We start from the raw sequence: 57,671 nt of genomic DNA, 5'->3' as shown, positions 1-57,671 counted from the left end.
TACATCAGGACGACGTCGGTGTCCGCGTCCTCGTACCAGTACTGCAGGAAGTCGTTGCCCGACACGTCCGCGCGGTTCCCGGACGAGATGAAGGAGGACACGCCCGCGCCTCGCCGGTGCAGCCCGGACAGCAGGGCGATGCCGATCGCGCCGGACTGGGTGAACAGCCCGATCCGCCCGTGCGCCGGGGACTCGGGCGCCAGCGAGGCGTTGAGCCGGACCGCGTCCGAGGTGCTGATGATCCCGAAGGAGTTGGGCCCGATGATCCGCATCCCGTACGAACGCGCCTGCCGTACCAGCTCGCGCTGCCGTTCCCGTCCGGCCGGGCCGCTCTCCGCGTACCCGGCGCTGAGCACGACGAGCCCCTGGACGCCGTGCTCGCCGCAGTCGGTGACGGCCTCGGGCACCCGTTCGGCGGGGACGGCGACGATCGCCAGATCGACGGGTTCATCGATGTCGCCGACGGAACGGACCGCGGGCACGCCGTCGATCTCGCTCCGCCCCTTGGGGAGCGCACGGTTCACCGCGTACACCCGGCCGGTGAAGCCCGCGCCCAGGAGGTTGCGCAGTGCGGTGCGGCCGACGCCGCCGGGCAGCCGGCCGGCTCCGACGACGGCGACCGAGCCGGGGGCGAGCAGCCGCTGGACCGAGCGCGCCTCAGCGCGCTGCTCGCGTGCGCGCTGCACGGCGACGGACTCCTCGGTGGGTTCGAGGTCGAGGGTCAGATGGACGGACCCGTCCTCGAAGCTGCGCCGCTGGGTGTACCCGGCGTCCCGGAAGACCTTGATCATCTTGGAGTTGGCCGGCAGCACCTCCGCGGCGAACCGTCGGATGCCCCGCTCCCTGGCGACGGCCGCGATGTGTTCGAGCAGCGCGGACGCGACGCCGCGCCCCTGGTGGGCGTCCTGGACGAGGAACGCGACCTCGGCCTCGTCGGCGGGGGCGCTCGCCGGGCGGCCCTGCGCGTTGATCCGGTCGTAGCGGACGGTGGCGATGAACTCTCCGCCGACCGTGACCGCGAGTCCGACCCGGTCCACGTAGTCGTGGTGGGTGAAGCGGTGGACGTCCTTGGCGGACAGCCGTGGGTAGGGAGCGAAGAAGCGGTAGTACTTCGACTCGTCGGAGACCTGCTCGTAGAAGCTGACCAGCCGGTCGGCGTCCTCGGTCGTGATGGGCCTGATCCGGGCGGTGCCGCCGTCGCGCAGCACCACGTCTGCTTCCCAGTGAGCCGGGTAGGCGTGCTCCTGCGAGGTCTGCATGGGGAAAGCCTACGGCCCGGCCCAGCGGTCGCGGAGGCGGTTGCCGCCGGGCAGGCTGAGGAGGCCGGAGAGGCGGTCCGCCGCCCCCTGCCGAGTCGGCGGGGGACACGTCCGCACACATGAGAGACTGGTCTAGACAACCCGCTAAGACTTGAAGGGCAACACCATGGCTGAGCGCCGCGTCAATGTCGGCTGGGCCGAGGGCCTTCACGCCCGCCCCGCGTCCATCTTCGTCCGTGCCGCGACGGCTTCCGGCGTCCCAGTGACGATCGCCAAGGCCGACGGCACCCCCGTCAACGCCGCCTCCATGCTCGCCGTGCTCGGCCTGGGCGCGCAGGGCGGCGAGGAGATCGTCCTCGCTTCCGACGCGGACGGCGCCGAGGCCGCCCTGGACCGCCTGGCCAAGCTGGTGGCGGAGGGTCTCGAGGAGCTCCCCGAGACCGTCTGAGCGAAACGGGCCGCGCGGCCCGAGCCCATTCGCGAGAAAGCCGCGGTGCCCCGAATCCGGAGCACCGCGGTTCTGCTTTTCCGGGACGACCGGAGATGCTTCGAGGAACGCCGGTAAAGCAGACCCGTAACAAATAAGAGGCCGATCAAATCACGGCTCTTTTGTATACGCCGATTGTTAATTCCGGCCGCTCGCGGTGTTTACGGCATGTTGCGAAGTCCTCACCCGCACGGTGCGCCGCAGCCGGTGCGCCCCGGCGGCACGCTCGGCGTGAAGCGCCGTCAGCGCCCGCGCCCGCTCGGCGTCACCGCGCGCCACCGCGTCGACGATCGCGCCGTGCTCTGCCCATGACTCCACCGGCGCGGCCGGCTGCTCCACCGCGTACATCCACGCGATCTTGTGCCGCAACTGTGTGAGCAGCGCGGTCAGTCCAGGGCTGCCGCAGGACTGGGCGAGCGTCTCGTGGAACCAGTTGCCGAGGGACCGCAGGTCCTCGCCCTGGCCCCGGCGCGCCCTCTCCTGCCCGAGTCTCACCAGGCCGCGCAGCACCTTGAGGTGCGCCTCCGTGCGCCGCTGCGCGGCGCGTGCCGCGCCCAGGGGCTCCAACAGCATGCGCATCTCGAGGAGGTCGGCGGCCTCCTGCTCCGTGGGCTCGGCGACGCAGGCGCCCGCGTGCCGCCGGGTGACGACGAACCCCTCCGACTCCAAGGTGCGCAGCGCTTCACGGACCGGGACCCGGGAGACCCCGTAGCGGCGGGCGAGTTGCTCCTCGGTGAGCCGGCTGCCGCGCTCGAAGACACCGGAGACGATGTCGTCGCGGATCGCCGTGCATACCGATTGCGCGGGAATACGCATGACCGAACCTCCGCCTTGATCCGAGCGCAACGCAGCCGATTGACGTGTGTTCCCGTGACTCTATTGCAATGCGCGCCGTTTTCCGACGGCACCCCGGAAACCATGGAAATCTCTTGGCCGGGACGGCAATCACGGAATGGCGGAAACGGCACCGAATACACCGAAGGCCCCCGGTGGGGAGCCAGGGGCCCGGAGCGGGTGCGGCGGACCGGTCAGATGCTGACGCCGTGCGAGCGCAGGTAGGCGACCGGGTCGATGTCGGAGCCGTACTCGGGCGTGGTCCGGGCCTCGAAGTGGAGGTGGGGGCCGGTCGAGTTGCCGGTCGAGCCGACGAGGCCGATCTGCTGGCCGGGGGTGACCCGCTGGCCGACAAAGACGCCGATGGACGACAGGTGGCCGTACTGCGTGTAGGTGCCGTCGTTCATCCGGATCACGATGTTGTTGCCGTACGCGCCGCCCCAGCCCGCCTCGACGACGGTGCCGGAGCCGACGGCCACGACGGAACTGCCGGACGCGGCACGGAAGTCGACGCCGGAGTGGGAGCCGGAGGACCACAGGGCGCCACCGGTCTTGTAGCCGGTGGTCACGAAGGAGCCGGCGACGGGGAGCCGGTAGGAGTTCAGCCGCTTGCGCTCGGCCTCGCGGGCAGCGCGCTCCTTGGCCTCGCGGGCCGCCTCGGCGCGCGCTTCGGCCTTGCGCTTCGCCTCCGCCTCGGCCTTCGCCCGGGCACGGGCCTTGGCAGCGGCCTCCTCGGCCTCCTGCTTCTGGGCGGCGGCCTGATCGGCTATCTCGTCGGCGAGCGACCCCACGGTGACGATCGGCGTGAGGCCGGTGTCCTCGACGGAGGGGGCCCCGGTGTCGGCGGCGAGCGCCGGGGAGGCGAAGGTTCCGACGACGCCGGTGGTGGCGAGGGCGGCGACGCCGGCCAGGTTCGCGCTCCTGCGCGTCAGGCGGCTCGGGGCACGATGCTTCCCGGTGGCACGGGTGAACGCCATGAAGAGGCTGGTCCTTTCCTTCCTTCTCGCCTACCGGGTTAGCTGACGGGTTCGGAGCAGGAAGGTCTCCTACGGGCTCCTCCGCGCGGGCGAAGGTGTCCGATTCACCCCAGGGACGATTGGGTCCCCGGCTCCCCAGGCTCACGCCTGACGGGGACTCGGCGATGGCTGCCCGACGCCGCGGGCGCAGCGATCTCCAGGCGGACAGCCGGACCGACGCTAGGCATCTCGTCCGTCAATCACCAAACGGACAGCCCCTTTTGTAGCGCATGCCACAGGGCAGACAGGCAATCTCCACCCTAAAACGGTCATACGACGGAACCCCGGCAAACGATTCGAAGCCGGGGTTCCACTTACATGCCGCGTTTCCAGAATGTGCCGCTTGGTACTTTTCTCCGCATCGGCGGCTTTCAATCAGCCCGTGACAACCGTCACTTCACCGATTCCGAGCGCCTTGACCGGCTCCTCGATCTGCGACGCGTCGCCGACGAGCACCGTGACCAGCCGGTCCACCGGGAAGGCGCCCACGACCGCCGCGGTGGCCTCCACCGTGCCGGTCTCCGCCAGCCGGACGTACAGCTGGGCCTGGTAGTCGTCAGGGAGGTGCTGCTCGACCTGGTCGGCCAGGGTGGCCGCGACGGAGGCCGCCGTCTCGTACTTCAGCGGGGCGACACCCACCAGGTTCTGCACGGCGACGTCGCGCTCTGCGTCGTCGAGGCCTTCGGCCGCGAGCGTGCGGAGCACCTTCCACAGGTCCTCGAGCGCGGGGCCGGTGTTCGGCGTGTCCACGGAGCCGCTGATGGCGAGCATGGCCGCGCCGGAGCCGTCCGGCGCTGATAGCAGCACCTGGCCGAAGGCCCGAACACCGTAGGTGTAGCCCTTCTCCTCGCGCAGCACCCGGTCGAGGCGGGAGGTGAGGGTGCCACCGAGGCAGTACGTGCCGAGGACCTGGGCGGGCCAGACACGGTCGTGGCGGTCCGCTCCGATGCGGCCGATGAGCAGTTGCGTCTGTACGGCCCCGGGACGGTCCACGATGACCACCCGGCCGGTGTCGTCGGCGCTGATCGGGGGCACCGGGCGGGGATCGGCCTTGTCCCCCGTCCAGGTGCCGAGCGATTCGCCGAGGACGGCGTCCAGGTCGACGCCGGTGAGGTCGCCGACGATCACGGCGGTCGCCGTCGCGGGGCGCACATGGGCCTCGAAGAAGGCGCGCACCGCGGGGGCGTCGATCCGCGCCACCGTCTCCTCGGTGCCCTGGCGCGGGCGCGAGACGCGCAGCGCGGCCGGGAAGAGCTCCTTGGCGAGCTGCTTGGCGGCGCGTCGGCCCGGGTTGGCCGTCTCGTGCGGGATCTCGTCGAGACGGTTGCGGACCAGCCGCTCGACCTCGCTGTCCGCGAAGGCGGGTGCGCGCAGCGCCTCGGCGAGCAGGCCGAGGGCCTTGGGCAGCCGGGAAACCGGAACCTCCAGCGACACCCGCACCCCCGGGTGGTCGGCGTGGGCGTCCAGCGTGGCGCCACAGCGCTCCAGCTCGGCGGCGAACTCCTCTGCGGAGTGCTTGTCGGTGCCCTCCGACAGGGCGCGCGCCATGATCGTGGCGACGCCGTCGAGTCCCTCGGGCTCGGCCTCCAGCGGGGCGTCGAGGCAGAGCTCGACGGCCACGACCTGCTGGCCGGGCCGGTGGCAGCGCAGCACCGTCAGGCCGTTGTCCAGCGTGCCGCGCTCGGGGGCCGGGAAGGCCCAGGGCCGGGCGGCGCCGGGAGTCGGCTGCGGGTGGAAGTCCATGGTCACGGCAGCGTCGCTCACTGGTCCGTCCCCTCGTGCTCGTGTCCGTCGGCCGCTTCGGTCTCTTCGGCGGCGACCGGTTCGTAGACCAGCACCGCCCGGTTCTCGGGGTGAAGACGCGCCTTGGCGACCGCCTGCACCTCCTTGGGGGTGACCTCGAGCACACGCTTCACGGCGGTGAGGGCCAGCTGCGGGTCACCGAACAGGACCGCGTATCGGCAGAGTTCGTCGGCACGGCCGGCGACCGTGCCGAGCCGGTCCAGCCATTCGCGCTCCAGCTGCGCCTGTGCGCGCTCCATCTCCTCCGCGGTCGGGCCCTCGGCCGCGAAGCGCGCCAGCTCCTCGTCGACGGCCGCCTCGATCTGCGGGACGTCGACGCCGCCGGAGGTCTTGACGTCGAGCCACCCCATCGACGGGGCGCCGGCCAGCCGCAGCAGGCCGAACCCGGCCGCGACGGCGGTCCGGTCACGGCGCACCAGCCGGTTGTGCAGCCGGGAGGACTCCCCGCCGCCGAGGACGGTCAGCGCCAGGTCCGCGGCGTCGCACTCGCGGGTGCCGTCGTGGGGGAGGCGGTAGGCGGCCATCAGGGCGCGGGCAGGGACCTCCTCGACGATCTCCTCGCGCAGCTGGGCGCCGATGTTGTCCGGGAGGGTGCCGTCGCGCGGCGGCTGCTTGCCGTCGTGTGCGGGGATGGACCCGAAGTACTTCTCGATCCAGGCGAGCGTCTGCTCGGGTTCGATGTCACCGACGACCGACAGCACCGCGTTGTTGGGCGCGTAGTAGGTGCGGAAGAAGGCGCGGGCGTCCTCGAGGGTCGCCGCGTCCAGGTCGGCCATCGAGCCGATCGGGGTGTGGTGGTAGGGGTGGCCCTCCGGATAGGCGAGGGCGGTCAGCTTCTCGAAGGCGGTGCCGTAGGGCACGTTGTCGTACCGCTGGCGGCGCTCGTTCTTGACGACGTCGCGCTGGTTCTCCATCGACTCGTCGTCGAGGGCGGCCAGCAGCGAGCCCATGCGGTCGGCCTCCAGCCAGAGCGCAAGCTCCAGCTGGTGCGTGGGCATCGTCTCGAAGTAGTTGGTCCGCTCGAAGCTGGTGGTGCCGTTCAGCGAACCGCCGGCTCCCTGGACCAGCTCGAAGTGGCCGTTCCCCTTCACCTGGCCGGAGCCCTGGAACATCAAGTGCTCGAAGAGGTGGGCGAGTCCTGTACGGCCCTTGACCTCGTGGCGTGAACCGACGTCGTACCAGAGGCAGACCGCGGCGACCGGGGTCAGGTGGTCCTCGGAGAGCACCACGCGCAGGCCGTTGGCCAGGCGGTGCTCGGTCGCTGTCAGGCCGCCGGACCCGGCCTGCGCTGTGGCCGTGTGACCCATGGGCATGTACGTCCCTTCGATCGCGAAAACTTGGAAGTGCTGCCAGAGCTGCCACTGTATGCAAGCGTGCGGACACCTGGCGAAGTTCCCGGGCCCGGAGCCGCACCGTTCCCCCTGCGGCGCGGCGCATTCCCCCGGGGTGCGGGGGCGGATCACGGGTCGCGGTCGGCGTTGTCGGCGGGACGGTCCACAATGGTCCGCGTCAGATGCCCACCTGGTACGTGAAGGAGCAGCAGCCGCGATGGCCCGCCGCAGCACGAAGACCCCACCGCCGGACGACTTCGAGGAGAGGATCCTCGACATCGACGTGGTGGACGAAATGCAGGGCTCCTTCCTCGAGTACGCGTACTCGGTGATCTACTCCCGGGCCCTGCCGGACGCACGCGACGGCATGAAGCCGGTGCACCGCCGCATCGTCTACCAGATGAACGAGATGGGGCTGCGTCCCGACCGCGGCTATGTGAAGTGCGCCCGCGTCGTCGGTGAGGTCATGGGCAAGCTGCACCCGCACGGTGACGCATCGATCTACGACGCCCTCGTGCGCATGGCGCAGCCGTTCTCGATGCGCCTGCCGCTGGTCGACGGTCACGGAAACTTCGGCTCGCTGGGCAACGACGATCCGCCGGCCGCCATGCGGTACACCGAGTGCCGGATGGCAGACGCCACCGGCCTGATGACCGAGTCGATCGACGAGGACACGGTCGACTTCCAGTCGAACTACGACGGCCAGGAGCGCGAGCCCGTCGCGCTTCCCGCCGCCTATCCGAACCTGCTGGTCAACGGGGCGTCCGGGATCGCGGTCGGTATGGCGACCAATATGCCCCCGCACAATCTGGGGGAGGTCATCGCCGCGGCGCGCCACCTCATCAGACACCCCGGCGCGGACCTCGAGACGCTGATGCGCCATGTGCCGGGCCCGGACCTGCCGACCGGCGGCCGCATCGTCGGTCTGAACGGCATCAGGGACGCCTACGAGTCCGGCCGCGGTTCGTTCAAGATCCGTGCCACCGTGTCCGTGGAGAACGTCACCGCGCGCCGCAAGGGTCTGGTCGTCACGGAACTGCCCTTCACGGTCGGCCCGGAGAAGGTCATCGCCAAGATCAAGGACCTGGTCGGGTCGAAGAAGCTCCAGGGCATCGCGGACGTCAAGGACCTCACCGACCGCGAGCACGGCCTGCGTCTGGTCATCGAGATCAAGAACGGGTTCATCCCGGAGGCGGTCCTGGAGCAGCTGTACAAGCTGACTCCGATGGAGGAGTCCTTCGGCATCAACAACGTGGCGCTGGTCGACGGGCAGCCGCTCACGCTCGGTCTGAAGGAACTGCTCGAGGTCTATCTCGACCACCGCTTCGACGTCGTCCGGCGGCGCAGCGAGTTCCGGCGCACCAAGCGCCGGAACCGGCTGCACCTGGTCGAGGGCCTGCTCGTCGCCCTCCTCGACATCGACGAGGTCATCCGGATCATCCGGTCCAGCGACAACTCGGCCCAGGCGAAGGAGCGGCTCATCGAGCACTTCTCGCTGAGCGAGATCCAGACGCAGTACATCCTGGACACCCCGCTGCGCCGGCTCACCAAGTTCGACCGGATCGAGCTCGAGAGCGAGCGCGACCGGCTCAACGGCGAGATCGACGAGCTGACCGGCATCCTCGAGTCGGACGCCGAACTGCGCAAACTGGTCTCCTCCGAACTGGCCGCGGTGGCGAAGAAGTTCGGTACCCCGCGGCGCACGGTGCTGCTGGAGTCCGCGGGCACGCCCGCGCCGGCGGCCTCGCTGCAGGTGGCGGACGACCCCTGCCGGGTCCTGCTCTCCTCCACCGGCCTGCTCGCGCGTACGGCCACGGGCGAGCCGCTGGTGGAAGGCAGGAGCAAGCGCGCCAAGCACGATGTGATCGTCTCCGCCGTGCTCGCCACACAGCGCGGCGAGGTGGGCGCCGTGACCTCGGCAGGGCGGCTGCTGCGGCTGTCGGTGATCGACCTGCCGCAGCTGCCGGACACGGCGGCCGCCCCCAACCTCTCCGGCGGTGCGCCGGTCGCGGAGTTCCTGTCGCTTCAGGCGGACGAGACGGTCGTCTGCCTGACCACTCTCGACGAGTCGTCGCCGGGCCTCGCGCTCGGGACCCTGCAGGGCGTGGTCAAGCGGGTGGTGCCCGACTATCCCTCCAACAAGGAGGAGCTGGAGGTCGTCACGCTCAAGGACGGCGACCGGATCGTCGGTGCCGTCGAGCTGCACACCGGCGAGGAGGACCTGGTGTTCATCACCTCGGACGCCCAGTTGCTGCGTTATCCCGCCGCACAGGTGCGTCCACAGGGCCGTCCGGCCGGCGGTATGGCCGGCATCAAGCTGGCGGAGGGCGCGGAGGTCATCTCGTTCACGGCGGTGGATCCGGCGGGCGACGCGGTGGTGTTCACGGTGGCGGGCTCGCACGGCACGCTGGACGACTCCATGGCGACGGCGAAGCTGACGCCGTTCGACCAGTACCCGCGCAAGGGACGGGCCACCGGCGGCGTGCGCTGCCAGCGCTTCCTGAAGGGCGAGGACGTGCTGGTCCTGGGCTGGGCGGGCGCGGCACCGGCCAGGGCGGCGCAGAAGAACGGCTCCCCCGCCGAGCTCCCGGAGCCCGACCCGCGCCGCGACGGCTCCGGCACGCCTCTCCTGTCGCCGGTCGCCGTGCTCGCGGGGCCGGCGAGCTAGCCGCCGTAGCCCTCGGAAGAGTCCTCGGAGGTGTCCTCGGACAGGTCGTCCGAGGACACCTGAGGCACATATCGCAGGACGCCCCACAGGCTGTGCTCCTCAGGGGCCTCTTCGGTTCCGGTGATGCGGGCGGCGTCGAGGTGCGACAGCAGGGCCCGGGTGTCGACGCCGGAGCCGATGAGCACCAGCTGTGTGAGCCGCTCGGCGTCGCCCGACGGCCAGGGCTCCGGGTAGAAGCGCAGGAACCGGCCCACGGAGTGGATCGTGTACCGGTTGCGTGGGTCGAGTACGCCGAAGTCGACGAATCCCTTGATGCGGTACAGCCCTTCGGGCCGTGAGTCGAGGAAGTCCAGCAGCCTCCGCGGATGGAGGGGATCCGCGGAGGTGAACGAGGCGCTCTCGTAGGCGGCGTGCAGATGGCCGTCCTGAGCGTGTTCGTCGTGGTCGTCGTCGTGGAGGTCCTCGAAGGACAGCTGTCCGACCCGTTCGGTCCGCGGCCGCGGCTCGAAGAACAGCTCGGGGTCGATCCGCCCGTACGATGCCGGGACCACGGCGGCCCGGTCGGCGAGCCCGGTGATCGTCTCTCGCAGCGCTCGCCGCTCCCCATCACCGACCCGGTCCGCCTTGTTCAGTACGACGAGGTCGGCGACGGCGAGATGGCGGTCGAGCTCCGGGTGCCGATCACGGGTCTGCTCGAACTCGGCCGCGTCGACGACCTCGACGAGGCCGCCGTAGACGATCCGGTCGTTGTCGCTGGCGAGGAGCATCCTCACCAGTTCCTGCGGTTCGGCGAGGCCGCTCGCCTCGATGACGATCACGTCGAGGCCGGCGGCGGGCCGGGTGAGCTTGTCGAGGAACACATCGAGTTCGCTCGCGTCGACGGCACAGCACAGGCAGCCGTTGCCGAGCGAGACCGTGGAGTCACCGAGCTGTCCGGCCACGGTCATGGCATCGATCTCGATCGACCCGAAGTCGTTGACGATGGCGCCGATCCTGGTCCCGCGACTGGTGCGCAGCAGTTGGTTGAGCAAAGTCGTCTTGCCGGATCCCAGAAAGCCCGCGAGGACGACGACGGGGATCTGCGGCTTGCTCAAGACGACACTCCGGGGCCGGGGCAGCTGTGGCCTCCAGAATAGGGGCCGGTCAGAGGAGGGCCGGGAGCGGCTGCGGCGGTGGCGTCCCCACGTAACGGGCCGCCGGCCGGATGATCTTGGAGTCCTCCGCCTGCTCCAGAATGTTGGCGCTCCAGCCGACGACGCGTGCCGCGCAGAACGTCGGCGTGAACATCTCCCTGGGCAGTCCGCACAGTTCCATGACGACGCCCGCGTAGAACTCGACGTTCGTGTGCAGTTCCCTCCCGGGCTTCAGCTCGGCGAGGATCGCCTCCACACGCGACTCCACCTCGAGCGCGAACCGGACGAGCGGCCCGCCGAAAGTCTCGGCGATCTGGCGCAGCATCCGCGAACGCGGGTCCTGCGTGCGGTAGACGGGGTGGCCGAAGCCCATGATCCGCTCCCCCGCCAGCACGCGTTCCCTGATCCATGCGTCGATGCGGTCCGGTGTGCCGATGGCGTCGAGCGTGTCCAGGGCGCGGCTCGGCGCACCGCCGTGCAGGGGCCCGGAGAGGGCGCCGACGGCACCGACGAGGCACCCGGCGACATCGGCCCCGGTGGAGGTGATCACCCGCGCCGTGAAAGTCGAGGCGTTGAAGCCGTGGTCCACGGTGGAGATCAGATACTGCTCGACGGCTCGGGCGCGCACGGGATCTGGCTCGCAACCGGTCAGCATGTAGAGGTAGTTCGCCGCATACGGCAGGTCATCGCGCGGTTCGACGGGCTCGAGCCCGCGGCCGATCCGGTACAGCGCGGTGAGCAGAGTCGGTACGGCGGCGCAGGCCGCGAGCGCGTCGGCGCGGCGGCGCTCGGGGGCCAGGTCGTACACGGGCCTCATCCCGGCGCAGGCGCCGAACAGCGACAGCGCGGTCCTCAGACCGGCGAGCGGGCCGGAGGCGGAGCCGGCGCGGACGATCGCGGGCAGTGCCGCGCCGACGCTCTCGGGAAGCCGGCGCAGCGATGCCGTGTGCGCGGTGAAGGCGGCGCGCTCGGCGGCGTCCGGCAGCCGGCCGTGGAACATCAGGTGCCAGACGTCCTCGAAGGTGCCGCGTTCGGCCAGTTCGACGGCCGAGTACTGCCGGTAGTGGTAGAAGCCCTCACGCCCACGGACGTCCCCGAGGGCCGTGTCGGTGACGACGACGCCGGCGAGACCGCGCGGTATGCCGGAGTCGGCGGGCGGTGCGCTGATCGACATGGTTCTGCCTCCCTTTTCCTGACTGCACCTTCCATGCTTGACCGGATCAGTGTCAATGTTGATTGAATCAATATGGATAGAGTTCTGGTCATGACGGAGCAGGACGAGGTCGGAGCCCGGCTCACCACCCGCGAAGCGGCCGAGCGCCTGGGTGTGAAGCCGGAAACGGTGTACGCGTATGTGAGCCGCGGCCAACTCGCCAGCCGCCGCAGCCCCAGCGGCCGCGGCAGCACCTTCGACGCCGCCGAGGTCGACGCCCTCGCGCGCAAGGGCAGGCGGGAGGACCGGCCCGCAGGCGAACTGACCTTCCGTACGGAGATCACCCTCATCGAGAACGACCGCTACTACTTCCGCGGCGTCGACGCCGTCGCACTCGCTGAGCGCTACTCGTACGAGGAGATCGTCCGGTGGCTGCTGAGCGGCCGTCTGGAACACGGCTTCCGCTTCGTCAGCCCGACAGAACCGCTGAGGGCCGCCCGCAGCGCCGTCGACTCCCTGCCCGCCCACGCCGGGACCATGGACCGGCTGCGCGTCGCGGTCGTCGCCGCATCCGCCACCGACCCGCTCCGCTTCGACCTCGACCCCACGATGGTGGCGGGCACCGGTACCTGCCTGATCTCGACACTCGTCGACGCGCTGCCCGTGACCGGCCGGAAACACGGCGGCGACGGCCCGATCGCCTGGCGGCTGTGGCCCCGGCTGACCGGCCGGCCCGCCGACGACGCCTCACTCCGCGTGCTGGACCGGGCGCTCTGCCTGCTCATCGACCACGACCTCGCGGCGTCCACGCTCGCCGCCCGGGTCGCCGCGTCCGCCCGCGCACACCCCTATGCCGTCGTCTCCGCCGGACTTGGCGCCCTGGAAGGACCCTTGCACGGCGCCGCGAGCGGCCTCGCGCACAGGATGCTGGCCGAGGTGATCGAGCGGGGCGGAGCCACGCCGGTCGTGGCCGACCATCTGCGGGCGGGCCGGCGGATCCCCGGCCTCGGACACCGTCTCTACCCGGGCGAGGACCCCCGCGCGCAGGCGCTGTTCGCGGCCCTCGCCGATGTCCCCCGGGCACGCCCCGCGCTGGACGCCGCCCAGGACGTGATCGACACGAGCGCCCGCCACACCGCGCTGTACGCCAATGTCGACCTGGCACTCGCGGTGCTCTCCGTGTCCTCGGGGATGCCCGCCGACGCCGGCGAGACGGTGTTCGCGGTGGCACGCACGGCGGGCTGGATCGCCCACGCGCTGGAGGAGTACGCGGAGCGCCCGCTGCGGATGCGCCCCAGCGGCCGGTACCAGGGGCTGCGCCCGCCCAGGCCTCTGCCTTGAGTTCGCCAAAGCCGGACAGCCGGTACCGGTGGCGGGTCGGATGCGCCGCCACACGGCGGTATCGCGGCCGCCGCCGTTCGCCGATCCGGCCCTCGGGCTGCGGCAGCCGGGTCCGGGACGCAAGCCGTTCGCACGGGCACCACATTTCCGGAATGGAAGCCGCTCCCTTACCGTTCAGACGCATGAGTCCCGTACCGACCGGCCCCGCCCGGCGACGGCGGTTCGGCTGGCCGCAGCGGGTGTTCTCCCAGGTCCTGCTGATGCAGCTGACGATCGTCACCGGGGTCACCGCGCTGGCCACCGGCCTGTTCCTCGCGCCGCTCAGCGCCCAGCTCGACGACCAGGCGATGCGCCGCGCGCTCGCCATCGCGGAGACCACCGCGTCACCGGAGCTCGCGGAGGACCTGACCGACTCCCGGCCGGCCGCCGACGGCCCGGTTCAGGCGGAGGCAGAGCGGATCAGGCAGGCCACCGGCGCCGAGTACATCGTGGTCATGGACCACCGCGGGGTGCGCTGGTCCCACACCTCCCCCGACCGGATCGGCCGCACCGTCTCCACCGACCCGAGCGAGGCGCTGGCCGGGGAGGAAGTGATGGAGATCGACAGCGGCACGCTCGGCCGCTCCGCCCGCGGCAAGGTGCCGCTGCGAGACGCGGACGGCACGATCGTCGGCGCGGTGTCCGTCGGCATCGAGTACGACAGTGTCCGGGCCAGGCTGCTGGCGGCGATCCCGGGGCTCATCGCCTATGCCGGGGGTGCGCTGGCCGTCGGAGCGCTCGCCGCGTACCTGATCTCCCGCAGGCTCCAGCGGCAGACCCATGACCTTGCCTTCTCCGACATCTCCGCCCTCCTCGCCGAGCGCGAGGCGATGCTGCACGGCATCAGGGAAGGCGTCGTGGCCCTCGACGCCGCGAGCCGCATCCGGCTGCTCAACGACGAGGCCCAGCGGCTGCTCGGCGTGGGCCCCGAGGCCATCGGCCGGTCGCTGGACGAGGTGCTGGGCGAGGGACGCACCGGCGACGTCCTGGCGGGTCGGGTGCACGGGGACGATCTGCTGACCGTACGGGGCAGCCGGGTGCTCGTCGCCAACCGGATGCCGACCGACGACGGCGGCGCCGTCGCCACGCTCCGCGACCGCACCGAGCTCGAGCAGCTGGGCCGGGAACTGGACTCCACCCGCGGGCTGATCGACGCGCTGCGGGCCCAGGACCACGAGCACGCCAACCGGCTGCACACCCTGCTGGGTCTGCTGGAACTGGAGATGCACCGGGAGGCGGCGGAGTTCGTCACCGAAGTGGTCGGGGTGCACCGGACGACCGCCGAGCAGGTCACCGAGCGGATCCACGACCCGCTGCTCGCCGCGCTGCTGGTCGGCAAGGCGACGGTCGCCGCGGAGCGCGGGGTCTCCCTGCGCATCGCTCCCGCGACGCTGCTGCCCGATCGGCTGGTGGATCCGCGGGGACTGGTGACGGTGGTCGGCAACCTCGTGGACAACGCGCTCGACGCGGCTGCGGGCACAGAGGACCCGAGGGTCGAGGTCGAGCTGCACACGGAGGGACGCACGGTGGTGCTGCGCGTCTCGGACAGCGGCCCCGGTGTCCCGGCCGAACAGCGTGAGCTGATCTTCACGGAGGGCTGGACCACCAAGGAACTGCCCGCCCACGGCAAGCGCGGCCTGGGGCTGCCGCTGGTGCGAAGGTTCGCGGAGCGGCAGGGCGGCAGCGCGGCGGTCCGCACGTCCGCGGCCGGGGGCGCCGAGTTCAGCGTCGTGCTGCCCGATGCGCTGGCGGAGAGAGGCCCGAACGACGCGGACGCCGCATCGGCGGTGGTGGCGGACGTCGGAGGCGCCGTGGTGCCCGGCGCACAAGCGGTCCGGCAGGGCTGATGATCGACGTACTGGTCGTGGACGACGACACCCGGGTCGCGGAGATCAACGCCGCCTATGTCGCCAAGGTCGAGGGCTTCCGGGTCGTGGCGCTGGCCCATTCGGCCGCGGAGGCGCTCGCCCGGCTCGCCGAGATGCGCGTCGATCTGGTCCTGCTCGACCACTATCTGCCGGACGAGAACGGGCTGTCGGTCGTCCGCGAGCTCCGCGCTCTCGGCCACCAGACGGATGTGATCATGGTGACGGCCGCCAGGGACGTGGCCACCGTCCAGGCGGCCATGCGTCACGGCGCGCTCCAGTACCTTGTCAAGCCGTTCAACTTCGCCGGACTGCGGGCCAAGCTGGAGGCCTACGCGACGCTGCGGCGGACGCTCGACAGCGTTGGCGAGGCCGAACAGGCAGAGGTGGACAGGATCTTCGGCACTCTGTCGGCCGGTACGATCGCCCCGGAGCTGCCGAAGGGGCACTCACCGACCACCGCCGAGGTGGTGCGGCAGGTCCTGCTGGCTGCCGACGGCCCTCTCTCGGCACAGCAGATCGCGGAACTGGCGGGGGTGAGCCGGCAGACCGCCCAGCGCTATCTGAAGCTTCTTGAGCGGACGAGCAGGGTGCGGCTGACTCTCCGGTACGGCGAGACGGGCCGCCCGGAGCACCGCTATGTGTGGGTGCCGAGCACCTGAGGACCACGCGCTCCGGTCAGGTCGCCGGGCGCGGTCGGGCACTGCCCCGGTGTCAGACGGCGCCGGCTCCGGTCAGCGCCCGCACCTCGGTCTCGGCGTGCTTCGCCGGGTCCGGCGGCTCCGACGAGACGACCGTGCCGATCCAGCCGGCCAGGAAGCCGAGCGGGATGGAGACGAGTCCCGGATTCTCCAGCGGGAAGACGTGGAAGTCCACGCCGGGGAAGAGGGACTGCTCACTGCCGGAGACGACCGGGGACAGAACCACCAGCAGCACGGCCGGTACCAGCCCCCCGTAGACGGACCAGACGGCCCCACGCGTGGTGAAGTTCCGCCAGAACAGCGAGTAGAGCAGGACCGGAAGGTTGGCGGAGGCGGCGACGGCAAAGGCCAGGCCCACGAGGAAGGCGACATTCAGATCGCGTGCCAGCAGCCCTAGTGCGATCGCGACCGCGCCGATGCAGACAGCGGCCACCCGGGCCACGGCGACCTCGCCGTACGGCTGCCGGCCGGACTGGCCCCGGCTCCGCAGCGTCGCGTACAGATCGTGGGCGACGGACGCCGAGGAGGCCAGGGTGATACCCGCGACGACGGCCAGGATCGTCGCGAACGCCACGGCCGCCACGACCGCGAACAACACGGTGCCCCCGGTGGAGCCGGCTCCCCCGCCGAGGTCGAGGGCGAGCAGCGGCACGGCGGTGTTGCCGGCGGCGTTGGAGGCCCGGACCTCCTCGGTGCCGACCACGGCGGCCGCTCCGAAGCCGAGCACGATCGTCATCAGATAGAAGCTGCCGATGAGACCGATGGACCAGACGACCGAGCGGCGGGCGGCCCGCGCGGTCGGCACCGTGTAGAAGCGGGAGAGGATGTGCGGCAGCCCTGCCGTGCCGAGGACGAGCGCCAGACCGAGACTGATGAAGTCCAGGGACGCGGTCCAGTCCCCGCCGTACCTGAGGCCGGGGGCGAGGAAGTCCATGCCCTGACCGCTGCGTGCGGCAGCGGAGTTGAGCAGTCGGCCGAAGTCGCCGTGGAAACGCATCAGCACCATCACGGTCATGGCGATCGCGCCTGCCATCAGCAGCACGGCCTTCACGATCTGGATCCAGGTGGTTGCCCGCATCCCTCCCAGCGACACATAGATCACCATCAGGGCGCCGACGCCGACGACGGTCCACGAGCGCGCGGCCGCGCTCGTCCCGCCGAGCAGCAGCGCGACCAGGCTGCCGGCTCCCACCATCTGCGCCACCAGGTAGAGAACGCAGACGGTGACCGAGGAAGTTCCCGCCGCGATACGTACGGGCCGTTCCCTCATCCGCGCGGCGAGAACGTCGGCAAGGGTGAACCGGCCGCAGTTGCGGACCAGTTCAGCGACGAGCAGCAGCACGACCAGCCAGGCGACCAGGAAGCCCACGGAGTAGAGCATTCCGTCGTAGCCGTAGAGCGCGATGAGTCCGGAGATGCCGAGGAAGGAGGCGGCGGACATGTAGTCGCCGGCGATGGCGAAGCCGTTCTCCATCGGGGAGAACAGCCGCCCGCCCACGTAGAACTCCTCGGCGGAACCGTGCCTGTTGCGGCTCACCCATGTGGTGATGGCGAGAGTGACGGCGATGAACGCGCTGAACAGCAGCAGGGCGAGCGCCTGGTGATCCCCGTTCACCGCCCGACCGCCCTGGTCATCTCCTGGGTGTCCCACCGCAGGTCCAGCGCGGCCCGGTCCCGCCGCAGCCTCGCATGGCGGGCATAGGCCCAGGTCAGCAGGAACGTGGTGAGGAACTGCGCGAGACCCGCGACCATCGCCACGTTCACCGCCCCGGCGACGGGCCTCGCCATCAGCCCGGGCGCGGTCGTCGCCGCGACGACGTATGCCAGGTACCAGACGAGGAAGGCGGCGCAGGCGGGCACGACGAACCGCCGGTAGCGGGCACGCACTTCCTGGAAGGCCTCGCTGCGCTGCACCTCCAGGTAGATGTCACCGGCGCTCGGTCCGGCCGTTGGGCCGTCCCCTGTGGCGAGCGGCCTCTCGGGAGCCGGGGCTCCGGTGCCGTCCCGGTCGCTCCAGCCGGAGGCCAGCGCGTCGCACCACGGGTCATCGAGCCGCACCGGGGCGACGTCCCGGTCTTCCTGCTTCTCCACCATCGACTCTCCTTGCCGACGAACCGTTTCGGCCGCCTACCCAAGGATGGACAGAGTGGGAAGATCCCGGACTCTTCTCTCGAGGTCTTCACCCCATCAGGTGACGTTCGTCCCAGGCGGCTGCGCAAGACCCTCGCGATAGGCGTATCGGACCGCCTGGGCCCGGTCGTGGAGTCCGGCCTTGGCGAACAGGTTGTTGATGTGGGTCTTCACCGTGGCGGTGGAAATGCCGAGCCGCCCCGCGATGTCGGCGTTGCCCAGGCCCTCGGCGATCAGCGTGAGCACCTCGCCCTCGCGTGCGGTCAGTCCGGCGGGAAGCCTCGGACCGGACGGAGCCGGCTCCGCCGTGACCTGTTCGAGGAGCCGGCGCTGGACCACCGGGGACAGCCCGGCCCGCCCGGCGACGACCTGCTGGATCGCCCGGACGATCTCGTCCCCGTCGGCGTCCTTGGTGAGGTAGCCCCGTGCCCCGGCCCGCAGCGCGGGGAAGAGCGAGTCGTCGTCCGCGTAGGTGGTGAGCACGACGACCTGGGTGGCGGGGTGCTCCTCGCGGATCAGGCGGGTCGCCTCGACCACGTCGACGCGTGGCATCCGCAGGTCCATCAGGACGACGTCGGGGGCGAGTTCGGCCACGAGCGCCACCGCCTCCGCCCCGTCCTTCGCGGAGCCGACGACCTCGATGCCGGGCAGGAGTCCCAGCGGCATCACGATGCCCTCGCGTACCACCGCCTGGTCGTCGGCGACGACGACCCGGGCCACCTCCCCGGTCACGCCGGCACCCGCAGCCGCACCGCGAACCCCTTCCCCTCCGGTCCCGCTTCGAGCGTGCCGCCGAGCAGTTCCGCGCGCTCCCGCATCCCGAGCAGACCGTACCCGGCACCGGACACCGTGAGGTCACCGGCCTTCCCCCGGCCGCCGAAATCCCGGATCTCCAGGGAGACTTCGTCCGTGAGGTAGCCGAGCACCAGACGCACCTCGGCCCCTGGCGCGTGCTTGCGCACATTGGTCAGAGCTTCCTGCGCCACCCGGCGTACGGCCTGCGACGCCTCGGCCGGAAGCTGCCGTCGCTCACCGGAAACCTCCGTCCGTGCGCCGTCGTTCGCGGCCAGTTCGCGCAGATAGTCCTCGACCGGCGTCATCTCACCCCTCAGTGCCGACAGGGCCTGCCGTGTCTCCGCGAGCCCCTCCCTGGCCATACCGCGCGCCGCCACCACCCGCTCCAGGATCTGGTCCCGGAAGGCTCCTTCGGGTCCCCGCTCGATCTGCAGCCTGGCCGCCTCCAGATGCACAAGCTGCGCCGACAGGCTGTGCGCGAGTACGTCGTGGATCTCGCGTGCGATGCGGGCCCGCTCGGCGAGTGCGGCCGACACCGCCTCAGCCTCGCGAGCGGCCCGTTCCTGGGCGAGGAGCCGGAAACCCGCCCCACGGGCCTCCGCGTCCAGGCGCAGCGCATAGCCGCCGAGCGAGACCGAGGCGAGGGTGAGCCCGGCCCCCCAGTCGCTGTCGTCCACAAGCGCGAACCGCGGCATGATGACGGCGACGACCGCCAGGGCCACAGCGAGCGGCAGCCGCTCCATGGACATGACGCACGCACCGATCCACAGCACCACCGCCGCGACGGTCGCCCCGACAAGGCAGGCACCCCATCCGACGGCCGCGAACACGGCGATCAGCGCCAGCGGCGGCAGCGCGGCGCCCCAGCCGCGGAAGACGTCCGAGGAGTAGGCACTGGCGACGGCCCATGTGGACAGCGCGGCGAGCAGGGCGATGTCGAGCGCCATGCGGGCCCTTGGGACGCCGATACGGGACAGGGCCTCCCGTGTGGGCCACTGGGTCCACTTGCCGGCACGCACATCCGCCTCTCAGTCCCGGCCGATGCTACGGAGGACGGCGGCGCGGCGGATCGGACCGGGGGTGGAGACGTCGTCTCCACCCCCGGGTGGGCACGGCCGGCCCGCCGGCCGTCAGGCGTCGATGCGCGAGCGGTCCATGGTGGCCGCCGAGCTGGTGATGAACTCCTTGCGGGGCGCGACCTCGTTGCCCATGAGCAGGTCGAAGACCTGCTCGGCGGCCTCCAGGTCCCCGATGTTGATCCGGCGCAGCGTGCGGTGGCGCGGATCCATCGTGGTCTCCGCCAACTGGTCGGCGTCCATCTCTCCCAGGCCCTTGTAGCGCTGGATGGAGTCCTTGAAACGGACCCCCTTGCGCTGGAACTCCAGCAGGGTCTGCCGCAGTTCGTTGTCCGAGTACGTGTAGACGTACTTGTCCTGGCCCTTCTTGGGCTGGATCAGCTCGATCCGGTGCAGCGGCGGAACGGCCGCGAAGACCCGGCCGGCCTCCACCATGGGCCGCATGTAGCGCTGGAAGAGCGTGAGCAGCAGGATGCGGATGTGGGCACCGTCGACGTCGGCGTCGACGAGCAGAACGATCTTTCCGTACCGGGCGGCGTCGATGTCGAACGTCCGGCCGGATCCTGCTCCTATGACCTGGATGATCGCACCGCACTCCGCGTTCTTCAGCATGTCGGAGACGGACGCCTTCTGGACGTTGAGGATCTTGCCCCGGATCGGCAGCAGCGCCTGGAACTCGCTGTTGCGCGCGAGCTTGGCGGTGCCGAGCGCCGAGTCCCCCTCGACGATGAACAGTTCGCTGCGCTCCACGTCGTCGCTGCGGCAGTCGGCGAGCTTGGCGGGCAGCGACGACGACTCAAGGGCCGTCTTCCTGCGCTGGGCCTCCTTGTGCTGGCGGGCCGCGATGCGCGTACGGGCGGCCGCGACGGCCTTCTCCAGCACCGCACGGGCCTGGGCCTTGGCGTCCCGCTTGGTGGACGTCAGGAACGCCTTGAGCTCCTTGGCCACGACGGCTGCGACGATCCTGTTGGCCGCCGAGGTGCCGAGGACCTCCTTGGTCTGGCCCTCGAACTGCGGCTCCGCCAGGCGGACGGTGACGACGGCGGTGAGACCCTCCAGGGCGTCGTCCTTGACGACGTCGTCCTCGGCGACACGCAGCATCTTTGCGGACCGCAGCGCCTCGTTCACCGTCTTGGTCACGGAGCGTTCGAAGCCGCTCACATGAGTGCCGCCCTTGGGTGTGGCGATGATGTTGACGAACGATTTGACCGTCGTGTCGTACCCGGTGCCCCAGCGCAGCGCGATGTCGACACCGAGTTCCCGGGTGACCTCGGTGGGTGTCATGTGGCCGCGGTCGTCGAGGACGGGGACGGTCTCCTTGAACGTGCCGTGGCCGGTGAGCCGCAGCACGTCGCAGACGGCCTTGTCCTGGGCCAGGTATTCGCAGAACTCGCTGATGCCGCCGTCGAAGCGGAAGGTCTCGACGCTCTTACCGCCGTCGCCCCCTCCGGCCTGGCCCCGCTCGTCATGGACGACGATGGTCAGGCCGGGGACGAGGAAAGCGGTCTGGCGGGCGCGCTGGTGCAGCGTCTCCAGGGAGAGCTTGGCGTCCTTGAGGAAGATCTGCCGGTCGGCCCAGTACCGCACGCGGGTACCGGTCCTGGCCCTGGGCACGCGCTTGCCCTTGAGCAGCCCGTTCGCCGGGTCGAAGGGGGCGTCGGGTCCTGACTCGGTGAACATGCCGGGCACGCCGCGCCGGAAGCTGATGCCGTGGGTGGCGCCTCCGCGGTCCACCTCGACGTCGAGGCGGGCGGAGAGCGCGTTCACCACCGAGGCGCCGACGCCGTGCAGACCGCCGGACGCCGCGTAGGAACCGCCGCCGAACTTGCCGCCGGCGTGCAGCTTGGTCATCACGACCTCGACACCGGAGAGCCCCGTCTTGGGCTCCACGTCCACGGGGATGCCGCGACCGTTGTCCCTGACCTCGACCGAGCCGTCCTCATGGAGGATCACCTCGATGTGATCGCAGTGGCCGCCGAGGGCCTCGTCCACCGAGTTGTCGATGATCTCCCAGAGGCAGTGCATCAGGCCGCGGCTGTCGGTCGAGCCGATATACATGCCAGGCCGTTTACGGACCGCCTCGAGCCCCTCCAGAACGAGCAGGTGCCGCGCGGTGTAGTTGGAGCCGTCACGGTCTGCTGTCAGCAGCGCTGTGGATGGCACGGACGATTCGGCGGTCACGCGGTTCGCTCCTCGCTGAATTTCAGATGTGGCCAAGTGGGGTAAAGGCCCGGCGTCGGTCGCCGGTCAGAGCGTACAGAGGCCTGGTAGAGCCGATGTAACGCCACCCACCTGATTTCTTATGCTAGTGCAGTTTCGCATATGTGTTCGATCGCTCGATGGAGTGACGTGCACATCACGTTCCCTTCCAGGCATGAACCATTTAGGCTCCGGGCACGTCCTCATGAACAACCGGCAACCCAGCCGGGAGGGCCAAACGAGACAAGCAACGCGAAATCCGTAGAGCGAAGCAATACGGCTCATTCGCCGCCAACCGGCAGCAGACAGCCACCTTGGGAAAAAGTTTCGAGGAAATGCCACGAGCGGGAACGTTTTCGGCCTGGTTGGATGTTGACCCTGGTACGACAGCTCGTCGAGCTAGAGAAGAGGCGACGTGACTACTGTTCTGACCCCCGCGAGCCCGCTGACGGCCGCTGACCGCTGCGATCGTTGCGGCGCCCAGGCTTATCTGCGCGTCGTACTGATCAGTGGTGGTGAACTGCTCTTCTGCGCCCACCACGGGCGCAAGTTCGAGCCGGAACTCAAGAAGATCGCCGCGGAAATACAGGATGAGACGGACCGCCTGACGGCCGTGCCGGCCGGCGCCGGTGAAGAGGACCGCTGACGCCTCACATCCCGACGAGCCAAGGGCCGGTCCAGGGACCGGCTGACGGGCGGCTCCCCCGACCACCGGGGGAAGCCGCCCGCTCTCGTTCCGTCACCGTCCTCGCTGAGCCGACCGGCCCGGCCGGTCAGTCCGCTGCCCCCGGCAAGGGCGGTGCGACCGCGGAGACCCTCGTGTAGACACCCGGCCCGTCCGGCCGTCCGCAGCCGCTGCCCCAGGAGACCAGGCCGATCAGCCTCCCCTCGGCGATCAGCGGCCCCCCGCTGTCCCCCTGGCAGGCGTCGTGCCCGCCCTGCGGATCTCCGGCGCACAGCATGGTGGACCGCTGGTACCTGCTGCTCTGCCCGCCGGGATAGGCGTTCGCGCACGTCGCGTCCGGGAGCACGGACACCCGTGCCGCCCGCAGGGACGGCGAGTAGCTGCCGTCACCTTTCGTGTCGCCCCAGCCGTAGACCGTAGCGGCCGTCCCGACCTTGTACGCCGGGTCCCCCGCCCCGGCCACCGGGAGCACATGGTCCTTCGGCAGGGCCTCTGCGAGCGTCAGGAGCGCCACGTCGGCGCTGTTGGTCACGGGCTCGTACTTCGGCGAGACCCACGTTTCCCGCACCGGGACCTCCCGCCCGCCGTCACCCACGAGCTTCGAGCGGCCCGCGATGATGTGCAGGTCGCGCACCGATGCGGCCTCCTTCCCCAGAACGGCGGTGCTCAGGCAGTGGGCGGCGGTCATCACCTTGGTCGGCGCCACGACCACGCCACCGCAGAACTGCCCGCTGCGCACTGGGCCGAACCGGTCACGGCTGGCCAGTGCGACAACCCATGGGCTCTCGCCGGCACGAACCTCGTACCCGCCGATGACCACGCTGTCCGCGTCGGCGGACGGGGGCATCGCCAGTGGTGTCACGACCGCTGCGGCGATCAGGGCCGACACCTGGGCCAGACCTCGGGCAGTGGGGCGACGCATATGGCCTCCTGACTCTGCGTGAATCCGATACCACTCAGAGTCGCCCAATCGGCTGCCCTGCGCACGTGCGCGACATGGTGAAGGGCCCGACTCCCCAGGGGGAATCGGGCCCTTCACCGCCGCCGGCCCTGCGGCGGTGAGTGCTCGAACGGCTGCGGCCTAGTCGAGGTAGTCGCGCAGCACCTGCGAACGCGACGGGTGGCGCAGCTTCGACATCGTCTTGGACTCGATCTGCCGGATGCGCTCACGCGTCACTCCGTAGACCTTGCCGATCTCGTCCAAGGTCTTCGGCTGACCGTCGGTGAGCCCGAAGCGCATGGACACCACGCCCGCCTCACGCTCGGACAGGGTGTCGAGCACCGAGTGGAGCTGCTCCTGCAGAAGCGTGAAGCTCACCGCGTCGGCCGGGACGACGGCCTCCGAGTCCTCGATGAGGTCACCGAACTCGCTGTCGCCGTCCTCGCCGAGCGGGGTGTGCAGCGAGATGGGCTCGCGGCCGTACTTCTGGACCTCGATGACCTTCTCGGGGGTCATGTCGAGCTCCTTGGCCAGCTCCTCCGGAGTGGGTTCGCGACCCAGGTCCTGGAGCATCTGGCGCTGGACGCGCGCGAGCTTGTTGATGACCTCGACCATGTGCACCGGGATACGGATGGTGCGGGCCTGGTCGGCCATGGCGCGAGTGATCGCCTGACGGATCCACCAGGTGGCGTACGTGGAGAACTTGTAGCCCTTGGTGTAGTCGAACTTCTCGACCGCGCGGATCAGACCGAGGTTGCCCTCCTGGATCAGGTCCAGGAAGAGCATGCCGCGGCCGGTGTAGCGCTTGGCCAGCGAGACGACCAGTCGGAGGTTGGCCTCGAGCAGGTGGTTCTTGGCGCGGCGGCCGTCCTCGGCGATGATCTCCAGCTCGCGCTTGAGCTTCGGCGCCAGCTTGTCCGAGTTCGCCAGCTTGTCCTCGGCGAACAGGCCGGCCTCGATGCGCTTGGCGAGCTCGACCTCCTGCTCGGCGTTGAGCAGGGGGACCTTGCCGATCTGCTTCAGATAGTCCTTGACCGGGTCGGCGGTGGCGCCTGCGACGGCGACCTGCTGCGCGGGCGCGTCGTCCTCGTCGTCGTCGGAGAGGACGAAGCCCTTGCTCTCGCCTTCGGTCTCTTCCTCGTCACCCTTGCCGCCGGGCTGGACCTCGTCGAGCAGCTCCTCGCCCTCGGCGGCCTCGTCGGTGTCCTTCTTGCCGGCGGTCTTCTTGGCCGTCGTCTTCTTGGCGGCGGTCTTCTTCACCGCCGTCTTCTTGGCCGTCGTCTTCTTGGCGGCCGCCTTCTTCGCAGGCGCGGCCTCCGCGGATTCCTCGGCCGGGACCTCGACGGTCTCGGCCGCCGGGGTCGCGGTGGCCGCGACAGTCTTCGCCGTGGCGGTCTTGGCCGCGACGGTCTTGGTGGCGGTGCGCTTGACCGGGCTCTTCGCTGCGACGCTCTTGCGGGCGCGCTTCGGCGACTCCGCTGCACTGACCATCAGCGTCACACCCTCTTCCTCGAGGATCTGGTTGAGGCTGCGCAGAACATTCTTCCACTGGGTTGGCGGAATCTGGTCAGCCTCGAAGGCCCGACGCACGTCATCGCCGGCGATCTGCCCATCAGCCTTTCCCCGCTCGATGAGCGCCATCACAGACTCGGACTCGGCGATCTCCGGCGGGAGCGTACGGGATGTGCTGGCCGACACGAACAACCTCTCGGAACGATGGAAACGGCTTCCGGCCCCGCCCATGATCGGGCCGAAGCCGACGACCACCGGGCTGCGGATGTGCCGGTGGCGCGGGCGGAACCCAGGAGCTGTCACAGCGCCGTGCATGGCGGCTGTATTCCCTCCTCGGCTGTCACCTCTTAGGTCATCGCGCTGTTTCGAGGAGTGTTACGCCCAATCCACGTGGCCCGAGTCACACCCCAAAAGCCGCCGAACGGTCATAGCGGGGCATGCAGGGCGCAACGTGTCGCCGGATCCCCTCGAATCCGGCGACACGAGATCCGAACGCCTGCGCACCCCGACCGCCGCTGCTGTCAGTGCTCACGCGGCGCGGGGACCACTCGCTCCACTTCCGGATGAACCGTGAGCAGCTGACGCATGGCCGATTCGGCAGCCTGCCCGTCGCCCGAGGCGAGGGCGTCGGCGATACGGGCGTGGTGCGTCAGGGACGCCTCGGTCGGGCGGTCACAGCCGGTGACCGGGCCCCCGGACACCTGGAGCGCCGCTGAGACGATTCCCGCCAGGTGCTCCAGCATGCGGTTGCCGGCGAGCTGGATGAGCAGGGAGTGGAATTCGGCGTCGGCACGCGAGAAGGTGAGCACGTCACCCTGGGTCAGGGAGTGGCCCATGATCTCGACCATGTCACCCAGACGCTGCTGGACGTCCTCACGGCCGTGACCGGCGGCGAGCCGGGCGGCCAGCGGCTCGATCGTCCAGCGCAGCTCGCTCAGCTCCCGGCGCTGGTCCTCTCGCTGCGGGCCGAAGGCTCGCCACTCGATGATGTCGGGGTCCAGGAGGTTCCAGTCGCTGACAGGCCGGACGCGGGTGCCGACGTTGGGCCGGGCACTGACCAGCCCCTTGGCCTCGAGGACCCGGAGCGACTCCCGCACCACGGTCCGGGAGACCTCGAAGCGCTGGCCGATCTCCTCGGGTACGAGCGGGCGGTCGGCCCCGAGGTCGCCGGAGACGATCATCTGGCCGAGTTGCTGGACGAGTTGGCCGTGCAGGCCACGGCCGCGGCTGCCCGCCGCGCGGCGGCCGACCCGGCCCAACTCGGCGTCGGAACCGTCCCACGAGGGAGGGCCTACACGCTCGGTCGCAGGCGTCCCCCCGTAGCTGTAACGGTCGAGATCGCCCGGACCGGCAAGGCCGTTCTCGGTGGGGCGGGCGGCGGTCATCATGGTGTGCGCAAGGGTACTCACGCATCCTTTGTCGGCTCGGCTTCCGGGCCCCTTGAGGTCTTTGGTGAAAAGCACACGAAAGGGTGATCGGCGCTCACCCCTCAATTGACGACTTATCGTAAGTAAACAGACATTTCCCAAGGGATTGCGGGTAGTTCACGGACAGACGCCCGCCCCTCGGTCACCAAGGGGCCTCGCCGCGAAGGCCGGTATTCGCGGGCACGGATCAGCGCCTTCAGCGACAACAGCATCGCGGCACCCACGGGTTGCGCGAGCAGCCGTCCCGCGGCGGGCAGCCGGCGATCCCCCTGCTGCGGAACCTCGGCCCCGGCCAGTTCAGGGAGCCTGCCATGGAGCCCTGCGATCGAGCGGGCCGCCGGTACGAGGAGCGCCTGGTGCACGAGCGGCACGACCCGAACCGGTGCGGCCGGAACCGACGCGGTGGGCACCGCGGCGACGCCGGCCGCCACGACCCGGAAGGCGCCGGCGGCCGGCAGGGCGGACCAGTCACAGCCGACACGGAGCCCTCCCCAACAGGCCACCGACGCGGACCAATTGCTGGGCACCGCCGCGAAGTCCGGCCCGTGCGCGAGGCGCAGCGCGTGAAAGCCGACAGCCTGCACGAGACCCGCGAGGACCAGGGCGGCCGTGGCGCCGCACCGAGCTTGGCCAGGAACAGTGCCGGACGGCGCGGGACCGTGCCCCGCGCAGCGGTGAGGGCGGCTACGGATACGAGGTCGCGGTACTCCTCGCCGAAGGCGAGCGCACCGATCGGTCCGGCACCGTAGGCCGCCGGAGGCAGCCGCAGGCACTCGAGCCAGGCGACGAGGCTCCGGTGGGCAGGAGTGCGGCCGCGCCGGCGAGCAGCACGCACAGGGCGAGCGCGGCAGCGATCGCCGCGAGGGCGATCAGCTGGGCGAGCGGACGCCGAGGCGGCGGATCTCGTGGCCGGCGTCATGGGCGCTGTGCATGGGGCGCCGGTTTCGGAGGGCGGCAGACAGTGACGGCCGGCTTCGGGGCGGCGGGCGCGGGCGCCGGATCCGGGATGGGCGCCGGGTCCCGTCGCCCGGCTCGCCGCCCGTCCGGCGCCGAGGTCCGGCCCCGCGCGGCGTCGGTGGACTTGGTGCAAGGGCGGAAGCACCGGGGTCAGGACTCGACCGAGGTATGGGCGCCTGTGAAAATCAAACTTCGGGCCGCAGCATCGGCGGGTTCAGCACCGTGGCACCACCGGCCCGGAAGAGCTGTGCGGGACGGCCGCCCTGCCGAGTGGTCGTGCCTCCGGCCGGAACCAGGAAGCCCGGGGTGCCAGTCACCTTGCGATGGAAGTTACGGGGGTCCAGGGCGACGCCCCACACCGCTTCGTACACCCGCCGCAGCTCTCCCACCGTGAACTCCGGCGGGCAGAACGCGGTGGCCAGCGAGGAGTACTCGATCTTGGAGCGGGCGCGCTCCACCCCGTCCGCAAGGATCAGCGCGTGGTCGAAGGCGAGCGGCGCCTGCTGTTCGTCATCGCGTGCGAAGGCGCGGTCGTGGGCGAGGAGCTCCTCGACCGGCGCCCAGCGGGCGCTGTTGGCGTCGCCACCCGCGCGGGGCGCCGGCAGATCGGGAGCGAGCACGAGATGAGCGACGCTCACCACCCGCATGCGGGGATCACGCTTCGGGTCGCCGTAGGTGGCGAGCTGTTCCAGGTGGGCGCCGCCCGCTGCGCCGGGTGAGGCCGGGTCGTGCGCGCACAGGCCCGTCTCCTCGGACAGCTCGCGCGCCGCGGCCGACGCCAGGTCCTCGTCGCCCCTGACAAATCCGCCGGGCAGCGCCCACCTGCCCTGGAACGGCGGCTCGCCGCGGCGCACGACCAGCGCGCAGAGCGCGTGCCGACGCACGGTGAGCACGACCAGGTCGACGGTGACGGCGAAGGGCGGGAAGGCCGACGGGTCGTAGGGCGACATGCGGACGATCATAGTCGTCTGCCTGACGATAAACACAGTCCTTCGCCACCTGCGTGGCTGGTTTCCTCACCCGGTTCCGAGGGCCTTCCACCTTCCGCTCACACGACCAACTGGAGACCGGCCGCGGCCTGCTCGACCACGACCAGCCGGGCGGCTGATGCGCACCGCGTAGGGCCGCCCGCCGCGGACAGCCCCGAGAGCCGGAGAGCACCGAGTAGGGACGCACCGAGGGCACGCAGGGCGACCGTCCCGCCGGGAGCGTCGGGCCGGGGGCCGACGAGCGTCATGAGCGACTGGATCCCCGAGCGTCGTCAGCGGCCGGGTCCCCTGGGCCGCCGACAGGGCGGCGGTCGGCACGCCGCCGGATGCGGCCTCGGGATGCCGTCGGACGTGCGCTGCTGCCCCACATCTCCGGCAGCCGGTGTCCGAACGCGGCCAGGCGTCGAGCAGGGCGGGGAGCAGAGATGAGACCGCCTTCTCGTGTCGCGCCACGGAGAGGCCCGTGACGGCGACCACGGTCTCGTGCACCCGCACCGCTCCGGAGCGGTGGCCGAACGGGTTGTGCCCCTGCTTGGGTCCGCCTCCGCCAGGCGCCGGCGCCACGCCTCCGCCGGCACCAAAGGGAAAGCGAGGGTGGCGCGAAACCCGTGCAGCTCGGCGGCAGGTGTGGGCCGCCCGTCATGCAGTGGGCCGGGTATGCGGCCGAAGTGCGCTCCACGGCGGGCGTGTTGAACTGCGGCACGGCCTTGGGCACCGCCAGGACCGCCCTTGTCACGGCAGTCATCGTCCACTCCTGGTGCCGCGCTGCCCGCTGCGCCTGCCGGCACGCGTGCGGGCCCGGGCGGCGGCTGTGCCGCCCGGTGGCCGGCCCCCTGCTGGACCGCCCCGACGCCGGGGGTCCGACAGCTCCGGCTGGGCCGCGGACGCCCGCAGGAGCCTGGCGCGGTGCCGCCGGGTACGTGTACGGGACGGCGCGGACGGCGTCTCCCCGGGTGGGGCGTCGCGTGCGCTGCGCAGGCAGTGGCGCACGGTCTCCGGATCCAGCCCTTCGTTGCACGCCTGGTGCAGCAGACGCGCGAACACGTACTCCGGATCGGCTCGCAGGGCGAGTCCCAGAGCGACCCGTGCGCCAGGCTCGTCGCCCAGGGACCATGACACCCATCCCGCAAGCGTGAGGGTCGCCGCGGCGTGCTCCGTGTACGGCGGGACGCATCTGCGGGAGAGGGCCCGCCATACGCGCAGCGCCAAAGCCGCTTCCTCCCCCTCCATCCACTGCGCCGCCCGGTCCCTTGTCTCCCGGTCCTGCAAACCGAGGATCACGGCCGCTGCCTCGTCAGCCGAGACGAGCCGGTCGTCCGCGGCGTCGGCGCCCGGACCGGCGTCGTCATGAGGGGCTTCCGCCATACGATCCAGCAGACGGCGGGCCAGTGTCACTGTCTCGTCGGCCACCTCCTGCCGTCCCTGTGCCTCGAGGATTCTCGAGGTGAGCGCGGCACCTGCCGCATCCAGCGCCCGCACCTGGTCCTCAGCTTCCGGTGCGGTCGACGGAGCGAACCGCTGCTCCATCTCACGCAGACTGCCGCGCACCCTCATTCCCGCGTACGCGGCCGCGGCGGCCATCACCGATGTGCCGGGCAGGGCGAGCGGCGTGCCGTCGGGCGAGCAGCAGCGGGCGTCCGGACAGCAGTAGGACCAGAAGCGGCCGTCCGAGATGCACAGGGCTTCGTACACCGGCACGTCGAGGGCCCCGCAGGCCGTGCGCAATCGCTGCGCCAGCGGGCGCAGCCGCTCCATGATCTGCTGCCCGCTCTCGCCTTCTGCCGGGTCCTGGCAGAGGAAGGCCACGATGCCGTCGGGGCCCGGCCCTCGGCGCCGGCTGCCCTGGATCAGGCACTCGGCGAGTTGCGAGGCGACCGGGGCCCATTCCCGTGGTGAGCGTGGGATGCCCAGCCGCAGCCGGCCGCCGAAGCGTCCGTTGCCGCCGTGCAGGGCGACGAGGACGATCGAGTCGGTCGGGTGGAACCCCATCATGTACGGGAGCGCGTCGGCCAGTTCGGCGGGGCCGCGCAGGGTGATCTGCTGGTCGGTGCCGGATCCGGTGAGGTCGTGGTGCTTGTTCATGCGACGACGGTCCCGCGAACCCCCGGACGCCGCGACCCCTGTGGATAACGTTATCCACAGGCTCGACGGCGGGTTCGCGGTTTGTCGGTCCCATCGGGTTGCATGGGTGCATGACCAACGCAGACCGCGCGGAGCTCAGGGCTTCCGCCGATTCCGTACTGGCCCGGCTCGTCTCCGACGCATCGGGCCGCGCCCGGCTGCGCGAGGACCAGTGGCGCGCGATCGAGGCGCTCGTCGCGGACAAGCGCAGGGCACTGGTCGTCCAGCGGACGGGATGGGGCAAGTCCGCGGTGTACTTCGTCGCCACCTCGCTGCTGCGGGCGAGCGGCAGCGGCCCCACCGTGATCGTCTCACCCCTGCTCGCGCTGATGCGCAACCAGGTGGAGGCTGCGGCGCGGGCCGGCATCCGCGCCCGGACGATCAACTCCTCCAACACGGAGGAGTGGGAGACGGTCCAGTCCGAGATCGCCGCGGGCGAGGTCGATGTGCTGCTCGTCAGTCCCGAGCGGCTCAACAACCCGGACTTCCGCGATCAGGTGCTCCCCCGGCTGGCTGCGGCGACCGGACTGCTCGTGGTGGACGAGGCCCACTGCATCTCCGACTGGGGCCACGACTTCCGGCCCGACTACCGCAGGCTCCGCACCATGCTCGCCGACCTGCCCGCGGGCGTCCCCGTCCTCGCCACGACCGCCACCGCCAACGCACGGGTCACGGCGGATGTGGCTGAGCAGCTGGGCACGGGAGCGGGCACCGACGCCCTCGTTCTGCGCGGCCCGCTGGACAGGGAGAGCCTGAGCCTCGGGGTGCTGGAGCTCCCGGACGCCGCCACCCGTCTGGCCTGGCTCGCCGATCATCTCGGCGAGCTGCCTGGGTCCGGCATCATCTACACACTGACGGTCGCCGCCGCCGAAGAGGTCACCGCGTATCTGCGCCAGTGCGGTCACACGGTGGCTTCGTACACCGGACGCACGGAGAACGCGGACCGGCAGCAGGCGGAGGAGGACCTGCTCGCCAACCGCGTCAAGGCCCTGGTGGCGACGTCGGCACTCGGCATGGGCTTCGACAAACCGGACCTCGGCTTCGTCGTGCACCTCGGTTCGCCCTCGTCCCCGATCGCGTACTACCAGCAGGTGGGCCGCGCCGGCCGTGGTGTGGAACATGCGGAGGTGCTGCTGCTGCCCGGCAAGGAGGACGAGGCGATCTGGCAGTACTTCGCCTCGGTCGCCTTCCCGCCCGAGGAGCTCGTGCGGCGCACGCTGGACGTGCTGGCGCAGGCCGAGCGGCCTCTGTCGTTGCCAGCGCTGGAGCCGTTGGTGGAACTGCGGCGCACCCGGCTCGAGACCATGCTCAAGGTGCTCGACGTGGACGGCGCCGTGCGCAGGGTGAAGGGCGGCTGGACGACGACCGGACAGCCCTGGTCCTACGACGCGGACCGGTATGCGTGGGTGGCCCGGCAGCGCGCCTCTGAGCAGCAGGCCATGCGGGAGTACGCGCACTCCGCCGGATGCCGGATGGAGTTCCTGCGGCGCCAGCTGGACGACGAGGAAGCGTCGCGCTGCGGCCGCTGCGACAACTGCTCCGGCGCCCGGTTCAGCGACAAGGTGTCCACCGCCGCTCTGGACGCGGCACGTGGCGAGCTCGGCAGGCCGGGGGTCGAGGTCGAGCCCCGCAAGATGTGGCCGACCGGGCTGGCCGCCGTCGGCATCAACCTCAAGGGCCGTCTTGCGGAGGGTGAGCAGTCCTTCACCGGACGGGCGCTGGGGCGGCTTTCCGACATCGGCTGGGGCAACCGGCTCCGTCCGATGCTCGCTCCGCAGGCGCCGGACGGCCCGGTGCCCGACGACATGGCCGACGCGGTCGTGACCGTGCTGTCCGACTGGGCCAGGGGACCGGGCGGTTGGGCCTCCGGGGCCGTGGACGCGCCGCAGCGCCCTGCGGGCGTGGTCTCGATCGCCTCCCGCAGCCGGCCCCGTCTGATCGGCTCCCTCGCCGGCCGTATCGGGGAGGTCGGCCGGATGCCGCTGCTGGGATCGGTCGAGTACGTGCCGGACGCCCTGGACACAGGGTTCTCGCGCACCAACAGCGCCCAGCGGGTGCGGGCACTGCACGAGGCGTTCGTCGTACCGCCACAGCTGGCCAAGGCGCTGGCCGCCGCGGACGGTCCGGTGTTGCTGGTCGACGACTACTCGGACAGCGGCTGGACGCTGGCCGTGGCCTCGCGACTGCTGCGCAGGGCGGGCGCGAAGGGGGTCTTCCCGCTGGTCCTCGCGATCCAGTCCTGAAGCAGGGGTCGTTCGGGACGGAGAGGGGAAGGGATATGAACGTCATACCCACCGAATTCCGCCGGTGGTGCCGAATTGCTCGTTGCCGCATTCCCATGCGCCAGGAAGAATTGGACTGCTCCCCCGCACGGCCCGTTCGCGGTCCCCAAGGGCCATGCCGTGGCGCGCCCTCACCCGACCCTGCCCGCACTGTGGGCGCGTATGCGAAGGGAGGACCGTGACCTTCGGATTCGCTTCGTCCGCAGCCACCTCGATCACCGCATCGGCCAACTCGGCCAACCGCCTTGCCCGGTTGCTCGAGCCGGCCGAGTGGGCAGCGGCCGGCATCCCGCTGCTGCGCAATCCGCGCGAGATCGTCGGCGGACTGCACGCCCGGCACCGCCCGGCCCCCACGACGGCAGTCGTCGCCGTGCTCGATCACGAGGAACGGCTCACGGCCAGCGCGTCGTTCTCCCGACGCGCCGTCCCGGCGGACGGCTGGGAGTTCCGCAACGCGCTGCTGGCCCATCTGCGCCGGGTGATCCCGCACGACCTCCGACGGCGGACGCCCGTGCGCACGGCCGTTCTGCTCTACTGCCGAGAGGGCGACGAGCGGTGGACGGAGGAGGACGGCGCGTGGATGTGGGGCCTGCGGGACGCATGCACGCTGCACGGGCTGCGCTGCGGCGCGTACATCACGCTGACGCGCGGCGGTTGGCAGGTGCTGGGCGAGGGCCGCGGCGGCCGTCACCCCAACTCGACCTCGTCACCCGGTCGTTTGGCCGACGCGGGGACGGACTCCGACCCGGTGCCGATGCGTACGGCAGGCGGCGCCGTGGAAGCGCTGCGGCGCACGGCGGCCCGCTGAAGGCGTCGTCCGCCGGCTGCCCATGACGGGCAGCCGGATCGCGACCGAACCGCAGGATCGTTCGGGCGTGGGTCAGACGCCCGCACCGAGCACGGCGTTGATGCGCTGGGGGTCACCGCAGACGATGAGAAGGACCGAAGCCTTCTTCAGGGCCGCCGGCAGCGCATCGGCAGCGGTGCCGTCCGTGCCGCCGTTGACGGCGACCACCACCACGGGCCGGGCCGCGGCCCGTTCCACCGATGCCGCGTCGGCGTAGAAGACGTCGTCGCAGGCGTCGTGCTGGGCCCAGTAGGCGCTCTCGCCGAACGACAGCTCGTGCGCGGCCCACGGGTGCTGGTCACCCGTGGTGAGCACCAGCACGTCGCCCGGGGCCCGCCCGGAGTCCAGCAGCAGGTCGACCGCCTCGTCGGCGGCGTCCAGCGCACCGCCCGCCGGTGCGGGAACGAGCTGGATCTGCGGCGCGGAAGGATTCTCCGGCCGCGGCGGCTTCGGTTTCCCGGCAGCGGATGCTCGCTGCGCGGGCGGGGCGGGCCTGGACGGGCCGGGGCACGGGTGCCCGGGACGCGGCGAGGCCGCGGAACGCGGACCGGGTACGGGACGGGGGGTCGGCGCGGTGCGGCCGGTGGCCGGAGTGACGCGGGGACCCTGGGCGCTCTCGTGAATCTGAGGCTCCTCGGGAATGAGAGGCATGGGTGGATGTCTATCAAACGCCGGTGCGGACGGCACCGGCGGGTGGCACGAAAAGTGCGACCGTGCTGATGGCGGGGCGAGTTCAGAAGTCGAAGCCGAGCTGGCCCCCGCTTTCCAGTTCGGCCGCCTCCGGGGAGATACGGACCTTCTTGAGATGCCGCCACCGGGGCAGGGCGTCGAGATAGGCCCAGGAGAGCCGGTGGTACGGGGTGGGTCCCAGCTCCCGGAGGGCGGCCTTGTGCACGGGCGAGGGGTAGCCGGCGTTCTCGGCGAAGCCGAAAACGGCGAAGTCCTCCGGTAGTTGCGCCATCATCGCGTCCCGGCGCACCTTGGCGATCACCGATGCGGCGGCCACGGCCACGCAGGACTGGTCCCCCTTGATCACCGTACGCACCTGCCAGGGCACTCCGAGGTAGTCGTGCTTGCCATCGAGGATGATGGCATCGGGGCGGACCGGCAGTCCCTCCAGGGCCCGGCCGGCGGCCAGTCTGAGGGCCGCCGTCATCCCCAGTTCGTCGATCTCCTCCGGAGAGGCGTGACCGAGGGCGTGGGCCGTGACCCAGCCCTCCAGCAACACCGCCAGCCCCTCGCGGCGCTTGGGAGTGATCAGCTTGGAGTCGGTCAGACCGTCGGGCGGCCTGCGCAGTCCGGTGATCGCCGCGCACACCGTCACCGGCCCCGCCCACGCTCCGCGCCCGACTTCGTCGATGCCTGCGACGATCTTGGCCCCTGTGGTGGCCCGGATCGAGCGCTCGACTGCGTGGGTGGGTGGTTCGTACGGCATGGCGCCAGCAAGGGTACGCCGCGGGGATGGCCCGATGGCAACCGGATACGGGTCACGATCCGCCGTCGATCGGCCGGCAGCTGTGCGGGCGGAGCAGCGGGACCATGACCTGGTCGATCATCTGGGCGATGTCCGTGTCCGGCCATTCGCTTCCGCACACCTTCGAGCGGTACATCAGCAGGCCGGGGATCACATCGAGGACCAGTTCGCAGGCCGCGTCCGGCCGGACGTCACCACGGCTCACACCACGCCGCACCACTGCACGGAAGAGCTCCTTGGACGGCTCGACAACCCGATTGACGATCAGGCCCTGGAAGCGTTCGGCCGCGACGGCATCGCACTCGTGAAGGACTGATCGCAGCGCGACCCCGGTACGGGAGAACATCGCGTCCCGCACCCGCCGGCAGACATGGAAGAGGTCCTCCCGGACGCCCCCCTGATCGGCGTCCTGGTCCAGGGGCGGGAGCCCGGCCTCGAGGGCGTCGGCGACGAGGTCCTCCTTCGAGGGCCAGCGCCGATAGACGGCCGCCTTCCCGGTCTGCGCCCCGGCGGCGACCCCTTCCATCGTGAACCCGCTCCAGCCGACCGTGCCGAGCAGTTCCAGGGCGGCTTCGAGGATCGCCCGCTCCAGCACGGGCCCTCTCCGGCGCAGCGGGGCCGACGGAGCCTCTGTGGCACCGGTCCGGCGCGAAGTGGCCATCTTCATATCTCCGTTGGGGACGGGAGGTCCAGTGAACGCTTGCGTTCACTGACGGGGACTCTCTACGGTTTACGGAAAAGTGAACGCCTTCGTTCACTAACTCATATGTGGGGGACCCATGGTGACAACCTCTCAGCTAAGAGCACCCGTTCCACCGGGGGCGGCCCGCCGACAGGGGCGGCCCGGTATCGCGCTCGCCGTCATCGCCGCTCTGCAGCTCATGGTGGTACTTGACACCACGATTGTGAATATCGCACTCCCGCACATCCAGGGGGCACTGGAGTTCACCACCACCCAACTCTCGTGGGTGGTGAACGCCTACACCCTCACCTTCGGCGGGCTCCTGCTGCTCGGCGGCAGGGCGGGCGACATCCTCGGGCGCCGCCGGGTGTTCGTCTCCGGTGTGCTGCTCTTCACCTTCGCGTCGCTGCTGTGCGGGATCGCGCAGGAACCGTGGCAGATGCTCGCGGCCCGCGCACTGCAGGGCGTGGGCGGAGCCATCGCCTCGCCCACGGCACTCGCGCTGATCACCACGACCTTCCGCGAAGGGCCTGAGCGCAACCGCGCCTTCGGCATCTTCGCGGCCGTCTCCGCAAGCGGCGCGGCCATCGGGCTGCTGGCCGGCGGCATGCTCACGGAGTGGCTGGACTGGCGCTGGGTCTTCTACGTGAATCTGCCCATCGGCATCCTGATCGCCGCTCTCGCGCCGGTTTTCATCAACGAGTCCGAGCGCCACCCCGGCCGGTTCGACGTGGCGGGCGCGCTCACCTCGACCGTGGGCATGGCCTCACTGGTCTACGGCTTCATCCGAGCCTCGGAGGACGGCTGGAGCGACGAGCTCACGCTCGGCGCGTTCGCCGCTGCGGTGGTCCTGCTGACGGCCTTCGTACTGACCGAGCGCAAGGCACGCGATCCGATCACGCCGCTGCGCATGTTCGCCGACCGCAACAGGTCCGGCACGTATCTGATCATGATGAGCCTCGCAGCCGCGATGTTCGGCATGTTCTTCTTCATCGTCCTGTTCGTGCAGAACGTGCTGGATTACAGCCCCATCACCTCCGGCCTCGCGTTTCTTCCCGTCACCGTGATGATCGTGATCGCGGCGGGCCTCTCCTCGAAGCTGCTGCCGGTGCTGGGGCCCAAGCCGTTCCTCACCGCCGGGGCGCTGTTCACGGGGAGCGGCATGGCGTGGCTGACCTTCATATCCCCCGACAGCTCCTACGTGGCCGCGGTGCTCTGGCCGATGCTGCTCTTCGGCTTCGGCATGGGCCTGGTGTTCGTGACGGCGACGCTGACGGCCGTGTCGGGTGTGGCGCAGCACGAGTCGGGTGCCGCGTCGAGTCTGCTCAATGCCACGCAGATGGTCGGCGGTTCCCTCGGTCTGTCGATCCTGATGACCGTGTTCGGGACGGCAAGCCGCGACGAGGCCGAGCGGCAGTTGCCGTCCTTCCTCGCCGAGGCGACGCCCGCGCAGCAGGAGGCCTTCGCCAGGTCCCACGAGCTGCCGCCTCCGTGGGGCCACCAGGTGCTCGCCGAAGGCATCGCCACCGCGCTCTGGGCCGGGGTGGGCCTGGTCGCGCTCGCCGTGGTGGCGGCGCTCTTCGTGATACGGGTCCGCAAGAGCGACCTGGAGGCACTCAGCGGGGCGGCGGGGCCCGGCGGCCACGCCGCATGACGCGCCGGGTACAGGCCGTGGTCATGGGGGACGGCCTGTACCCGGCCGCCCCAGGTTGCGTCCGCCGCTGATCCGGCACCGTCCGATGCCGCTCGCGTCAGCCGGCCCGGTCCGCCCCGGGCAGCCAGTCGGGCAGCTGCTCGGTCCGCTCCAGCCAGTGGGCAGGCGGCTGTCCCGCCTTGCTCGCGGCGACGACTCCGCAGGCGATGGCACATGTCGTGTCGACGTCACCGCCCACCTGGGCGGTCGTCCAGAACGCCTGCTCGAAGTCGCCGAGCGACCGCGCGGCGGACCACAACGCGAACGGCACGGTGTCATGGGCACTGGTACGCCGCCCGCTGCCCAGTACGGCGGCGACGGTCCCGGGGTCGTTGTAGTCGAGCATGTCCACGGCCCGGCGCAGACCGGCGCCCACCGCGCTGCGAGGGACCAGGGCGATGACACCGTCCAGCAGCTCCGCAGGTCCGGGCGGTCCCGCCGGGTTCGCCGCCAGGGCGGCCGCCGCGGCCACGGCCATGGCGCCGACCACGGCCTCCCGGTGCTGGTGGGTGGGGTACGAGGAGATCTCGGCCTGGTGCGTCGCCTGCTCCGGGTCGTCCGCGTACCAGGCGCCGAGGGGTGCGATCCGCATGGAGGAGCCGTTGCCCCACGACCCCTGGCCCTTGAACAGCTCCGCCGACAGCTCCCGCCAGTCGCCCCCCTGCCTGATCAGCCGGAGCAGCCGGTTGACCGCGGGGCCGTAGCCGCGGTCGAAGTCGTGATGCTCGGCGAAGGACCGGGCGAGGGCGTCCTGGTCCACGCGGTGGTGCTCGACGAGGACGGCCAGGACGGAGCAGGCCATCTCGGTGTCGTCGGTCCACTGCCAGACGGACGGCGGCAGCTCGCGCCGCTTCAGCAGGGGGTAGTTGGAGGGAACGAAGAACTGGGAGCCCAGGGCGTCTCCCACGGACAGGCCTCGCAGGCTGTCCAGGGCGCGTACGAAGCGCGGGTCGGATGCGGAATCAGCGGTCATCTTCCTGCCACTCTAACCGGTGGCTCCGTACGGCTCCGGGGTCCTCCAGCGCTCGAAGGGCCGGTCGAGGTGGTATCGCCCGTCCTCTCCGAGCTGCAGCGTGCGGGTCTCGCCGTTGGCCGGATTGGAGAGTGACTCGAACTCCGCGACCGACCAGTGGAACCAGCGCATGCAGAACAGCCGCATGGTCAGACCATGGGTGACCAGGAGTACGTTCGGCGGATGATCCGGTGCCACGAAGCTCCGGTGCAGGCTCTCCAGGAACGCGCCGACCCGGTCGTACACGTCGGCACCGGACTCGCCCTGGGCGAAGCGGTAGAAGAAGTGGCCGTACGCGTCGCGGTACGCCTTCTGCAGCCGTACGTCCTCCCGGTCCTGCCAGTTCCCCCAGTCCTGCTCCCGCAGCCTCGGCTCCTCCCTGATCCGCACCAGCCCGGGGTCCAGTCCGAACGCCCGGAACGTCTCAAGGGTGCGGCGGTACGGGGAGACGTAGACGCTGACCCGTTCGCGGCCGAAGAGCTCCCGCAGCCGTGCTCCGGTCTCGGCGGCCTGGGCCAGGCCGGCGGCGGTCAGCGGGAGGGCATGGTCGGGCTCGCGTTCGTACACCGTGTCGTCGGCATTGCCCACCGACTCCCCGTGCCGGACGAGGACGATACGTCGCGGTCGCGCCATACCTCGACCCTATGGCCTGCCCGGGACGGCCGCTGCGGGCGGCCCGTCATACCGTCCAGGACGGTTCCAGGGCGACGACGTCCCCGGCCAGTGCCGCCACGTCCGCCGCCGTCTGGGCCCGCAACAGCAGTCGCTCGACGCGTTCGGCGCGGTACTTCCCGTGCTCGGCCGCCGACAGCCACATGGACATCACGAGGAACTCGTTGCCGGGCGCTTCCCCGAACACGCCCCGCACCATCCCGGGCGACCCCGCCATGGCCGGATTCCACACCTTCTCCTGCATCAAGGAGAAGTGTTCGACCCTGTCCTCGCGGACCCGGCAGTGCGCCACCCTGACCACGTCGGATTCGGTGAACCGCGGTTCGAAGCCCGTCTTGACGTCGAAGCGGTGATCGAACAACTTGGCCTGGGAGTCCTTGTACGTGCCCGCCTGCCCGGACGCGAGCCGGTCGTGGGAGCGCGCCATGAACGAGTCGTAGAAGGCCCGGGTCTCCCAGAAGGCGAAGACGTGGGCAACGTTCGGCCGTATCCTGCTCCACCCTCCGCCCTGCCCCCGGAATCCCGGCTCACCCAGCAGCCCCGCCCATTTCCGCTGCCCGCGCTCGAACCCTCGGCGGTCCACGACCGTGCAGCGAATCCACTTGACCAGCACCGCGCCATCGTACGGCCCGGGACGTGGCCGGGGTCACTCTCTGCGTCACAGCGCCCGCCCGTGGACCCAGGTGCGCCCCCGGGGCGCAGGGCATATCGCCAACAGGTGTCCGCCCGCCGCGATCATCATGACGGCCCTGCATACCAACCGCTGTTCGACCGCCTCGAGTCCGCGCAGCGCATCCTCGTCGCCCTGATGTCGATCTGTTTCGTCTTCCCACTCGCGGGGACCGCACGGCGCTGCCCGTACGTGGACCGGATCGAGAACACCCATCTCATCCGTCAGGTCAGCAGTGAGATCGAGGCGTTCCGCGACGAGGTGGTGCGTCAGAGGCCGCATCCCGCACGGAACGGCTACCGTCAACGCACGTACAGTTTCCGACAGTTACGGGGAAGGAAGAGTGTGAACAGCCTCAACAAGGGCGTCCGGAAGGCAGAGGTGGCCCTCAGGTGGGACCCCAGCCCGCTCGGTGAGTCGCCCCATGATCTCGACCTGGTGGCCGCGACGTATTCCGCGGAGGCCCCATTCGGTGAACCCGCCTACGTCGTGCACTTCGACAGCCGCTCGCCCGACGGCACGATCATCCTGGCCAGAGAGAGCAGGACCGGTCAGGGCTTCGGGGCGGACGAGGTGATGACCCTCGAATTCGACCGGCTGGCGGCGAGGTACGGCCGTGTCGTCGTCGGGGTAGTGATTCAGCAGGGCGACGGCCGCACGGTGTTCGGCGACGTCGTGAACGCCTCCGTGCGCGTCCTCGAAGGACACAGGGAGATCGGGCGGCACGACTTCACCGCTGTCCCGGACGCCACGGCGGCGACGATCGGCGAGTTCGTCCGCGGCGAGGCGGGGGGCTGGACGTTCAGCGGCAGGCTGCTGGGTTTCGACGGGGACCCTCAGACATATCTCACGGTGATGGGCGACCCCGCCCGCTGATCAGGCGCAGAACGTGGAACGCGAGCAGACCCGCAAGGGCGGGGGAGCCCGATCGGCTCTCCCCCCTGACCGGTTCAACCGGTGGTGCCGCGCTCGATACAGGCGAACGAGATGAGGGAGCAGACATGGCCGAGACCGAGAACACACGACTGATGCAGCACATCTTCGCCGGGCTGATGAAGGGGGACGGCCGGCCCCTCGCCGAGAGTCTCGCCGACGACTTCCGCTGGACCATCATCGGCACGACGAAATGGTCCGGGACCTACGAGGGCAAACAGGCCGTCCTCGACGACCTCTTCCGTCCCCTGCTCGCCCAGTTTGCGGACATATACACGAACACCCCCCAACGTTTCATCGCCGCCGGCGATTGCGTGGTGGTGGAGTGCAGCGGCCGCGCCACAACCACGGAAGGGAAGCCCTACAACAACACGTACTGCTGGGTTTGCCACATCAAAGAGGGAAAACTGCAAGCACTGACCGAGTACTGCGATACCGACCTGATAGCCAGAGCACTGGGGGAACCGGGCGACAGGAAGCCTCGGTGATCACAGCGGCCGAGCGGGGAGCCGGATTTCGCCGACTCCCCGCTCTGACCGGTCTACTTCACGCCTGAAGGGCGCTCATTTTCAGCTGCAGCCGCTGGTCGAGCCGCAGCCCTCGCAGATGTAGCAGGAACCGGCACGCTGCATCTTGGTCCCGCAGGAGAAGCAGAGCGGAGCGTCGGCGCTGATGCCCAGCTGCATCTCCACGAGCTCGGCGGAGGTGTGCGCCTGCTGCGGTGCCGGAATCTCCGCCTTCGGCGCGGCGACGGCCTTCAGCTCCTGCTGTACCGGGGCCGACTGCGCAAGGCCCTCCACGTCGAGCTCGTCGTCCGTCGGCTCGTAGGAACCGGTCTCCAGGTGGCGCTGGCGCTCCTCCGCGGAGTGGATGCCGAGCGCGGAACGGGTCTCGAAGGGCAGGAAGTCCAGCGCCAGGCGGCGGAAGATGTAGTCGACGATCGACTGCGCCATCCGCACGTCGGGGTCGTCCGTCATACCGGCCGGCTCGAAGCGCATGTTGGTGAACTTCGAGACGTAGGTCTCCAGCGGCACGCCGTACTGCAGGCCGACCGAGACGGCGATCGAGAAGGCGTCCATCATGCCCGCGAGGGTGGAGCCCTGCTTCGACATCTTCAGGAAGACCTCGCCGAGACCGTCGTCCGGGTAGGAATTGGCGGTCATGTAGCCCTCGGCGCCGCCGACCGTGAACGAGGTGGTGATGCCGGGGCGGCCCTTGGGGAGACGCTTGCGGACCGGGCGGTACTCGACGACCTTCTCGACCGCGGCGCGGATCGTCTCCTCGGCCTTCCCGGCGACCTCGGCCTTCTCCTTCTTCTTCGCGGAGAGGGGCTGGCCGACCTTGCAGTTGTCGCGGTAGATCGCGAGCGCCTTGACGCCCATCTTCCACGCCTCGAAGTAGATCTCCTCGACCTCTTCGACGGTCGCCGACTCCGGCATGTTCACCGTCTTGGACAGTGCGCCGGAGATCCACGGCTGGATGGCCGCCATCATGCGGACGTGCCCCATCGCGGAGATGGAACGCTCGCCCATGGCGCAGTCGAAGACCTCGTAGTGCTCGGCCTTCAGGCCCGGCGCGTCGATCACGTTGCCGTGATCGGCGATGTGGGCGACGATCGCCTCGATCTGCTCCGGCTGGTAGCCGAGGCGGCGCAGGGCCTGCGGGACCGTGCCGTTGACGATCTGCATCGAGCCGCCGCCGACCAGCTTCTTGAACTTGACCAGCGCGAGATCGGGCTCCAGGCCGGTGGTGTCGCAGGACATCGCGAGACCGATGGTGCCGGTCGGGGCGATGACCGAGGCCTGGGAATTGCGGAAACCGTTCTTCTCACCGAGGCGGATCACGTCCTGCCAGGCCTCCGTGGCGGCGGCCCAGACCGGCGTGTCGAGGTCGTCCATGCGGACGGCCACGGCGTTGGCGTCGGCGTGCTGCTTCATGACGCGCTTGTGCGGCTCGGCGTTGCGGGCGTATCCGTCGTACGGGCCGACGACCGCGGCCAGCTCGGCGGAGCGCCGGTAGGAGGTGCCGGTCATCAGGGACGTGATCGCGCCGGCGAGGGCACGGCCTCCGTCGGAGTCGTACGCGTGGCCGGTCGCCATCAGCAGCGCGCCGAGGTTGGCGTAGCCGATGCCGAGCTGGCGGAAGGCTCGGGTGTTCTCGCCGATCTTCCGGGTCGGGAAGTCGGCGAAGCAGATGGAGATGTCCATCGCCGTGATGACCAGCTCGACGATCTTCGAGAAGCGCTCGACGTCGAAGGACTGGTTGCCCTTGCCGTCGTCCTTCAGGAACTTCATCAGGTTCAGCGAGGCCAGGTTGCACGAGGTGTTGTCCAGGTGCATGTACTCGCTGCACGGGTTCGAGCCGTTGATGCGGCCGGACTCCGGGCAGGTGTGCCAGCGGTTGATCGTGTCGTCGTACTGGATGCCCGGGTCGGCACACGCCCAAGCGGCCTCGGCCATCTTGCGGAAGAGCGACTTGGCCTCGACCTCCTCGATGACGTCACCGGTCATCCGCGCACGCAGACCGAACTTGCCGCCCGCCTCGACTGCCTTCATGAACTCGTCGTTGACCCGGACCGAGTTGTTGGCGTTCTGGTACTGGACGGACGTGATGTCGTCGCCGCCCAGGTCCATGTCGAAGCCCGCGTCACGCAGCGCGCGGATCTTCTCCTCTTCCTTCACCTTGGTCTCGATGAAGCCCTCGATGTCGGGGTGGTCGACGTCGAGGATGACCATCTTGGCCGCGCGGCGGGTGGCACCGCCGGACTTGATCGTTCCAGCGGAGGCGTCGGCGCCGCGCATGAAGGAGACCGGTCCGGAGGCGTTGCCGCCGGAGGACAGCAGCTCCTTGGAGGAGCGGATGCGGGAGAGGTTCAGGCCGGCGCCGGAGCCGCCCTTGAAGATCATGCCCTCTTCCTTGTACCAGTCGAGGATCGACTCCATGGAGTCGTCGACGGACAGGATGAAGCAGGCGGAGACCTGCTGCGGCTGGGGCGTGCCGACGTTGAACCACACCGGCGAGTTGAAGCTGAAGATCTGGTGCAGCAAGGCGTACGCGAGCTCGTGCTCGAAGATCTCGGCGTCGGCGGGCGAGGCGAAGTAGCCGTGGTCCTCTCCGGCCTTGCGGTACGTCTTCACGATCCGGTCGATCAGCTGCTTCAGACCGGTCTCTCGCTGGGGGGTGCCGACCGCCCCGCGGAAGTACTTGCTGGTGACGATGTTGACCGCGTTCACCGACCAGAAGTCGGGGAACTCGACGCCACGCTGCTCGAAGTTGACCGAGCCGTCACGCCAGTTGGTCATGACGACGTCACGGCGCTCCCAGACCACCTCGTCGTACGGGTGCACGCCGGGGGTGGTGTGGACGCGCTCGATACGCAGGCCCTTGTTCGCCTTGGATCCCTTGGCTCGGGACCCTCGTGCCGGGCCGCTCGTCGTCTCGGTCATGCCGCCTCCCATATACGGGCAAAAACGCCCTGAAGTGCCCAGATCTTCCCGGGGCACGGTTTGTGTCTGTTGCTCCGGCCGCCACGCACAGCGTCCGCAAGCAGGTCCTTTGCCACCCTGAGCCGGCTGGCGGGCCTTCGTCGGGCCCAGCCGTTCAGCGTCTCTCGCTCAGTCGGCGGCGGTGGCGGGCACGGGGACTTCAACGGCCCCGCCGCCCCCGCCTGCCTCAGCAGGAGGCCGGCCGGCGCGGAGCTCCGCGATGGCGGCCTCGAAGTCTTCGAGTGAGTCGAACGCCCTGTACACGGACGCGAAACGCAGGTAGGCGACGAGGTCGAGTTCCTGCAACGGGCCGAGTATGGCCAGACCCACGTCATGGGTGGTCAGCTCGGCGCTGCCGGTGGCACGCACCGCCTCCTCGACCCGCTGGCCGAGCTGGGCAAGAGCGTCCTCGGTGACCGGCCGCCCCTGGCACGCCTTGCGCACACCGGAGATGACCTTGGTACGGCTGAAGGGCTCGGTCACTCCGCTGCGCTTGATCACCATGAGCGAGGCGGTCTCGACCGTCGTGAAGCGCCGGGCGCAGTCCGGACACTGCCGGCGCCGGCGGATCGCCGTCCCGTCGTCGGTGGTGCGACTGTCGACGACGCGACTGTCGGGATGCCTGCAGAAGGGACAGTGCATGGCTCCCAACCCCTCCTTCTGAGCACGACCGACTGGCCCCGCAGGCCGGATCCGGCCCCGCGAAGCAGCCACAAGCATAGGCGATGCCCTCGGCCATGGAGCACCGGGGACACAACTTCTGGGTGGCGGAGCCAATTCAACCACTAGATCTGGGGTTTGGCGTACTTTCAGGTCACGAAGCGTGTCGCCTCGCGCGGGCTCCGGGGCCGCTTCGGACACGGCCTGTATCGGCCGACTGCGCGGAGTGCTCGAGGCCCTCGGCGCGGACGACACAGAGGCTCGGCATTCCCACCTCCCAGCGATCGGAATGCGAGACTGGAAGGGACGGGCCGGCAAGTTCGGAACGACCCCGCGCCGCCACCGCCGGCGGCGAAGGCTACCGTAACGGGTGCACCGGCCGGTTCGATCATTCGCACTACACCCAGCAGAATGCCCACGTCAGGCAATCTGCAATTTTTCACTCGAACGTGTGTTTGGCGCAACCTTTCGAAAGCAACTACCGTTGTCCAGCTAGGGAGACCATTCGAGAGGGGCCGACGTGACCACCACCGCAGACAGTGCCACCATCACTGCCCAGGACCGCTCACAGAGCCGATTCGAGTCGGTGCATGCCATGAATGACGCAGCCACGACCCCGGAGGGGCCGAAGCCAGGCCGCTCGCTGCCCGGTCGACCTCCCGGCATCCGGGCCGACAGCTCCGGCCTCACGGACCGGCAGCGGCGCGTCATCGAGGTCATCCGCGACTCCGTGCAGCGGCGGGGGTACCCGCCGTCGATGCGCGAGATCGGCCAGGCGGTCGGCCTGTCGAGCACCTCGTCGGTGGCCCACCAGCTCATGGCCCTCGAGCGCAAGGGATTCCTCCGCAGGGACCCGCACCGCCCCCGGGCGTACGAGGTCCGGGGCTCCGACCAGCCCAGCACCCAGCCCACGGACACCACCGGCAAGCCCGCCGCGTCGTACGTCCCCCTCGTCGGCCGGATCGCGGCAGGTGGACCCATCCTCGCCGAGGAGTCCGTCGAGGACGTCTTCCCCCTCCCCCGCCAGCTGGTCGGCGATGGTGAGCTCTTCGTACTGAAGGTCGTCGGAGACTCGATGATCGAGGCCGCGATCTGCGACGGCGACTGGGTGACCGTGCGACGCCAGCCCGTGGCGGAGAACGGGGACATCGTGGCCGCCATGCTCGACGGCGAGGCCACGGTCAAGCGCTTCAAGCGGGAGAACGGCCACGTCTGGCTGCTCCCGCACAACGCCGCGTACCAGCCCATCCCCGGCGACGAGGCGACCATCCTCGGCAAGGTGGTGGCGGTGCTGCGGCGGGTGTGAAACACCCGCCGGCCCAGACCGGACCCCGGGATCCACTGCGCCGGTCCCGGGGTCCTGCGTTGTCTGCACGCGGGCTTCGGGCGCAGAGCGACTCCCGGACGCAGCGGCGTCGAATGCCCTTCCGGCGCCGTTTGCCTCCCGGAGCTGCTTCCTCCGTCTGGACCTCCGCACCGCTCTCCTCCGCGTTGGCCTCCGGCGCTACTTTCCCTCCGCCTTCGCCGCCGCGTCGATGGCCGCCAGTGAGCGGCGCACCTGGTTGCGGTCCGTGGTGTACCAGAAGTCGGGCAGCGAGGCGCGCAGATAACTGCCGTAGCGCGCATTGGCGAGACGCGGATCGAGCACCGCCACCACTCCCCGGTCCCCGGTGGCCCGGACCAGCCGGCCCGCTCCCTGAGCCATCAGCAGTGCTGCATGCGTCGCCGCCACGGCCATGAAGCCGTTGCCGCCCGCCTCCTCGACGGCCTTCTGCCGTGCGCTCATCAGCGGGTCGTCCGGCCGCGGGAACGGAATACGGTCCATGACGACGAGCTGACAGCCGGGACCGGGCACGTCGACGCCCTGCCAGAGCGAGAGCGTGCCGAACAGACAGGTCTCCGGGTCTGCGGCGAACGACTTGATCAACTCGCCGAGGGTCTCCTCGCCCTGCAGCAGGATCGGGTTGCCGAGGCGGCCGCGCAGTTCCTCCGCCGCCGCCTTTGCGGCCCGCATCGAGGAGAAGAGCCCGAGAGTACGCCCTCCGGCGGCCTCCACCAGTTCGGCGAGCTCATCCATCATGTCGCCCCTGGAACCCTCGCGCCCGGGTGTGGCGAGATGCCGGGCGACGTACAGGATGCCCTGCTTGGGATAGTCGAAGGGCGATCCGACGTCCATGCCCTTCCACTGCGGCACCTCCTCTCCCCCGCTGCCCTCCGGTGCGAGGCCGAGGGAGGCCCCCACCCCGTTGAAGTCGCCACCGAGTTTGAGCGTGGCCGAGGTCAGCACCACCGACCGCTCCGCGAAGAGCTTCTCCCGCAGCAGCCCTGAGACGGAGAGCGGTGCGACCCTCAGGGACGCCCCGAAGCGGTCGTGCCGCTCGTACCAGACCACGTCGTACTCGGAGCCGTGGGTGATCCGCTCGGCAACCGCGTGCACGCTCTCCACGGCGGCGAGGGCCTGCTTGCGCACGGCGTCCTCGTCCTGGACGGACTTGTCCCTCGTGGAGCCGATCGCGGTGATCACCGTGCGGGCCGCGTCCCGCAGCGCCATCAGGGCGTAGCCCAGGTCTTCCGGGATCTCCTCCAGACGACCGGGGAGGGCCAGCTCCATAAGGCGCTCGAAGGTCTCCGCGGCCGTCTGGAGTGCGTCGGCCGCCTTCTCGTCGACGAGTTTGGCCGCTCGTCGGACAGCACGGTTGACCTGCCCGGGGGTGAGCTCGCCCGTGGCGACGCCGGTGACACGGGAGACCAGTTCGTGCGCCTCGTCGACGATCAGCACCTCGTGCTGCGGCAGCACCGGGGCGCCCTCGATGGCGTCGATCGCGAGCAGGGCGTGATTGGTGACCACGACGTCCGCGAGCTTGGCCCGCTCGCGCGCCATCTCGGCGAAGCACTCCGCTCCGTAGGCGCATTTGGAAGCACCCAGGCACTCACGGGAGGACACGGAGACCTGGCTCCAGGCGCGGTCGGACACGCCCGGGGTCAGGTCGTCCCTGTCACCGGTCTCCGTCTCGTCGGCCCAGTCCCGCATGCGCAGCAGGTCCTGACCGAGCTTGCTCGTGGGCGCCGCGGCCTCGAACTGGTCGAAGAGTCCGTCCTCGTCGTCCTGCGGCACGCCTTCGTGGAGGCGGTGCAGGCAGAGGTAGTTCGACCGGCCCTTGAGCATCGCGAATTCGGGTCGGCGTCGCAGCAGCGGATGCAGCGCCTCGACCGTACGCGGAAGATCACGCTCCACGAGCTGGCGCTGCAGCGCCAGGGTCGCCGTCGCCACCACCACACGCTCGCCGTGGGCGAGGGCCGGGACGAGATAGCCGAGCGACTTGCCCGTACCGGTGCCGGCCTGGACAAGCAGGTGGGAATCGTCGTCGATGGCCTCGGCAACGGCCTCGGCCATGGTGACCTGGCCTGGCCGCTCCACACCGCCGACGGCGGTCACGGCGGCATGGAGGAGGTCGGGGAGGGATGGCTTCGTCATAGCCCGACCACCCTACGGGGCGCCACCGACAACCGGATCGGGCAGCGGGCCGTCCGACGGCGCCAAGGGGTTGGGAACGGTGCCGTGGACGGCCGCGTGCGGGCGCTCGGGGCGGTCGCGATAGCCGTCGAGATGGAGTCGGTTGCGGTTGAGGCACAGGCGCTCGATACGTGGGGTGAGCAGGTCGAACGCCTCGTAGCGCTCCTTGAGCTCGGGGAAGCGTGCGTGGTGGCGCAGGATCTCCTCCCGTACGAGCGAGAAGAACTTCTCCTCGGGCACGTCCAGTTGGTCCTCGCAGAGCGGGGCGAGATAGCGGAGCACCCCCACGAAGAGACCCGAGTGGATGAACTGGGTGAGGAAGCCTGGCTCCTCGGTGAGGAGGATCCGCCGCACCTCCTTTGGCATCGAGGCGTGCTCGGGCAGGGGCTGTGCGCTCACGTTCACGTCGTCGACGAAGTCCTTGATCGCGAGGCGGACGGGAACGTCGTGGTCGTCGTAGATCACGATGGCGTTCTCGCCGTGCGGGGAGAAGACCGTGCCGTAGCGGTAGAGGAAGTGCAGCAGTGGCGGCAGCAGAGCCGCGAAGAGCCGTTGGAGCCAGACCGTGGGGGCGAGGCCGGACCGGGTGACGAGTTCGGCGGTGAAGGCCCGGCCGTGTGGATCGGTGTGGAGGAGCGAGGCGAGGGTGCGGGCCCGTTCACCCGCGTCCAGTCGCGGCTGGAGCGGCTCCCGCCAGATCGCGCCGAGCAGTTCCTTGTACTGGTAGGGCACCTCGGCCAGGTGGTCGTACAGCGGATGCTCGACGGTCACGGAGGCGACCTCGCCGAGCAGGACGACCCGGCACTCGTCGCGCAGGAAGGGGTCGGCGTCACGAAGTCCCTGCACCCAGGAGGTGACGGCGGGAGCCGCGAGAGTCCGCTCGGTGGGCAGCCCCCGCCAGACCAGGGTGTTCAGGATGGACAGCGGCAGCTTGACGGTGTGGCGGTCCGGCCGGTCGACGTTCACGAACGTCCTGATGGACTGCTGGGGCAGTCGCAGGTCGCCGTCGCTGGGCAGCGGGACGATCTCGTCGCGGGCCACAGCGGGTGCGTACAGGGGCAGCAGCACTTCGTCCCACTGCCACGGGTGCACGGGCAGGAACAGATACTCGGCGGGATCCAGGCCCTTGGCGCGCAGCGCGCCGGCGTAGGACTCGCGGGTCGGTTCGTCGAGCTCGCGGCTGTAGAGGTCCTGCGCGTCGAGGCCGGGGACGCCGCGGTAGGCCGCGAGACCGGTCTTGACCGCTATCCAGGGCAGGCACACGGGGCGGCGGGCCTCGGGTGCCCAGCGCGCGGCGTCGGTGGCGGAGAAGCCGATGCGTCCCTTGTTGAGGACCAGCCACGGGTGGCCGGTCTGGTGGCCTTCGAGCTCGGCGTATCCCAGGTCGGCCAGCTCGGCGGCGCTCAGCGCGGTGCCGTCGAGCCGGGTGTCGCCGGTCAGGGTGAAGGACATTTCACGCAGCAGATGGCCGAGGGTGGCTCCGTCGAGGCCGAGCAGGTCCTTCGCCAGCGCGAGGAAGGCGAGCGGGTCGGAGAAGGGCCGGTCTTCGCATCGGACGGAGCCGGGGACGACGCGCCAGCTTCCGTAGGCTCCTCGCCGGGCCCGGAAGGTGAACGCGCTGTTCCCTTCGACGGGGAGGGCGTAGAGGTCGCCGCCGGCCGTCGTTGCCGGGCGGTCCGGATGGGCCCGGACCGGCTCGATGATCTCCTCGTACGCGAATTCACCGAGCATCTTGGCGAGCAGTCGGGCAGCTGCCCGGTCCCAGTTCCGGCGGGTCAGACCGGGCGGGACGAGGGGGACGGAGTCGTGGCTGGCGGGAGATTTCGGCACGGGGACTCCTCGGGTGGAACCGATGCGGATCGAGCGGTGTATGCAATACAGCGGGTGGTTCACAGCAGGCTCCGCAGGGCGCGGTCCCGGACCATGAGGGCGGCTCGCTTGTCGGGAAGGTCGATTTCGGCGGAGAGCCGGAATCCGGAGCTGAGGAACGCGGAGACGGAGGGGGTGTTGCGCAGGTCGGGTTCCGCGATGACCCGCATACACAGAGGCCGCTTGTCGAGCACGAGGTCGGACACGGCGCGAAGGAGGACGGAGCCGACGCCGCGGCCCCGGTTCGCGACATCGCCGATGAGCAGGTGAACGCCCGTGTCGTGCGGGCGCGCCGGGTAGTGACGGGCGAGCGGATCGAGATCGGCTCGGTAGATCTCGAAATAGCTCATGGGTGTGTCGTCGAGGACGCCGAGGCAGGGGACGCTGCGGCCGTCGCCCTCGAGTTGTGCGCGCAGGTGGTCGGCGGTGACGAGGTCGGGTCCCGCCAGCTCCCAGAAGGCGGCGACGGTGGAGTCGTTCATCCATCGGGTGATCAGCGCGAGATCACGTTCGAGGACAACGGGGACGAGTTGGAAGGTGCCGGCGCGTGTGTCCCTCGGGCACCACGCGCCGAGGTCGTCGAGCAGGTCGCCGGCAAAGGCGTCGACCCAGGTCTGTGACCGGTGGCCGGTGGGCGTTCGCGTCGTGGACAGGCAGCTGTCGTTCTCATGGATCAGGGCGAGGAAGTCGTCCGGGAGCCGCAGGTCGAGCGTGTCCTCAGCACCTCCTCCAGGCCGGGGAGCAGGGCCGAGCCCACTGTCGGTGTGCGTATCGGTGGGAGGCAATGCGGCGTCTCCTCTCGCGGTTCGGTATGCGGGTTGCAGGCTCAGGATCGGAGGGGATTGGCGATGGTGACGTAGACGGACTGGGTGTCGACGGGGCCGACGAGCTCATCGAGTCCCTGCAGCCGGGTGAGCAGATTGGCCTTGCAGCGGAGTGTGGGCGTCTCGAGCAACTGACCGGGCAGTGGTGAGCCCATGGCGGCCGCGGATGCGAGGAAACGGCGGAGGCCGGCGAGGAGGACACGCTCGTCGGCGAGGCGCTGCGCCCCGAAGGCTCCGATCAGACCGAGCACGTTGTTGATGCCGAGGTAGTAGGCGAAGCGCTCGTCGGTGACATCGTCGGAGACGAAGGTGTCGCTGTGCGTCCCGATACCCGGGAGGCGGTCGTCGAGCCGCTCGCGGTGGGACTCGCGGAAGTAGTAGCCCTGGTTGTCCCGATAACGGCCACCGGTCGGCCAGCCGTCGGGGTCCAGCAGCACGATCGTGTTCTGCTGGTGGGCCTCGAGGGCGACGCCTGCTGTGGCGTCCAGCCACAGCACGGGGCGCACGACATGGTCGAGATAGCGCAGGAACCACTCCGCGGCCACTGCGGGAACGGGCCTGCCCGTCCGGGCCGCGAGCCGCTCGACGGTGAGGGAGAGACGCGAGCGCATGCCCGCCTGCCCGGGCCAGGGGCGGGGGGCGGTCAGCGCCGCGATGCAGACCGCGTCGTCGCCGGAGCCGAAGGGGTTGTGGCGGATCATGACGTCGAGCCCGGGCAGGGGTTCGGCGTCCGGGGTGTCGACGGCGAGCCAGGCCGGGTCGCGCACGATGTCGAAGCGGGGGTGGGCGGCCCGCCATTGCTCGGCGAGGCCGGCGCGGAGCAGTCGGTGCACCTCGACTCCTCGGTGCAGTTCCTTGCGGAGGTTCTCCCGGCGGGAGTTGGTGATGCGCAGGCCGAGGGAGAGTTTGAGCATGGCCGGGGCGCCGGGGCGGTGCACCGTACGGACGGAGGAGGTGGGGTACCAGAGTTCGCCATGAGGGCCGAGGTCGTGCAGAAGACCGGCGTCCAGGAGGGCGGATGCCGCGGGGCGCTGTCCGATGTCCTCGGCCTGCCATGGGTGCAGCGGCAGGGCAGCGGTGTTGTCGGGGAGCGGGAGGTCTCCCGCGAGACGGGAGGTGAGCTGTTCGGCCGTGACGGCGCGGCCCTGTTCTGTCCAGGCGGATTCGGCGGCCAGGACGGACTTGTCGACAGCCATCCAGTGCAATCGGAAGGAGCCGTACAACTCCGGCGAGTAGCTGCGTGCTTCGGCGTCGGAGAGTCCTTCGCGGCTCTTCGGTGTCGGGTGGAGGGGGTGGCCGAGCAGCAGGGACTGCTCGGCGGTGAGAAACAGGTCCGCCTCGGGCGGGGCAGCGGGGCGCTCTCGCCGGTCGGCGATGAAGCCGGCCGTGCGGCGGACGGAGTCGGCGACCCGGGCCACGAGATCGGTTCCTTCGGCGTGGCCGGCTTCACGGCCGAGGAGCGCGGCGACGGTCACCGCGTCGGCCCGTGTGGCCTCGCGCGAGCTCCCCTCCAGGGCGGGAGCTCCGAAACGGTGCCATCCGGTGGCGGACCAGTAGTGCACGGGGACCAGCAGCGCGGTGCCGCTGGCGTCGAGCGGAATACGCAGGGTGTGTCCCTCGGGCCGGGTCAGGTCGTTCTCCCGCACCCAGCAGCGCAGGAGGTTCTCCACGGTCGCCGTGTCCGCGGCACGGCGCTCGTCGAGGTCGTCGAGCGGGTCCCGGTGGTCCACCGGGCCGTGATGGGCGCGGTGGTCGAGGCGGTCCGTCTCTGCGCCGGGCCGGCCGGGGCCGTCGGCCTGCGCGAGCGTGCCCGCGCGACCGCCGCGCTGTTCGTCGAGGCGCCCGGGCTGACGTGGCACCGTCACGGGCTCCATCGTGAGGGGGCCGCTCGCTCCACACGTGTCGCGGTGGTGGCCGGCGGGGCCGTCGTGGGACTCGGGCGCATCGGGTACGGGAATGGGGTTCACGGAGGGCTCCCTTGTGACGTTGTCCGGGGTCAGTTCGACTGCCTGTTGTGCGACTGCCTGTTGTCGGTGCGGCGTTGTGTGGAGCGCTCTGCGGCGGCCAGGGCGTCGGCGAAGCGGTCGAGGACGGCCACGGCTTGTTCATCGGTCAGGGTGAGAGGAGGCAGCAGGCGTACGACACCGGCCCGGCGTCCGCCCAGCTCGACGATGAGGCCGCGGTGCAGACACTCCTGCTGCACGGCTGCCGCGAGCTGGGGTGCCGGAGGGGGGACGACTGCGTCGGGTGCCATGGAGTCGGGCTCGACGAGTTCGACGCCGATCATCAGCCCCCGGCCGCGTACGTCACCGATGCAGGGGTGGGCCGCGGCGAGGCCCTGCAGGGAGGCCAGCATGCGGGCGCCGAGCGTCCCTGCGCGCTCGGCGAGAGCGTTCTCACGGACGTGGGCGAGCGTGGCGGCACCCGCAGCCATGGCGAGTTGGTTGCCCCTGAAGGTGCCCGCGTGGGCCCCGGGGGGCCAGGCGTCGAGTTCGGAGCGGTACACGACGACGGCGAGCGGAAGGGAACCGCCGATGGCCTTGGACAACACCATGACATCCGGTACGACTCCGCTGTGCTCGACGCCCCAGAAGGTGCCGGTGCGGCCCACTCCGGTCTGCACCTCGTCGGCGATCAGCGGAATGGAGCGGGCGGCGGTCAGAACTCGCATCCTGCGCAGCCACTCGTCGGGGGCCGGAATCACTCCGCCCTCCCCCTGCACGGGCTCGAGGATCATGGCGGCCGGCGTCGGAACGCCGCTCTTGCTGTCGTCGAGCAGGCTCTCCGTCCAGCGGGCGGCGAGCTCCGCGCCGCGCTCGCCGCCGATCCCGAAGGGACAGCGGTAGTTGTGCGGGAACGGGAGGCGGGTGACCCGTACGTCCGTGGCGCCGCCGGAGGCTTCGAGCGCTCCGGCCGTCATGCCGTGGTAGGCGCCGGTGAAGGCCAGCAGGCCGCTGCGGCCGGTGGCGGTCCTGACGAGCTTGAGCGCGGCTTCGACGGCATCCGTGCCCGCGGGACCGCAGAACTGGATGCGCGCGTCCTCGGCCAGCGGCCGCGGGAGCGTGGCGAACAGCTCGGTGATGAAAGCGTCCTTGACGGGTGTGGCGAGGTCCAGCACGTGCAGCGGAGCGCCGGAGTCGATGACCTTCTTGATCGCTTCGAGGACGACGGGGTGGTTGTGCCCGAGCGCCAGGGTGCCAGCGCCGGAGAGGCAGTCGAGATACCGGCGCCCGTCGGCTCCTTCGATCGTCAGCCCCCTGGCCCGGACCGGCACGATGGGCAGTGAGCGCGCATAGGTGCGGGCAGCGGACTCGCGGAGCGACTGTCTGCGCAGAATCCCCTCATGAGCTGCGGTCGGCGCCACCGGAGCAGGTTCGGTCACGGCCACGGCTGTTCGTCCTCCGGCTGTCACGGTTGCGTTGCACATCGGTACGTCACTTCTGCGCGGCGCACCGGCGCTGGAGGCTGTCCTTGTGTCCCCCGCACTTTCCAACGACGCGGAGGGCCGGGGATCACGGGCATACGGAAGATCCTTGCGCCTCCGGAACCAAGGACCTGCCGCACGCCGTCCCCAACGGCACCGGCATAGTGGGGGGCTGCACTCCGGCTGACGAGTTCCACCGGATCGGCCGGGGACTTGCTCGTTCCAGAAGTTCCTGCACAACTCCGACAGTTCAACAACTCTGTTCAACAACTCGGTTCAACAGCTCAGCAGCACAGTTCGACAGATCAGCACCACCGAAGTCCCAGGGGGATCAAGAGATGCGACCCATTCGCCCGACGCTGGCAGCGGCATCGATAGCCGCAGTGCTGGCGCTTGCCGCCACCGCGTGCGGCCCGAGCGAGGACAGCGCCGGCGACAAGCCGAGCGCGCCGGCCAGCCAGTCCGCCGACGGCAAGATCACCATCCCGGACGATCTCAAGGACCGGCTCAAGGAGCACGGGATCGACCTGGACAAGTGGAAGAACGGCGAGTGGAAGAACTGGGACAAGGACAAGTGGCTGCGTGAGGCCCAGGACTTCGTCAACCCGATCATCGAGGACCTCTGGGACCCGGACCGGATGCGGGATGCCGACAAGCCCCCGGAGAAGCCGGTCGACAATGACATCTCGGGCGACGAAGGCGTCACCGACCCTGCTCCCGCGCCGGTCGACGCCCAGGCCGTGAAGGCCCCGTACCACGCGAACGCCGCGGAGGCCGGCAAGGTCTTCTTCGACGGTCCGCAGGGTTCGATGGTCTGTTCCGCGACTGTCGTCAAGGACCCGGCCAATCCCGGCAAGTCCAACATGGTGTGGACCGCCGGCCACTGTGTGCACGCCGGTAAGAGTGGCGGCTGGTACCGAAACATCGCCTTCGTCCCCTCGTACAACGACGGGGCCAAGGAGACCGCGGAGCTGGAGAAGGCACCCAAGGAGGAGATCGCTCCCTACGGTGTCTGGTGGGGCGACTGGGCGCAGACCTCCGACCAGTGGATCTCCCAGGGCGCCGCGACCGGCGGCCAGGGCGCGGCCTACGACTTCGCCGTCATCCACGTGACGCCGGAGAAGGGCGGCAACGGCAAGTCCCTCGAGGAGACGGTCGGTTCGGCCCTGCCGGTCGACTTCAACGCCCCTGCGGTGCCGAAGATCGCGAACATGACCGCCACCGGTTACCCGGCGGCTCCGCCGTACGACGGCCAGAAGCTCTTCCAGTGCGCCGACAAGCCGGGCCGGCTGTCGCTGAACGCCGATGAGCCGACGATGTACCGCATCGGCTGCACCATGACCGGCGGTTCGTCCGGCGGTGGCTGGGTCGCGCAGGGGCAGGACGGCAAGCCGGCCCTGGTCTCCAACACCTCCATCGGCCCGGTTACGGCAGGCTGGCTGGCAGGTCCGCGCCTCGGTAAGGACGCCGAGGGCGTCTACAACGCGGTCAGCAAGAAGTTCGCGGGACAGTGACCGCCGAAGAGGCAAGGGAGCCGTGCGCACGGGCGTCCGCATGAAGTGATGCGGGGAGGGGTCTCGACCGTAAGGCCGAGACCCTTGCGCTTCGCCCTTCTGCGTCGTTCTCGCCCGGTTCGCCTCCGGGCGCTTTGTGCGTGTGTCGACGGTCGATCGCGCTCGATCCCTCGTTCCTCGGGATCGGCGCGCTCCCCCTGCCCTGGCGGGTGGTGCCCCCACTCCCTTTCGACACCCGCGCGCCCCCTTCGGCTCGCCATCCTCGTGGAGAGTCCGTGCAGTTGAGGGTGAGCAGGGCCCGTCCAGGATGATCGTCCGTGCGCAGCGCCTAGAGTGGTGGCGCAGCGTGAGGCGGCCCCCGACGGCCGCCTTTTCCCATGACAAGTTCATGGCAAGCAGCTGTTTCCATGGCAAGTACTGAGCACTTCAGGGGGAATCGTCCCATGCGATCCATACGTCCACTGCTGGCCGCGGCCGGTCTCGTCACGGCACTCGGCCTGACGGCGACCGCCTGCGGCCCGAGCGAGAACGACGCGGCGGACAAACCGGCCGCGTCCAGCCCGGCCGCTGACAACGGTGGCGCCGCGGTCCCTGCGGACCTGGCCGACAAGCTCAAGGAGCGCGGTGTCGACCTGGACCAGTGGAAGAACGGCGAGTGGAAGAACTGGGACAAGGACAAGTGGCTGCGTGAGGCCAAGGACTTCGTCAACCCGGTGATCGAGGGCCTGTGGAAGCCTGAGCGGATGACGACGGCCAAGGCGCCGGCGAAGACGATGGCCGCCGGCGACATCTCCGGTGACCAGGGCGTCACCGATCCCGAGCCGCGCCCGGTCCGGGCGGAGCCGGAGAAGAAGCCGTACCACAAGAACGCCGCCCCCGTGGGCAAGGTCTTCTTCGACGCCCCCGAGGGCTCGATGGTCTGCTCCGCGACCGTCGTCAAGGACCCGAAGAACCCCGGCAGGTCCAACCTCGTGTGGACGGCCGGCCACTGCGTCCACGCGGGCCGGGCCGGCGGTTGGTACCGCAACATCGCCTTCGTCCCCGCCTACAACGACCAGGGCAAGTCCCCGGCCGCACTGGAGAACGCGCAGCCGCACGAGGTCGCGCCCTACGGCGTCTACTGGGCGGACTGGGTCGCGACGTCCGGCGAGTGGATCGATGAGGGCGGCCCGACGGGCGGCACCGGCGCCCCGTACGACTACGCCGTGATGCATGTGAAGCCCGAGCAGGGCACCAAGTCCCTCGAGGAGACGGTGGGCGTCGCCCTCGACATCGACTTCGACGCTCCCGAGGCGAAGGACATCAGCGCCATGGGCGCCTGGGGTTACCCGGCCGCGCCGCCGTACGACGGTGCGCTGATGCACAAGTGCGTCGACCGGCCCGGCCGGCTGTCCATCGCTCCCGGCACTCCGACCATGTGGCGTATCGGCTGCACCATGACCGGCGGTTCCTCCGGCGGCGGCTGGTTCGCCGAGCAACCGAACGGCAAGCTGGCGCTGGTCTCCAACACCTCCATCGGCCCCGTCACTTCTGGCTGGCTGGCCGGTCCGCGGCTCGATCAGGGCGCGCAGCAGATCTACACGATGATGAGCGACAAGTTCGCGGGCCAGTAGGCCCGGCTTCTGAGCACGGCGAAAGGCCCGCCCCGGCCGGGG

At 70.3% G+C, this 57,671-nt stretch carries 45 protein-coding genes and 1 riboswitch (1 of these 46 running past the window's edge); of the genes, 14 read left to right on the top strand and 31 right to left on the bottom strand.

Annotated elements, in window-relative coordinates; genetic code table 11:
• Positions 1–1,259, bottom strand: the 5' portion of a protein-coding gene (locus IE198_RS19835; RefSeq protein WP_189888434.1) for a bifunctional GNAT family N-acetyltransferase/acetate--CoA ligase family protein. It extends 2,113 nt beyond the left edge of the window; the window shows 1,259 of its 3,372 coding nt (coding positions 1–1,259); its start codon is at positions 1,257–1,259; its stop codon lies beyond the left edge, outside the window.
• Positions 1,260–1,425: 166 nt separating this feature from the next.
• On the opposite strand from IE198_RS19835, the gene IE198_RS19830 reads away from it, so the two are divergent.
• The gene (locus IE198_RS19830; RefSeq protein WP_189888432.1) at positions 1,426–1,707 is read left to right on the top strand and encodes an HPr family phosphocarrier protein; all 282 of its coding nucleotides are present in this window, start codon (positions 1,426–1,428) and stop codon (positions 1,705–1,707) included.
• Between the two features lie 177 nt (positions 1,708–1,884).
• Here the strand turns inward: IE198_RS19830 and IE198_RS19825 are convergent, their stop codons facing one another.
• The 4 genes from IE198_RS19825 to IE198_RS19810 form a co-directional block, all read right to left on the bottom strand.
• Positions 1,885–2,562, bottom strand: a complete 678-nt coding sequence (locus tag IE198_RS19825) for a GntR family transcriptional regulator (protein WP_189888430.1) — start codon at positions 2,560–2,562, stop codon at positions 1,885–1,887.
• A 212-nt stretch (positions 2,563–2,774) separates the two neighbouring features.
• On the bottom strand, positions 2,775–3,557 hold the full coding sequence (locus tag IE198_RS19820; RefSeq protein ID WP_189888428.1) for a M23 family metallopeptidase: 783 nt from the start codon (positions 3,555–3,557) through the stop codon (positions 2,775–2,777).
• Positions 3,558–3,570: 13 nt separating this feature from the next.
• A riboswitch (cyclic di-AMP (ydaO/yuaA leader) is annotated at positions 3,571–3,731 on the bottom strand.
• 240 nt (positions 3,732–3,971) lie between these two features.
• Positions 3,972–5,339: a M16 family metallopeptidase gene (locus IE198_RS19815; RefSeq protein WP_189888628.1), complete on the bottom strand. Its 1,368-nt coding sequence runs from the start codon at positions 5,337–5,339 to the stop codon at positions 3,972–3,974.
• 17 nt (positions 5,340–5,356) lie between these two features.
• Positions 5,357–6,712, bottom strand: coding sequence for a M16 family metallopeptidase (locus tag IE198_RS19810; protein WP_189888426.1), 1,356 nt, complete (start codon positions 6,710–6,712; stop codon positions 5,357–5,359).
• A gap of 235 nt (positions 6,713–6,947) precedes the next feature.
• Here IE198_RS19810 and IE198_RS19805 point away from each other — a divergent pair, with 235 nt between their 5' ends.
• On the top strand, positions 6,948–9,398 hold the full coding sequence (locus tag IE198_RS19805; protein WP_189888423.1) for a DNA gyrase/topoisomerase IV subunit A: 2,451 nt from the start codon (positions 6,948–6,950) through the stop codon (positions 9,396–9,398).
• Here IE198_RS19805 and IE198_RS19800 read toward each other — a convergent pair.
• Together IE198_RS19800 and IE198_RS19795 are read right to left on the bottom strand one after the other, a co-directional pair.
• Positions 9,395–10,492, bottom strand: a complete 1,098-nt coding sequence (locus IE198_RS19800) for a CobW family GTP-binding protein (protein WP_189888421.1) — start codon at positions 10,490–10,492, stop codon at positions 9,395–9,397. The genes IE198_RS19805 and IE198_RS19800 overlap by 4 nt on opposite strands.
• A 49-nt stretch (positions 10,493–10,541) precedes the next feature.
• Positions 10,542–11,705: a citrate synthase/methylcitrate synthase gene (locus IE198_RS19795; protein WP_189888419.1), complete on the bottom strand. Its 1,164-nt coding sequence runs from the start codon at positions 11,703–11,705 to the stop codon at positions 10,542–10,544.
• A gap of 90 nt (positions 11,706–11,795) precedes the next feature.
• Here IE198_RS19795 and IE198_RS19790 point away from each other — a divergent pair, with 90 nt between their 5' ends.
• From IE198_RS19790 to IE198_RS19780, 3 genes are all read left to right on the top strand, one after another.
• Positions 11,796–13,025, top strand: a complete 1,230-nt coding sequence (locus tag IE198_RS19790; RefSeq protein WP_189888417.1) for a citrate synthase — start codon at positions 11,796–11,798, stop codon at positions 13,023–13,025.
• Between the two features lie 182 nt (positions 13,026–13,207).
• The gene (locus IE198_RS19785; protein WP_189888415.1) at positions 13,208–14,911 is read left to right on the top strand and encodes an ATP-binding protein; all 1,704 of its coding nucleotides are present in this window, start codon (positions 13,208–13,210) and stop codon (positions 14,909–14,911) included.
• Positions 14,911–15,591 carry a response regulator gene (locus IE198_RS19780; protein ID WP_189888413.1) on the top strand — a complete coding sequence of 227 codons (681 nt, stop codon included), beginning with the start codon at positions 14,911–14,913 and terminating at the stop codon, positions 15,589–15,591. Before IE198_RS19785 ends, IE198_RS19780 begins: the two co-directional genes overlap by 1 nt.
• Positions 15,592–15,643: 52 nt before the next feature.
• On the opposite strand, the gene IE198_RS19775 is transcribed toward IE198_RS19780, so the two are convergent.
• From IE198_RS19775 to IE198_RS19755, 5 genes are all read right to left on the bottom strand, one after another.
• Positions 15,644–17,245: a monocarboxylic acid transporter gene (locus IE198_RS19775; RefSeq protein ID WP_189888411.1), complete on the bottom strand. Its 1,602-nt coding sequence runs from the start codon at positions 17,243–17,245 to the stop codon at positions 15,644–15,646.
• Positions 17,242–17,688 (bottom strand): DUF485 domain-containing protein, encoded by a 447-nt coding sequence (locus tag IE198_RS19770; RefSeq protein WP_189888626.1) that lies wholly within the window; start codon positions 17,686–17,688, stop codon positions 17,242–17,244. Before IE198_RS19770 ends, IE198_RS19775 begins: the two co-directional genes overlap by 4 nt.
• A gap of 129 nt (positions 17,689–17,817) precedes the next feature.
• Complete coding sequence (locus IE198_RS19765; protein ID WP_268246488.1) at positions 17,818–18,492, bottom strand: response regulator; 675 nt, start codon at positions 18,490–18,492, stop codon at positions 17,818–17,820.
• A complete protein-coding gene (locus IE198_RS19760) occupies positions 18,489–19,574 on the bottom strand; it encodes a sensor histidine kinase (RefSeq protein ID WP_229834119.1) in 1,086 nt (361 codons plus the stop codon). The genes IE198_RS19765 and IE198_RS19760 overlap by 4 nt, the downstream gene beginning before the upstream one ends.
• A gap of 111 nt (positions 19,575–19,685) precedes the next feature.
• Positions 19,686–21,812 (bottom strand): DNA gyrase/topoisomerase IV subunit B, encoded by a 2,127-nt coding sequence (locus IE198_RS19755; protein ID WP_189888409.1) that lies wholly within the window; start codon positions 21,810–21,812, stop codon positions 19,686–19,688.
• Between the two features lie 433 nt (positions 21,813–22,245).
• Between IE198_RS19755 and IE198_RS19750 the strand changes: the two genes are divergently transcribed.
• Positions 22,246–22,476, top strand: a complete 231-nt coding sequence (locus tag IE198_RS19750; protein WP_189888407.1) for a DUF7455 domain-containing protein — start codon at positions 22,246–22,248, stop codon at positions 22,474–22,476.
• A 127-nt stretch (positions 22,477–22,603) separates the two neighbouring features.
• On the opposite strand, the gene IE198_RS19745 is transcribed toward IE198_RS19750, so the two are convergent.
• From IE198_RS19745 to IE198_RS19720, 6 genes are all read right to left on the bottom strand, one after another.
• Positions 22,604–23,437, bottom strand: a complete 834-nt coding sequence (locus IE198_RS19745; protein WP_189888405.1) for a S1 family peptidase — start codon at positions 23,435–23,437, stop codon at positions 22,604–22,606.
• A gap of 159 nt (positions 23,438–23,596) precedes the next feature.
• Positions 23,597–25,153: an RNA polymerase sigma factor gene (locus IE198_RS19740; RefSeq protein WP_189888403.1), complete on the bottom strand. Its 1,557-nt coding sequence runs from the start codon at positions 25,151–25,153 to the stop codon at positions 23,597–23,599.
• 335 nt (positions 25,154–25,488) lie between these two features.
• Entirely contained in the window at positions 25,489–26,376 is an 888-nt protein-coding gene (locus tag IE198_RS19735) for a FadR/GntR family transcriptional regulator (RefSeq protein ID WP_189888401.1), read from the bottom strand.
• A 1,160-nt stretch (positions 26,377–27,536) separates the two neighbouring features.
• Positions 27,537–28,301, bottom strand: a complete 765-nt coding sequence (locus IE198_RS19730; RefSeq protein WP_189888399.1) for an NUDIX hydrolase — start codon at positions 28,299–28,301, stop codon at positions 27,537–27,539.
• A gap of 98 nt (positions 28,302–28,399) precedes the next feature.
• A complete protein-coding gene (locus IE198_RS19725; RefSeq protein WP_189888397.1) occupies positions 28,400–28,588 on the bottom strand; it encodes a hypothetical protein in 189 nt (62 codons plus the stop codon).
• Positions 28,589–29,081: 493 nt separating this feature from the next.
• Positions 29,082–30,422 carry a DUF4192 domain-containing protein gene (locus tag IE198_RS19720; RefSeq protein ID WP_189888395.1) on the bottom strand — a complete coding sequence of 447 codons (1,341 nt, stop codon included), beginning with the start codon at positions 30,420–30,422 and terminating at the stop codon, positions 29,082–29,084.
• A 110-nt stretch (positions 30,423–30,532) separates the two neighbouring features.
• Here IE198_RS19720 and IE198_RS19715 point away from each other — a divergent pair, with 110 nt between their 5' ends.
• Together IE198_RS19715 and IE198_RS19710 are read left to right on the top strand one after the other, a co-directional pair.
• Positions 30,533–32,704, top strand: coding sequence for a RecQ family ATP-dependent DNA helicase (locus IE198_RS19715; protein ID WP_189888393.1), 2,172 nt, complete (start codon positions 30,533–30,535; stop codon positions 32,702–32,704).
• A 217-nt stretch (positions 32,705–32,921) separates the two neighbouring features.
• Positions 32,922–33,551 carry a hypothetical protein gene (locus IE198_RS19710; protein WP_189888391.1) on the top strand — a complete coding sequence of 210 codons (630 nt, stop codon included), beginning with the start codon at positions 32,922–32,924 and terminating at the stop codon, positions 33,549–33,551.
• 72 nt (positions 33,552–33,623) lie between these two features.
• On the opposite strand, the gene IE198_RS19705 is transcribed toward IE198_RS19710, so the two are convergent.
• The 3 genes from IE198_RS19705 to IE198_RS19695 form a co-directional block, all read right to left on the bottom strand.
• Positions 33,624–34,241, bottom strand: a complete 618-nt coding sequence (locus IE198_RS19705; protein WP_189888389.1) for a hypothetical protein — start codon at positions 34,239–34,241, stop codon at positions 33,624–33,626.
• 82 nt (positions 34,242–34,323) lie between these two features.
• Positions 34,324–35,025, bottom strand: coding sequence for a ribonuclease HII (rnhB, locus tag IE198_RS19700; RefSeq protein WP_189888387.1), 702 nt, complete (start codon positions 35,023–35,025; stop codon positions 34,324–34,326).
• 52 nt (positions 35,026–35,077) lie between these two features.
• Positions 35,078–35,725: a TetR/AcrR family transcriptional regulator gene (locus IE198_RS19695; RefSeq protein ID WP_189888385.1), complete on the bottom strand. Its 648-nt coding sequence runs from the start codon at positions 35,723–35,725 to the stop codon at positions 35,078–35,080.
• 121 nt (positions 35,726–35,846) lie between these two features.
• Here IE198_RS19695 and IE198_RS19690 point away from each other — a divergent pair, with 121 nt between their 5' ends.
• Complete coding sequence (locus IE198_RS19690) at positions 35,847–37,400, top strand: MFS transporter (protein ID WP_373299908.1); 1,554 nt, start codon at positions 35,847–35,849, stop codon at positions 37,398–37,400.
• A 97-nt stretch (positions 37,401–37,497) separates the two neighbouring features.
• Here IE198_RS19690 and IE198_RS19685 read toward each other — a convergent pair whose 3' ends face one another.
• The 3 genes from IE198_RS19685 to IE198_RS19675 are packed head-to-tail and all read right to left on the bottom strand — an operon-like array spanning position 37,498 to position 39,736.
• Entirely contained in the window at positions 37,498–38,412 is a 915-nt protein-coding gene (locus IE198_RS19685; protein ID WP_189888381.1) for an ADP-ribosylglycohydrolase family protein, read from the bottom strand.
• A 12-nt stretch (positions 38,413–38,424) separates the two neighbouring features.
• Complete coding sequence (locus IE198_RS19680) at positions 38,425–39,084, bottom strand: histidine phosphatase family protein (protein WP_189888380.1); 660 nt, start codon at positions 39,082–39,084, stop codon at positions 38,425–38,427.
• 46 nt (positions 39,085–39,130) lie between these two features.
• Entirely contained in the window at positions 39,131–39,736 is a 606-nt protein-coding gene (locus tag IE198_RS19675; protein WP_189888377.1) for a YdbC family protein, read from the bottom strand.
• A gap of 105 nt (positions 39,737–39,841) precedes the next feature.
• On the opposite strand from IE198_RS19675, the gene IE198_RS36380 reads away from it, so the two are divergent.
• On the top strand, positions 39,842–40,669 hold the full coding sequence (locus tag IE198_RS36380) for a TerD family protein (RefSeq protein ID WP_308426834.1): 828 nt from the start codon (positions 39,842–39,844) through the stop codon (positions 40,667–40,669).
• A 125-nt stretch (positions 40,670–40,794) separates the two neighbouring features.
• Positions 40,795–41,214, top strand: coding sequence for a nuclear transport factor 2 family protein (locus IE198_RS19665; RefSeq protein WP_189888375.1), 420 nt, complete (start codon positions 40,795–40,797; stop codon positions 41,212–41,214).
• Positions 41,215–41,295: 81 nt separating this feature from the next.
• Here IE198_RS19665 and IE198_RS19660 read toward each other — a convergent pair whose 3' ends face one another.
• Both IE198_RS19660 and nrdR read right to left on the bottom strand, forming a co-directional pair.
• Positions 41,296–44,172 carry a vitamin B12-dependent ribonucleotide reductase gene (locus IE198_RS19660; protein WP_189888373.1) on the bottom strand — a complete coding sequence of 959 codons (2,877 nt, stop codon included), beginning with the start codon at positions 44,170–44,172 and terminating at the stop codon, positions 41,296–41,298.
• Positions 44,173–44,340: 168 nt separating this feature from the next.
• On the bottom strand, positions 44,341–44,853 hold the full coding sequence (nrdR, locus tag IE198_RS19655) for a transcriptional regulator NrdR (protein ID WP_189888371.1): 513 nt from the start codon (positions 44,851–44,853) through the stop codon (positions 44,341–44,343).
• A 538-nt stretch (positions 44,854–45,391) separates the two neighbouring features.
• Here nrdR and lexA point away from each other — a divergent pair.
• On the top strand, positions 45,392–46,177 hold the full coding sequence (gene lexA, locus IE198_RS19650) for a transcriptional repressor LexA (RefSeq protein WP_189888369.1): 786 nt from the start codon (positions 45,392–45,394) through the stop codon (positions 46,175–46,177).
• Positions 46,178–46,375: 198 nt separating this feature from the next.
• On the opposite strand, the gene IE198_RS19645 is transcribed toward lexA, so the two are convergent.
• Genes IE198_RS19645 through IE198_RS19625 form a run of 5 tightly spaced genes read right to left on the bottom strand, consistent with a single transcriptional unit; the run spans position 46,376 to position 54,466 of the window.
• Complete coding sequence (locus IE198_RS19645; protein WP_189888367.1) at positions 46,376–48,346, bottom strand: ATP-dependent DNA helicase; 1,971 nt, start codon at positions 48,344–48,346, stop codon at positions 46,376–46,378.
• A 12-nt stretch (positions 48,347–48,358) separates the two neighbouring features.
• Complete coding sequence (locus IE198_RS19640; RefSeq protein ID WP_373299901.1) at positions 48,359–50,215, bottom strand: IucA/IucC family protein; 1,857 nt, start codon at positions 50,213–50,215, stop codon at positions 48,359–48,361.
• A 59-nt stretch (positions 50,216–50,274) separates the two neighbouring features.
• The gene (locus IE198_RS19635; RefSeq protein WP_189888365.1) at positions 50,275–51,039 is read right to left on the bottom strand and encodes a GNAT family N-acetyltransferase; all 765 of its coding nucleotides are present in this window, start codon (positions 51,037–51,039) and stop codon (positions 50,275–50,277) included.
• A gap of 41 nt (positions 51,040–51,080) precedes the next feature.
• On the bottom strand, positions 51,081–53,045 hold the full coding sequence (locus tag IE198_RS19630; RefSeq protein WP_373299900.1) for an IucA/IucC family protein: 1,965 nt from the start codon (positions 53,043–53,045) through the stop codon (positions 51,081–51,083).
• 29 nt (positions 53,046–53,074) lie between these two features.
• Entirely contained in the window at positions 53,075–54,466 is a 1,392-nt protein-coding gene (locus IE198_RS19625) for a diaminobutyrate--2-oxoglutarate transaminase family protein (protein ID WP_189888363.1), read from the bottom strand.
• Between the two features lie 374 nt (positions 54,467–54,840).
• Between IE198_RS19625 and IE198_RS19620 the strand changes: the two genes are divergently transcribed.
• Both IE198_RS19620 and IE198_RS19615 read left to right on the top strand, forming a co-directional pair.
• Positions 54,841–56,016, top strand: coding sequence for a trypsin-like serine peptidase (locus IE198_RS19620; RefSeq protein WP_189888361.1), 1,176 nt, complete (start codon positions 54,841–54,843; stop codon positions 56,014–56,016).
• A gap of 443 nt (positions 56,017–56,459) precedes the next feature.
• Positions 56,460–57,629 carry a trypsin-like serine peptidase gene (locus IE198_RS19615; protein WP_189888359.1) on the top strand — a complete coding sequence of 390 codons (1,170 nt, stop codon included), beginning with the start codon at positions 56,460–56,462 and terminating at the stop codon, positions 57,627–57,629.
• Positions 57,630–57,671: the final 42 nt, after the last annotated feature.

This window comes from Streptomyces xantholiticus, assembly GCF_014651015.1.
GTDB lineage: Bacteria > Actinomycetota > Actinomycetes > Streptomycetales > Streptomycetaceae > Streptomyces > Streptomyces xantholiticus.
Note: the sequence above shows the minus strand (reverse complement) of the source record. Positions and strands in the feature narration are given on the sequence as shown.

What these genes read in the sequence shown, in the direction of transcription:
- IE198_RS19615 (WP_189888359.1), top strand. Translation starts at nt 56,460, where the DNA reads ATGCGATCCATACGTCCACTGCTGGCCGCGGCCGGTCTCGTCACGGCA.
- rnhB (WP_189888387.1), bottom strand. Translation starts at nt 35,025, where the DNA reads ATGCCGTACGAACCACCCACCCACGCAGTCGAGCGCTCGATCCGGGCC.
- IE198_RS19815 (WP_189888628.1), bottom strand. Translation starts at nt 5,339, where the DNA reads ATGGACTTCCACCCGCAGCCGACTCCCGGCGCCGCCCGGCCCTGGGCC.
- IE198_RS19725 (WP_189888397.1), bottom strand. Translation starts at nt 28,588, where the DNA reads ATGACGCTCGTCGGCCCCCGGCCCGACGCTCCCGGCGGGACGGTCGCC.
- nrdR (WP_189888371.1), bottom strand. Translation starts at nt 44,853, where the DNA reads ATGCACTGTCCCTTCTGCAGGCATCCCGACAGTCGCGTCGTCGACAGT.
- IE198_RS19785 (WP_189888415.1), top strand. Translation starts at nt 13,208, where the DNA reads ATGAGTCCCGTACCGACCGGCCCCGCCCGGCGACGGCGGTTCGGCTGG.
- IE198_RS19730 (WP_189888399.1), bottom strand. Translation starts at nt 28,301, where the DNA reads ATGTCGCCCTACGACCCGTCGGCCTTCCCGCCCTTCGCCGTCACCGTC.
- IE198_RS19720 (WP_189888395.1), bottom strand. Translation starts at nt 30,422, where the DNA reads ATGAACAAGCACCACGACCTCACCGGATCCGGCACCGACCAGCAGATC.
- IE198_RS19830 (WP_189888432.1), top strand. Translation starts at nt 1,426, where the DNA reads ATGGCTGAGCGCCGCGTCAATGTCGGCTGGGCCGAGGGCCTTCACGCC.
- IE198_RS19620 (WP_189888361.1), top strand. Translation starts at nt 54,841, where the DNA reads ATGCGACCCATTCGCCCGACGCTGGCAGCGGCATCGATAGCCGCAGTG.
- IE198_RS19695 (WP_189888385.1), bottom strand. Translation starts at nt 35,725, where the DNA reads ATGGCCACTTCGCGCCGGACCGGTGCCACAGAGGCTCCGTCGGCCCCG.
- IE198_RS19705 (WP_189888389.1), bottom strand. Translation starts at nt 34,241, where the DNA reads ATGCCTCTCATTCCCGAGGAGCCTCAGATTCACGAGAGCGCCCAGGGT.
- IE198_RS19795 (WP_189888419.1), bottom strand. Translation starts at nt 11,705, where the DNA reads ATGTCGATCAGCGCACCGCCCGCCGACTCCGGCATACCGCGCGGTCTC.
- IE198_RS19825 (WP_189888430.1), bottom strand. Translation starts at nt 2,562, where the DNA reads ATGCGTATTCCCGCGCAATCGGTATGCACGGCGATCCGCGACGACATC.
- IE198_RS19810 (WP_189888426.1), bottom strand. Translation starts at nt 6,712, where the DNA reads ATGCCCATGGGTCACACGGCCACAGCGCAGGCCGGGTCCGGCGGCCTG.
- IE198_RS19680 (WP_189888380.1), bottom strand. Translation starts at nt 39,084, where the DNA reads ATGGCGCGACCGCGACGTATCGTCCTCGTCCGGCACGGGGAGTCGGTG.
- IE198_RS19820 (WP_189888428.1), bottom strand. Translation starts at nt 3,557, where the DNA reads ATGGCGTTCACCCGTGCCACCGGGAAGCATCGTGCCCCGAGCCGCCTG.
- IE198_RS19660 (WP_189888373.1), bottom strand. Translation starts at nt 44,172, where the DNA reads ATGACCGAGACGACGAGCGGCCCGGCACGAGGGTCCCGAGCCAAGGGA.
- IE198_RS19790 (WP_189888417.1), top strand. Translation starts at nt 11,796, where the DNA reads ATGACGGAGCAGGACGAGGTCGGAGCCCGGCTCACCACCCGCGAAGCG.
- IE198_RS19645 (WP_189888367.1), bottom strand. Translation starts at nt 48,346, where the DNA reads ATGACGAAGCCATCCCTCCCCGACCTCCTCCATGCCGCCGTGACCGCC.
- IE198_RS19685 (WP_189888381.1), bottom strand. Translation starts at nt 38,412, where the DNA reads ATGACCGCTGATTCCGCATCCGACCCGCGCTTCGTACGCGCCCTGGAC.
- IE198_RS19780 (WP_189888413.1), top strand. Translation starts at nt 14,911, where the DNA reads ATGATCGACGTACTGGTCGTGGACGACGACACCCGGGTCGCGGAGATC.
- IE198_RS19665 (WP_189888375.1), top strand. Translation starts at nt 40,795, where the DNA reads ATGGCCGAGACCGAGAACACACGACTGATGCAGCACATCTTCGCCGGG.
- IE198_RS19805 (WP_189888423.1), top strand. Translation starts at nt 6,948, where the DNA reads ATGGCCCGCCGCAGCACGAAGACCCCACCGCCGGACGACTTCGAGGAG.
- IE198_RS19715 (WP_189888393.1), top strand. Translation starts at nt 30,533, where the DNA reads ATGACCAACGCAGACCGCGCGGAGCTCAGGGCTTCCGCCGATTCCGTA.
- IE198_RS19745 (WP_189888405.1), bottom strand. Translation starts at nt 23,437, where the DNA reads ATGCGTCGCCCCACTGCCCGAGGTCTGGCCCAGGTGTCGGCCCTGATC.